The sequence below is a fragment of the Micromonospora sp. NPDC000668 genome (genome assembly GCF_042897975.1).
GTDB lineage: Bacteria > Actinomycetota > Actinomycetes > Mycobacteriales > Micromonosporaceae > Micromonospora.
Genome location: NZ_JBIAYP010000003.1, coordinates 756,175 through 811,651 on the forward strand (window position 1 = coordinate 756,175; position 55,477 = coordinate 811,651).

The window sequence follows — 55,477 nt, forward strand, 5'->3', positions numbered from 1 at the left end:
CCGAGCCGGGCGAGCCCGGCCCGGGCCAGTACGACGGCGTCCAGGTCGGCCTCCGGGCCGAGCGCCCGCGACAGGCGGGTGTCCACGTTGCCGCGGATCGGGGTGACCTCCAGCTGCAGGCCGAGCGCGTGCAGCTGGGCGATGCGGCGCAGCGCTCCGGTGCCCACGGTGGCACCGGGCGGCAGCTCGGTGAGCGTCCGGCCGTCCCGGGCGACCAGCGCGTCGCGCGGGTCCTGCCGGGTCGGCACCGCCGCGATGTGCAGTCCGCCAGCGGCTGCGGTGGGCAGATCCTTGTAGGAGTGCACCGCGAAGTCGATGGTCCGGGCGGCCAGCGCGTCGCGCAGCGCGGAGACGAACACCCCGACGCCGAGCCGGTGCACCGGCGCGTTGGAGCGGTCGCCGGCGGTGACCACCTCAACCAGTTCGACCTGGCGGCCGGTGGCGGCGGTCAGCGCCTCGGCGACCTGGCCGGACTGGGCCATCGCCAGAGCGCTGCCGCGGGTGCCGAGGCGCAGGGGGGCGGTCATCGCGCACCTCCGGTGGGTGGAGTCGGGTCGGTGACGTCCGCACCGAGCATCGGGTCGATGCCGGTGAACGCCGCGCCGAGGTCGGGGGCCACCACGTCGGGGACGGTGTCCACCGGCGAGGTCTGCGGCACCTGGAGGTCGAACAGCTCGCGCAGCAGCGCCGCGTACTGGTCGCCGCCGGGCTCCGCGGCCAACTGGCGGACCTTGACGGTGGGCTGGTGCAGCAGCCGCTGCACCACCCGGTGCACCGTCCGGGCCACCTCGGCCCGCAGGTCGTCGCCGAGGTCGGGGCGGCGCTGGGCCAGCCGGCGCAGCTCGGCGGTGACCACGTCGTCGGCCCGACCGCGCAGCGCGGCCACGGTGGGTGCCACGTCGGCGCCGCGCAGCCAGGTGAGGAAGCTCTCCACCTCGCCGAGCACGATCCGCTCGACGGCGGCGGCGTCCGCAGCGGCCGGACCGTCGGCGAGCAGCGCCGCCATCCGGTCGATGTCGATCACTTCGACGCCGGACAGCTCGGTGACGCCCTCCTCGACGTCGCGCGGGACGGCCAGGTCGAGCAGGACCAGCGGCCCTCGGGACGGGTCCCGCTCGGCGAGCGCCGCACCGACCACCGCTCGGGTGAGAACCGGTTCGGTGGACGCGGTGGCGGCCACTACGATGTCCACTGTGGAGAGGGTGTCGGCCAGCTCGGTCATCGGCGCGGCGTTCGCCCCGTACGACTCGGCCAGCCGGACGGCCCGGTCGGCGCCCCGGTTGGTGACGGTGAGTGGCCCGGCGCCCAGCCGGGACAGCGTGGCCACCCCGAGCGAGCCCATCGCGCCGGCCCCGACCACCAGGGCCGGGCGGGCGACGAGGTCGCCCTGGAGGTGCCCGGCGGCCAGCTCCAGCGCGGCGGTGACGACGCTCTGGCCGGCCCGGTCGATGCCGGTCTCGGAGTGGGCCCGCTTGCCGACCCGCAGCGCCTGCTGCATCAGCTCGTGCAGCAGGCGGCCGGCCGAGTCGGCTCCGGTGGCCCAGTGGTACGCGTCGCGCAGCTGGCCGAGGATCTGCGCCTCGCCGACCACCATCGAGTCCAGCCCGCTGGCGACTCGGAAGACGTGGTCCACGGCGGCGGCGTCGTAGTGCACGTAGAGGTGACTCGCGAGCGCCGTCGGCGTGCAGTCGGCCTGCTCGGCCAGGACGGCGCAGATGTCGCCGAGCCCGCCGTGGAAACCGGACACGGCGGCGTAGACCTCTACCCGGTTGCAGGTGGAGACGAGCACGGCCTCGGTGACGTACGGCTGGGCGACCAGGCGGTCCAGGGTGCGGGTGAGGTCGGCGGGGGGCACAGCCAGCTGCTCCAGCGTGGCGACCGGGGCGGTCCGGTAGGACGCGCCGACGACGAGCAGTTTCACGTGCCGATCGCCTCCTGGGTGTCGGTGGCCGCGAGCCCGCCGGGCAGGGCGGTCAGGCCGGACCCGCCGGTGGCGGGCAGCGCCGTGAGCGACGCCTTGCGGTGCTCGTGGAAGGACAGAATCTGCAGCTCGATGGCGAGGTCGACCTTGCGCACGTCGACCCCCTCCGGAACCGAGAGTACGCACGGTGCGAAGTTGAGGATGCTCGTCACGCCGACCGCGACCAGCTGATCGGCGACCCGCTGGGCCGCGGCGGCCGGGGTGGCGATCACGCCGATCGCGATGGATTCGGCCTCGGCGACCGCCGGAAGCTCGTCGACATGCCGTACAACCAGGCCGTTGATCTCTTCACCCACCCGGGAGGGGTCGGCGTCGAGCAGCGCGGCGATCCGGAAGCCCCGGCCGGCGAAGCCGTCGTAGCCGGCCAGAGCGTGACCGAGATTACCCACGCCGACCAGGGCGACCGCCCGGCGTTGGGTGAGCCCGAGCACGTACTCGATCTGCTCGATCAGCAGCGCGACGTCGTAGCCGACGCCCCGGGTGCCGTACGAGCCGAGGTGTGAGAGGTCCTTGCGGAGCTTGGCGGAGTTGACCCCGGCGGCGGCGGAGAGGCCCTCGCTGGAGACCGTCTCGTGCCCGGCGTCGGCGAGGTTGTGCAGCGCGCGCAGGTACTCCGGGAGCCGAGCGACGGTGGCCTCGGGTAGGTCCGGGAGCACCGGTACGGCACCGGCGCGGCCGGACGCGCCTGGGTGACGATGCTGACTCATGAGACTCCGTGCGGTGCGTTCCTCGGCCAACTCCGCTGGTCGGCCGCTTATGGACTCCCGCTGGCGACCGAGATTGCCGGCTGTGCTAGCAGGGCGCGTCGGAACTAGAGAGTAGGCGCTTGTGAAGACGTGCACAAATCGCGATCTTGTCGCTCCGTGACGCGACTCCACCAGCACCTCCTTTCGGCAAGATCGATCCAGCGGCCCCGCACCCCTACCGCCCGAGGCGATTATTGCTCAATCCCGACTTCTCTGACCAATCCCGCGCCGCCGCACCCACCCCCGCGATCTTGCAGTTTCCGCCCCGCATCAGGCCCATACCGCGCGAATCGGCGACCACCGGTGCAAGATCGCGGCGTCGAAGGGGGTTGGGGTAGGGGCAGCACTACGAGGGAGAGGCGGGGTTTCGGGATGGGTTGGCCGACCGCGGGTGCCTAGCCTTTGGGGCATGACCGCCGTTGCCGCCACCAGCGACCAACCGACGCTGGCACCGAGCATCCCCCGCCAGCTCTTCGTCGACTCCGGGTACGTACTGCTCGGCCTGCCCCTGGCCCTGGCCAGCTTCGTCGTCCTCGTCGTGGGCCTCGCGGTCGGCGTCGGGCTGGTGGTCACAGTGATCGGTCTGCCGATCCTCAGCGGCACCCTGTACGCCGCCCGCGGGCTGGCCGACATCGAGCGGCTGCGGCTGCCCGCCGTGCTCCGGCAGCCCCGGATCCGGCCGCACTACCGGCTGGCGGAGGCGGGGGCGAACGCCTGGCGGCGGATCTTCGTGCCGATGCGGGACGCCCAGTCCTGGCTCGATCTGGCGCACGGCATCCTGCGGCTGATCGTGGCGGTGATCACCTTCGTGGTGGCGCTGGTCTGGTGGGCCGCGGCGGCCGCCGGTTCGCTCTACTGGGCGTACGACTGGGCGCTGCCGCGCAGCGACGGCGACAGCGACCCTGCCCAACTGCTCGGCCTCGGCGACTCGACCACCGCCCGGATCGGGCTGACCACCGCGGTCGGGGTGTTCTTCCTGATCACTCTGCCGATCGTGGTCCGGGGCTGCGCGCTGCTCCAGGCCACCTTCGCCCGGGCCATGCTGACCGGGGTGGCCGAGATGCGGGACCGGATCACCGTGCTGGAGGAGCAGAAGCGGGCCGCCGTCTCCGCCGAGGCGTCCGCGCTGCGCCGGCTGGAGCGCGACATCCACGACGGCCCCCAGCAGCGTCTGGTCCGGCTGGCGATGGACCTCAGCCGGGCACGGCTGCAACTCGCCTCCGACCCGGAGGCGGCCGGCCGGACCATCGACGAGGCAGTCACCCAGACCCGGGACACGCTGGCCGAGCTGCGGGCACTGTCCCGGGGCATCGCCCCGCCGATCCTGGTCGACCGGGGCCTGCCCAGCGCCCTGGCAGCGCTCGCCGGCCGAGGGCTGATCCCGATCGACCTCCAGGTGGACCCGCAACTCGGCACGCCGGGTGGGCGACTCGACCCGGCGGTGGAGAACACCGCGTACTTCATGGTGGCCGAGGCGCTGACCAACATCGCCAAGCACAGTCGGGCCACCGAAGCCCTGGTCGCCGTGTCCCGGCAGGGCACCCGACTCCTGGTGCAGGTGGGCGACGACGGGCAGGGTGGCGCGCACCTGGCCAAGGGGCACGGGCTGGTCGGCATCGCCGACCGGGTCCGGGCGGCCGGCGGCGAGTTGGCCGTGGTCAGCCCCACCGGCGGGCCCACCGAGCTCCGCGCGGAGCTGCCGCTGTGAGCCCGCTCCGAGCCCGCACGACAGGCCGGACATGGTAGACAACACAGCCATGCGCATTGTGATCGCCGACGACGCCGTCCTGCTCCGCGAAGGGCTGGTGCGGCTGCTGACCGAGAGCGGGCACCAGGTGGTGGCAGCCGTCGGTGATGGCGACGCGCTGGTCGCGGCGGTGGTGGAGCACCAGCCGGACGTGTCGATCGTCGACGTCCGGATGCCCCCGTCGCACACCGACGAGGGGCTGCGGGCGGCCGTGGAGGCGCGTCGGCTGGTGCCGCGTACCCCGATCCTGGTGTTGTCCCAGTACGTCGAGGTCTCGTACGCCGACGACCTGCTGGCCACCACGGGCGGTGCCGGCGGCGGGATCGGCTACCTGCTCAAGGACCGGGTGGCCGCGATCGACGAGTTCCTGGACGCGCTGCGCCGGGTGGCGGCCGGCGGCACCGTGCTCGACCCGGAGGTGGTCGGCCAGCTGTTCGCCCGACGGCGTCGGGACGACCCGCTGCGCGAGCTGACCCCACGCGAGCGCGAGGTGCTCGCCCTGATGGCCGAGGGGCGCTCGAACACCGCCATCGCCCGCGCCCTGGTGGTGAGCGACGGCGCGGTGGAGAAGCACGTGCGCAACATCTTCACCAAGCTCACGCTTCCGCCGGACACCGAGCAGCACCGGCGGGTGCTGGCCGTCCTCACCTACCTGCGGAACTGACCTCCCAGGCCAGGGTCACGGCGTCGGTGAGGGTGTCGGCCACCGGGTGACCGGAGGCCTGCAGCCGTGCCCGGTCGGTGAACCCGCCGGTGTAGAGCACCGCTCGGCCACCCACCGCGAGCGCCGCGTCCGCGTCGTCGATGGAGTCGCCGATCAGCACCACCGAGGTGCCGTCCACGCCCAGCTCGGCCAGGTGCTGCTGGAGCGACTCGGCCTTGCGGCCTCCACCGACCGTGGCCCGCAACCCGTCCACCCGGGCGAAGTGGCTGGTCAGCCCGTAGGTGTGCACGGTCGGGACCAACTCCTCGTGGAACCACATGGAGAGCAGACTCTGGCTGCCCGTCCAGGAGGCCATCGCGGTCCGCGCGTCGGCAGCCAGCTCGCAGGTGGTCAACCCACTGCGGTACGCGTCGTGGAAGATCCGGTCCAGCCGGCCGAACTCGTCGTCGTCCACGGCCTGGCCGAGCACCTCGGCGTAGTACTCGGCGATCGGCCGGCGAAACCGCACCCGGTGTTCCTCGGAGGTGACCGCCGGCCCGCCCACACTGGCGAAGACCGCATTGGTGGCGGCCACCACCAGGCTGAGGTCGTTGAGCAGAGTGCCGTTCCAGTCCCACACCAGGTGGGGGTGCGCAGAGGTCATCAGAGCACCATAGGCACTCCTCAGAGCTGCGGCGTGGTCAGGTCCCGCAGCAGCCGCTCCTCCTCCACCCGCCAGTAGCCATGCTCCTTGCCGTCGAGCATCACCACCGGCAGCCGGTCCCCGTACTCCCGCTCCAGCTCCTGGTCACCGCTCACGTCCCACTCGACCCACTTGTCCCCGGTCACCGCCACCACCCGGTCGAGCGCCGCCTTGGCGTCGTCGCACAGATGACACCCGGGCCGGGTGATCAGGGCGAGCCGGGCGTCAGTGGACATCGGTTACCTCCGTGCGGGCGTCGGCCGGCGTCGCCGGCCGGAGCTGGGTCTTGCGTACCTTGCCGATCGCCGAGTGCGGCAGGGCGTCGACGAACTCGACCGCGGTCGGGCACTTGAACCGGGCCAGGTTCCGTGCGCAGTGGGCGAGCAACTCCTCGCTGGTCACCGGCCGTCCCGGCGCCGGCACCACATACGCCCGCACAGTCTCGCCGGTCCGCGGGTGCGGCACACCCAGTACCGCCGACTCGGCCACCCCGGGGTGCCCGGCGAGCACCACCTCCACCTCGTGCGGATAGACGTTGAACCCGTTGACCAGGATCAGCTCGCCGAGCCGGTCGACCAGGAAGAGGTCACCGTCCTCGTCGGCGTACGCGATGTCGCCGGTGCCCCACCAGCCGTCGGCGTCCGGGCCGCCCCGACCGTCCGGCCAGTAGCCGGAGAAGAGATTGGGGCCGGACACCACGATCTGCCCCGGGTCGGTGCCCGGCGCCACGTCGGAGATGTCCAGCTCATCGGGGTCATCGTCGGGGACGGCCAGGCCGTCGCGCCACAGGTCCGCCCCGTCCGCGCCGATCAGGCGCAGCCGCACACCGGGCAGCGGCCGACCGATCGAGCCGACCTTGGCGACCCCGCCGACCAGGGTGGAGGTGAGCACGGGCGCGGTCTCGGTGAGGCCGTACCCGACGTGCACCGAATGACCGCTCACCTCGGCGAAGCGCGCCGAGACCGCTGGCTCCAACGGCGCCGCGCCGCAGACCGCCACCCGCACCGACGCGGTCGCCGCGCGGACCTCGTCCGCGCCGGCCCACGCCAGGAACATCGACGGTACGCCGACCAGCACGCTGACCCGGTGCCGGGCGATCTCGTCCAGCCCCACTGTCGGCCCCAGCTCGTCGAGCAGCACGCCGGTCGCGCCATGGTGGACGACCGCGCCGAGCCCCGAGTTGAGCCCGTACGCGTGGAACAGCGGCAGAGCCAGCAGCACGGTGTCGCCCGGACCGACCACCGGCGGCTCGATCCGGTCGACCTGCTCGTGGTTGGCCAGCAGCGCGCGGTGCGAGAGCATCGCGCCCTTGGGCCGGCCCTCGGTGCCGGAGGTGTAGAGCAGTACTGCCAGGTCGTCACCGCCCCGGTGCGGGCGCGGCTGCTCGGGTGCGTCGGCGGCCGGCGGTGGCGGCGCGCCGTGCACGGCGGTGAGCGCGGGCAGTTCGGCGGCCACCTCGGCGACCAGGCCCCGGACCCGGTCGGTGCCGATCAGCACCGACGCGCCGGAGTCGGCCAGCACGTGCCGCAGCTCCGGTGCCGTGAAGCCGGGGTTGACCGGCACCGCGATCAGCCCGGCGCGCAGGGCTCCGAGCCAGCCGATCACGAAGTCAGGGCTGTTGGGCAGGGCGATCGCGACGCGGGGCGGCGTACCGTCCGGGTCGGTGGGCGGCGCGGCGGTGGCCAGGCCGTGCGCGGCGGCGTCCACCGAGGCATCCAGTTCGGACCAACTGAGCGTCCAGTCGCGCCAGTGCAGCGCGGCCCGGTCACCGTGGTCGAGAGCCGCCCGGCGGACCCGGTCGGCGAGGTTCGGCGCGGGGTTTTCCGCTGCGTCCTGCACGGTGACCGAGTCTGGCACAGCGGACGGCGACAGGCCACGCCCGACGGTCGGGCCAGCGGCCGGACAACCGTGCCGCGCGAGTCCCGTAGGTGGGACCAGCCACGATGCCGCCAGCGACCCGATCAGGTCCCGCCGATGGGACGGATGACCCTTCCGCCAGCGGTTCGGTCGGGCCCGCACCGACCACCCGTCGGGGCGGGTCAGCCGAACGGACGACGCACCCCGACCAGGGGATCCACCCTGGATCATCGAGCCGGTCCAAAGTCAATCGCACACGACGGACAACCGGTCCGCCGACGGTGCGACGGAGAAGGAAATACTTCCGCCCTGTGTAACGGACTTGCCACGCGCGGGTGACGTTGGCCCTATCATCACTCGGGTCGGCTCACCCCATTTGCCGTGAGTCGACACCCCTCAGCCCGAGGAGGCCCCCGTGCCTGTGAGCGCATTGGACCAGCACCTCAAGGGGAACTGCCGCCCGTCGGCACACCCCGGAACCGTCCTGCCCGACCGGAAGCCCGGTCGGTCCGCACCAACGACCCGCAAACCGGCCCGTCCGGTGACCGACGGGACGGGGGCGTCGCGGTGACCACCTTCGGTTACGCGGAACGCCCGGTCGGCCTGACCGGTTCGGCGGCACGCTCCCACGTCAACGAGCGGCCGGCGGCCCGCGCGCCGCTGGACGATCCACACGGCACCGCCGTGCGGGGTGACGGAACGGCGAAGCGGATCCGCAACCGGCCACACCACAACGAGCCGCCGCCACGACCGGCGGTGCCCGGTGGGAACGCGAAACCGGCCGGCGGTCGGGTCGCTGTGCCGGCCCGTCCGACCATGCCGGTCCAGGGCCGACGGGTCGGCGACACGCCGACGGCGACCACCGATCCGTCGGCGGGCGAGACGGCGGTGATCCCGGCGGTGCCGGCCACCACCACCCCGACCGGCTTTCCGAGCCGACCGGACCCGTCCGACCCCGCCACCGAGGTCTGGACGCTGGTCGAACGGGCTCAGGCCGGTGAGTCCGAGGCGTTCGGTCTGATCTACGACCGGTACGTGGACACCGTGTTCCGGTTCGTCTACTTCCGGGTCGGCAATCGCCAGCTCGCCGAGGACCTCACCTCGGACACCTTCCTGCGGGCGCTCAAGCGGATCGGCAGCTTCACCTGGCAGGGCCGCGACCTCGGCGCCTGGCTGGTGACCATCGCCCGCAACCTGGTCGCGGACCACTTCAAGTCCGGCCGGTACCGGCTGGAGGTCACCACCGGCGACGTGCTCGACGCCGATCGGGAGGACCGGGGCCCGGAGGGCAGCCCGGAGGCGGCGGTGGTCGAGCACATCACCAACGTCGCCCTGCTCACCGCCGTGAAGCAGCTCAACCCGGAGCAGCAGGAGTGCATCGTGCTCCGCTTCCTCCAGGGCTTCTCGGTCGCCGAGACGGCCCGTGCCATGGGCAAGAACGAGGGTGCCATCAAGGCCCTCCAGTACCGGGCGGTCCGCGCGCTGGCCCGACTCCTGCCTGACGGTTTCCAGCCATAGCTTCCTTCCGCGGGGCCGATGGGCATCGATCGATGTCCGGGCAGCTCAAGTCGGTCCCAACTGGTGATAACGATCACATTCGGTGATTTCCGCCCCACGAGGCCCGTAACCCGTGCCCGGTCCGCCGCGTTTCTCCGGGTGCGACCGGTGGTTGCCCCGGCAGGCCCGGGTCACCGGGGCCCGACCGGCATACCGGACGGGGCCCCACCTCCGTGGTGTCACACTGCCGCCCGGTCGCTGGCAACGACGGCGGCCGACCGGCCGTGACCAGCGAGAGGAGGTGCCTGCGGTGGACAACATCCTCTTCTCCCGCCGGCGCGCCGAGCGCTTCGCGCAGCTTCTCGACGAGGCCAACGGCGGCCGGCGACACCATGTCCGGTCCCGGGCCGACGGCCAGCTCGCGCCGCTCGTCGCAGTGGGCCAACGGCTCAGCGTCGACCCTCCGGCGGTCGAGGTGAACCCCGACTTCCGCACCGGCCTGCGGGCGATGCTGCTCGCCACCGCCGAACGGGAAGGGCTGGGCACCCCGGCGGCTGTCGAACCGGCCGCCACGCGTCCCGCCGCCGCCACCCGTGGCTCGCTGCTGCCGGCGGTGACCGCCCGTCGGGCCCGCGCCCGCGGCGCAATCCTGATCGGCATCGCCGCTGGCGCCATCGCCGTCTCCGGCATCTCGGCCGCCAGCGAGAACGCGGTCCCCGGCGACGCGCTGTACGGCATGAAGCGCTCGACCGAGCGCGCCCAACTCGCCCTGGCCAGCTCGGACATCAGCCGTGGCCAGCTCTTCCTGGACTTCGCCCGGACCCGGCTCGGCGAGGCCGCCGAGCTACGCGGTGACCGGATCGGTTACAGCGCGGTCCTCGACGACATGGACGCCGACACCCGGCAGGGTGTCCGCCTGCTCACCGCCGCGGCGGTGCAGCGGGCCGAGCCGGCGAGCCTGGACACCGTCAACACCTTCGTCAACGGCCAGCGCCGGGCGGTGGGCAACCTGGTCGACGGGGCCACCCGGGCCGACCGGGAGCGGACGCGGCGGTCGCTGGAGCTGCTGGACAGCGTCCGGGAGCGCTCGGACGGGCTGCGCGCGGCGATCGGCTGCGGCCTGCCGGCGCCGACCGGCAGTGATGCCCTCGGCCCTGTCCCGACCGCCTGCCCCGGCACCCGCTGACCCCAGTCGGCGCCCACCCGCCCCCGGCCACTCCCCTATACCGCAGGTCCTGCGGGCCACGGCACAGTTCGCTGTGTGCCCAGCCGTTCGACCAGGCACGCCGGCTACCCTCGCTGGAGGCATCCGGCGAGGAAGGGAGTCGCGTGGCGCGTAGCCGCAAGGTGACGGTCAGCACCGACGCCCATGGTCATACCGCCGGTTGGGTGGAGACCGAGCTGGCTCCGGCGACCGGACCCGCACCGGACCCGACCGCCGCGGCCTTCTTCGACGTGGACAACACGATGATGCAGGGCGCGTCGATCTACTGGTTCGCGCGCGGGCTCGCCTCCCGGAACTACTTCACCACCGCCGACCTGGCCCGGTTCGCCTGGCAGCAGCTCCGGTTCCGGCTGCTCGCCCGGGAGCACGCCGGTGACATGTCCCAGGCCAAGGAGGCCGCGTTGGCCTTCGTCGAGGGCTGGCGGGTGGACGACGTGGAGCGCCTCACGGAGGAGATCTTCGACGAGCTGATGGCTCCCCGGATCTGGGCCGGCACCCACCGGCTCGCCCAGGGCCACCTGGACGCCGGTCAGCGGGTCTGGTTGGTCAGCGCCGCCCCGGTGGAGATCGGCCGCGTGATCGCCGCTCGGCTCGGCCTGACCGGCGCGATCGGCACGGTGGCCGAGGTGCTGGACGGGGCGTACACCGGACGGCTGGTGGGCGACCTGATGCACGGGCCGGCGAAGGCCGAGGCGGTCACCCAGCTCGCCGCCGTGGAGGGGTTGGACCTGAGTCTCTGCTCGGCGTACAGCGACTCGGCAAACGACCTGCCGCTGCTCTCCGCCGTGGGCCGGGCGGTGGCGGTCAACCCGGACGGCACCCTGCTGCGGCAGGCCCGGCAGCACGGCTGGGAGGTGCGGGACTTCCGCACCGGCCGCCGGGCGGTCAAGATCGCCGTACCGTCGACCGCGGCGGCCGGCCTGGTCGCCGGGGCGGTGACCGCCGGCCTGGCGCTGCAGCGCCGCCGTCGCACCGGCTGACGCCGCGGGTCAGGGGCCGAACGGGTCGGGACGGCGCTCCAGCAGCGTGTGCAGGGTCTGCTGGATGGTCTCCCGCACCTGGTCGGCGAGGTTGAAGACCACCAGCGGGTCGTCCGCCGAGTCGGTCAGGTGCGCGGTGGGGATCGGCGGGCAGAACTGGATCAGCCACTTGCTGGGCAGCGGCACCATGCCCAGTGGCCCGAGCCACGGGAAGGTCGGCGTGACCGGAAAGTACGGCAGCTTGAGCAGCCGCGCGAGGGGCTTGATGTCGGCGAGCATCGGGTAGATCTCCTCGCCGCCGACGATGGCGACCGGCACGATCGGGGTGCCGGTGCGCAGCGCCGCCGAGACGAACCCTCCTCGGCCGAAGCGTTGCAGCTTGTACCGGTCGGAGTAGAGCTTCCCGATGCCCTTGAAACCCTCGGGGAACACACCGACCAGGTCGCCGCCGCCGAGCAGCCGCTCGGCGTCCGGGTTGCAGGCCACCGTGCCGCCGGTCTTGCGGGCGATCTCCGACACCACCGGCATCCGGAAGACCAGGTCGGCGCCGAGCAGGCGCAGGTAGCGGTGGGCGGGGTGCTTGTCGTGCAGCGCCGCCGAGAGGATCAACGCGTCCAGTGCCACCGTGCCCGAGTGGTTGCCGACCACCAGGGCGGGCCCGTCCACGGGTACGTGCTCCACCCCGCTGACCTCGGTGCGGAACCAGTCCCGGTAGAGCAGCCGCAGCAGCGGGTGGAAGACCGCGTCGGTCAACTCCGGGTCGAAACCGAACTCGTCGACCTCGTAGTCGCCGGACAGCCTCCGACGCAGGAACGCCAGCCCGTTCGCGACCCTGCGGTCCCAGTGGTCCCCCGGCCGGTCCGGCACGGCCGGTCCGGTGCCACCCGGCTCGCCGCCGGTGGCCGGGTCGCCCGTGTCGGCCGGCTCGCCGGTGACCGGGTCAGCCGCACCCGTCGGCTCGCCGGTGACCGGGTCAGCCACGGCGGCGGTCTCGTCGGTGGCGGAAGTGTCGGTCTCGCCGGACGATGACTGGATCGGCGCGATCCGGGCCGCCGACCGGTGTCCGTTGCGCCGCGCCGGCTCCGTGCCCGGTGCGGCCGGCCCCGGCGGTACGTCGAACCGGCCGATGCCCGCCGGATCGCGCCCCTCGCCCGGTCCGGTCACGACCGCTCCCGCACCGCGGAGCGGACCTGCCGGATGCCGTCCAGGACGAGTTGCTCGGCGGTGGCCAACTGGCTCCGGGTGACCACGACACCGCCGTGGTGGGCGCGGATGAAGTCGTCGAAGGCCGCGGCGGTGGAGCGGGGCGTGAAGCCGTACTCCTGCTCCAGCCGGCTGGTGTCGACCACGCGGCCGTGCACGAAGAGGTCGACCTGGTCCAGGCCGTAGCGGCCGAAGCCCATGCTGCGGGCCAGCGCGGCGGCGCCGGAAAGGCCCGGCTCCAGCACCGGCACGGCCACCCGACCGGCCCGCCGGATCGCCTGGGACAGCGACAGCACCCCCGGGCCGGCGACGTTGTACGTGCCCGGGTGGTCCTCCACGATCGACCGGTGCAGCACCTCCAACGCGTCGTCGAAGTGCAGGAACTGCAACCGAGGGTCACGGCCGAAGACGGTGGGCACCAGCGGCTGCGAGAAGTAGCGGGTCAACGTCGTGTCGGCGGTCGAGCCGATGAACGGGGCGAAGCGCAGCACCGTCGCGGTGACGTCGGACCGGCGGCGCCGGAAACCGCGGACGTACCCCTCGACGTCGAGGATGTCGCGGCCGAAGCCGCCGCGGGGCACCTCGCGCGGCTCGGTCTCCTCGGTGAACACCGCCGGGTCCCGGAACGACACGCCGTACGCGGCGGTGGACGAGCGGACCACGAGCTTGCGCAGTCGGGGTGCCCGTTGGCAGGCGGCGAGCAGTTGCATGGTGCCGATGACGTTCTGGTCCTTCATCGCCGACCGGCCACCGTGCTGCGGGTCGGGAGCGCTGACCAGCGCGAGGTGCACCACCGCGTCGACGTCCAGATCGGCGAGCAGCCCGCCGATCGAGCCGGCGTCGACGCGGATCCGTTCGACCCGGTCCAGCAGGTCGGTGAACTCGGCGCCGGGCTCCGGCGCGTCCACTCCGATGACCCGCTCGATACGCGGATCGGCGGCCAGCCGGGCCGCCACGTGGGCGCCCAGGTAGCGGCCGACCCCGGTGACGACGACAACCCCCGGAGCACCTGAGGTGCTGCCGGGGGTCATCTGCCGCACCTACCCCGGCAGGAGGGATCGAGCCGGGACAACCACGGCCTGATCACCTGAGCCTCCGGGGGTCGACAGTTGGCAAGTGACGCCGGACGCCGGGCCGCTGGCCCGGCGGCGATCACTTGCCGAGACGGCGACGCTGGACGCGGGTCTTGCGCAGCAGCTTGCGGTGCTTCTTCTTAGCCATGCGCTTGCGGCGCTTCTTGACCACCGAGCCCATACGACAGCCTTTCGATACAACGTGCGGGGCGGACCGGATGACACCACGCAGGTGGCGACGGCGACCGCTTGCGGACAACGGACCGGACCAGTCTGGGCGGCGGGGCGCACCGGTGGGGTCTCGGTCGGGCTCCAGGGTAGCCGGAGAGGGTCAGCCGGACCAACGCGCCCCCATCGAGGCCCTACCGATGTCCGTTACGTCGCGCTCGACGTACGGGGCGGTGGCTCAGGCGGTCTCCTGAAAAGCACCCCGCAGATATTCGTGCACCGCGTGCTCGGGCACCCGGAATGACCGGCCAACCCGGACAGCGGTGAGCTCACCGCTGTGCACCAGGCGATAGACCGTCATCTTCGACACCCGCATGACCGTTGCCACCTCGGCGACGGTCAGGAACTTGACCTCCGACAGCCGTCCGTCGGACTGCGACCCGGCCATGGCTCACCGACCCATCCCATGCCCGGCGCGTGCCAACCCGACGGATGCTCCGGGCCGGGCCGGCGACGCGCGTGTTACCAGTACGGTAGCGGGGCGGCTGTGACCGGCGCGATCCCTTCGTACAACTGATCATGTTTCGGCCGCTGGTTCACCCGATCCGCGCTCCCGGTATCTCCCTGCCTGCGCCCGGCGTCCGGGTTGCGGTTCACTCGGCGCGCAGCGCGACCACCGGGTCGAGTCGGCCGGCGCGCTGCGCGGGAACCACGCCGAAGACGATGCCCACCACCGCCGATACGCCGAAGGCGAGCGCCAACGACCACCAGGTGATCGCCGCCGGGATCGGTGACAACGCGTCCACCAGCAGCGCGGTACCCACGCCGAGCGCCATCCCGGTCAGCCCACCGATCGTGGTGAGCAGCACCGCCTCGAGCAGAAACTGCACCCCGATGTCGCGGGGGCGGGCGCCGACGGCCTTGCGCAACCCGATCTCCCGGGTCCGCTCCCGGACGCTGACCAGCATGATGTTGGAGACGCCGACCCCGCCGACGAGCAGCGAGATGCCGGCGATGGCGGCCAGCACGCCGGTGAGCACGCCGAGGATGTCGCCGAGCACGCCGAGGATCTGCTGCTGGGTCACCGCGCTGAACTCGGTGTCCGGATGGCGGCGGCTCAACTCGGCGACGATCCGCTCGCCCAGCTCGTCGATCCGTTCCCGGTCCGGCGCCTTCACCGCGATGCCGTCCACCCGCTGAGTGCCCCAGAGCCGTTGCGCGGCGGTCACCGGCACGTGCACCTCGTCGTCCCGGTCGACGCCGAGGCTCTGCCCGAGCGGCGCGAAGATGCCGATCACCCGGAACCGAACGCCGGCCAGCGTCACCTGCTGCCCGAGTGGGTCACGGTCGGGGAAGAGCGCGCGGGCCACCGAGTCGCCGAGCACCGCCACCCGTCGGCTGGTGTCCACGTCCGTTCCGGTGAGGTAGCGGCCTCGGGCAAGCGACCGGGTGAACACCGCCGGGGTGGTCTCCAGCACGCCCTGCACGGTGGTGAAGTCGGACCGGACGCCGGCCCGTGCGGTCGCCCCGGAGGCGACGGTGACCGCCACCCGCTCGGGGTCGCCGACCACCCGGGAGACCGCGTCCGCGTCCTTGAGCGTCAGCGGCGAGACCACCGGCGCGTTGCCCACCTCGATCCTGCCGGGGACGACCAGCAGCAGATTGGAGCCGAGCCCCTCGACCTGCTGCTCCACCTTCTGCTTGGTTCCGGTGCCGATGGCCACCAGCAGCACCACCGAGGCCACCCCGATGATCACCCCGAGCATGGTCAGCGCGCTGCGCAACCGGTTGGCCCGTAAGGCGTCCAGTGCCACCCGCCATGCCTCGGCGACCCTCACGACCCACTCCCGCCGCCGGTCGCCTCGCCGGCGTGACCGGTCCCGCTGCCTACGCCGGGCGGATCCGGAAGGCGTCCGGTGGCTCCGGCGGCGCCGCCGGAGCCACCGGACGGGTGCCCCGGCCCGCTTCCGGACGCGGACCGAGGCTCCGCGCTGGGAGCGGAGACCAGTGTCGCAGGTCGACCGTGATCAACGGACGGCGGTCGATCATGAAGGGCGGCCGGGTCGTCACCGGTGGCGCTGTCCGCCACCACCACGCCGTCGCGCATGGTGATCCGGCGACGGGCCCGGGCGGCCACCTCCTGATCGTGGGTGACCATCACCAGCGCCACACCGGACTCGATGTTCAGCTGCTCCAGCAGCTCCAGCACCGCCGCGCCGGTGACGCTGTCCAGGTTGCCGGTGGGCTCGTCGGCCAGCAGCACCGTTGGCTCGGTGACCAGAGCGCGGGCGATGGCCACCCGCTGCTGCTCGCCGCCGGACATCTGGTTGGGCCGGTGGTCCAGCCGGTGCCCGAGGCCGACCCGGCCGAGCATCGCCGCCGCCCGCTCCCGACGCCGCCGGGCTGGTACGCCGCGGTAGACCAGCGGCAACGCCACGTTCTCCACCGCCGAGGTCCGCGGCAGCAGGTGGAACGCCTGGAAGACGAAGCCGATCGTCTCGTTGCGCAGGGTGGCCATCTCCGGCGGCGAGAGGGCGCTGACGTCCCGCCCGCCGATCACCAGCCGGCCGCCGCTGGGCCGGTCGAGCCCGCCCAGCAGGTGCATGAGGGTGGACTTTCCCGAGCCGGACGGCCCGACCAGCGCCACATGGTCACCCGGCTGCACGACCAGCGACACCCCGCGTAGCGCCTCGACGGACACCCCGTCCAGTTGGTACGTCCGGGACACGTTCACCGCCTCGATCGCGGGCGGGGATCCGGTCACCGCACCTCCTGGCCGTCGCGCACCTGGTCGGTGCCGCGCACCACGATCCGGTCGCCCGCCTGCACGCCGTTGAGGATCTGCACCAGGTCGGACCCCTGGACGCCCACGGTCACCGCCGCCCGGTCCGCCTTTCCGTCCCGGACCACCCAGACCGCGTCCCGCCCGTCGGCGGAGAACACCGCCGAGGCGGGGACGGTCACCGCGTCCGCGGCCTCGCGTACCCGCAGGTGCACGATCGCGTTCATCCCGGGGCGCGGCGCCGGTGCCGACTCGTCCTCGGCGAGCTTCCCGGCGCCCAGCGCCAGACGTACCCGGTAGGTGACCCCACCCTGCGCGGAGTTGGTGGGGAGCACGTCGACCGAGCGGACCGTGGCGTCATAGCTGGCACCGGGCACCGCGTCCAGCTCGACCATGGCGGTCACGCCGCTCTTGACCAGCAGCACGTCGGTCTCGTCCACCTCGGCGAGCAGCCCCAGCTGCCCGGTGTCCACCACGGTGAGCACCGGCGTGCCGGCGGTGACCTGGCCACCGACCGCGACCGCGTCGTCCACCCCGGCGGGCGGCCCGCCCTGGCCGGGGGCCAGCACCGACGGGTCGATCCCCGCCGCCTGAGCGCCGCCGGCCTGCTCCAGCAGCCCGGCCAGACCACCGCTCGATCCGCCGCCGGCCCGGGTGCCGCCCGGCTGCACCACCCCGGCGATCGGGGCGCGCAGGGTCAGCGCGTCGACGGTCGCCTTCGCCAGGTCGTACGCCTGCTGGGCCTGGAGCCGTTGCGCGGCGGAGAGCGCGCCGACGGCGGAGTTCAGCCCGCTGATCCCCCGCTGCACCGCCCGGACGGCCTGGTCGGCGCTGCGCGCGGCGGCGGCGTACTGCCGCTGGGCGGAGGTCACCTGGGTCAGCAGCGCATCCCGCAGCTGCGGGTCGGCGATCTTCTCGGCGGCCTTCCGGGCGGCGTCGAACGCCTCGTCGGCGGCCTTGTCGGTGCCGCGCCGGCTGCCGGTCAGGTCGCCGGTGGAGACGCCCCGGCCGGCGCGCTTGGCGGCGGCCAGCGCCTCCCGGGCCTGGCGCAGCCGATCCTGCGCCGACGGGGAGGCGACCACGGCGAGCACCTGACCACGCGTGACCCGCTGTCCAGGCTGGACCCGCAGGCTGGACAGGGTGCCGTCGGCGGGAGCGGTCAGGGTGGCGGCGGCCCGGGCGGTCACCGTCGCCGGCGCGTCGATCACCTCGGTGACGGGGCTGCGGGCCGCCGAGGCGAGCGCGACGGGCGGCTGGTCGTCGCCGCACGAGGCGGCCGTGGTGGCGGCGAGGACGGTGACGGCGGTCAGGGCGGTGAGCAGGCGGGGCCGCGTGAGGCTGGCGGGCCGCGGCGAGTGGGTGCGGCGCACCCATCGATGGTACGGCTCACCGTCACGGCGCTGACATGTCGTCAGGCGGCGGTGGCCCGGACGTACGCCACGCACTCGTCGTGCAACGTCGACCACTGCTCGCCGAACGCCTCCTGGGCAGCGGCGTCGAGGGCCTTGCGGTCATGCACCACTGCCTTGAAGAAGGTGAGCAGCCGCTGCGGCCCGTACCGGTCGACGAGGTGCCGGACGGCGAGGTAGCCGGCGCCATAGCTGCCGCCGACCCGCTCGGCAGAGGCGTCATCGGCGGGGGTCATGCCCTCCAGCCGGCCGTCCCAACCGCCCCGGACCAGCTTCCGCACCTCGGCGAGCCCCTCGTACCGGTCAACCGGCTGCCCGCCAGCGCCCGCGAACTCGGCCAGCCCCTCCACCAGCCACCAGGTCGTCTTGCCCGGATAGCCGCGCTCCGGCAGCGAGGCGGCGTGGGCCAGCTCGTGCCGAAGCAGGTCATCGGCGCTGCTGCTGGAGAGACCCTCGGCGTTGAGCACCACCTCGTGGTGGCCGCCGCCCACGGTCACCGCGTAGCCCCCGGTCCACTGTGGTCGTCCGCCACCGTACCAGCGCTGCCACTCGGCGCGGCCGGCGTAGAAGATCCGGTACCGGTCCGGTGGGGCCCCGGCCACCACGTACCCGTCGGCGACCTTTGCCGCCGCCTCCGCCTGCGCGAGCAGACCGGGTAGCTTGCCCCGCTGCGCCGGGGTGGTGGCCACGATGGTCCGCGCGCCGACCGCCACGGCCAGGTCGCTGATCTCCCACGGCCGGGTGCCGGTCTCCGCGGACTTGGATTCCTCCAGGGCGACCAGTCGGGGCTGGTCGCCGTTCTCCCGCCAGCGGGTGCCGATCAGCACCGGGCTGGGTCGGCAGCCCGGCACCACGAAGCAGTACTGGAAGCGCACCAGCAGTCGCCACTCGCCCGGCTTGCCGACGACCGGAGCGGGCAGGCCGCTCGGCTCGGGCCGCCAGACGGTCACCTTGAGCGCGCGCAGCGCGGCAAAGCGCCGGCGCAGGTCGGTGTGCGCGGCCGGCTCGGCGACGGAGAGGAAGCCCGCCGAGTCACCGCCGAGCAGCGCCGTGGACTGCCGCTGAAGCTGGGCGGTCATCCGGTCGGCCAGCCCGCGGGCGACCGCGGTGGCCGGGTCGTCGGTCGCCGAGGCACCGATCCGACCGACCGTGGCCCGGTCGCCGGACTCCCGAACCACCCCCGCCACCAGCAGCGCCGGCAGCCCGCAGCCCAGCAGCAGGACGACCACCACGAGCCCGGTCCACAGTGGCCACAACCGCCGCAGCGATGGCTGATGCACCCCGTCAGTCACCCGGCGAAGGGTACGACCTCTGGACGGATCGGGCGAGGCCGGCACGGCCCCGCCCCACCCCCTGGACCGCACTCAGGCCGGGCGGCCGGCGCGGCGGAGCAGGATGATGACTACCGCCCAGACGACGACCAGGGCGAGGCCGAGCCACGGCTGCCCGAGCAGTGCGAGCATCCCGCCACCCAACACGAACCAGCAGGCCTGGAAGGTGTGCTTGGCCAGCGGGCGCAGCGGCACCCGGGCACGCGGTGAGCCGAGGACGCCCCAGAGCCCGGCGAGGAGCAGCGGCACGCCGACGGCGGCGAGTAGTCGGCCGGCGGTGGGCGCGTCCAGGGACCAGCCCCACCGGGCGCCGATGGCCAGCACGGCCAACTCCAGCAGGAAGACCAGGAGCAGCCCGAGTGCCCGGATCACGGCTGGTCCGGCTGGTCGACGGCGCGACGAGCGCGCGGCCAGGATCGGAACGCGACGTCCAGGCCGGCGACCAGTTGGTGGTACGACCGGTCGACCTCGCGGGGCAGCCCGAAACCACCGGCCGCCTCCAGCGACACGAACCCGTGCAGGGCGCTGCGCAGCGCCCTGGTGGCGTCCACCGCGTCGTCGGCGGTCAGCCCGTACCCGCGCAGCACCGCGTAGATGGCGCCCACCGCCCGCTCGCCCGCCACCACGTGCTCGGGGTCGGCCGGATCAGGCGCCCGCAGCGTGGTCGGGTAACGGCCGGGGTGCCGTTGGGCGTAGCCGCGGTAGGCATCGGCCATCGCCCGTAGCGCGTCCCCGCCGGCGCGGCCGGCGGCGGCGGTGGTCAGGTCGGTGGCCAACTCGGTGGTGGCCAGCGCGGAGAGCTTCTGGCTCAGCGCGTCGGCCCCTCGGACGTGCTTGTAGAGGCTGGGCAGCGCCACGCCGAGCCGGCTGGCGAGCGCGGCCAGGGTGAGCTGCGGGAGGCCGACCTCGTCGGCCAGCCGGGCGGCCTCCCGCACCACGGTCTGCTGGTTGAGCCCGACCCTAGGCACCGGTGCCCACCTTCAGGAAGCCGAGCAGCTCCTCGGCGGTCCGTTGCGGCCGGTCGGCGTGCGGGTAGTGCCCGGACTCCTCGACCATCCTGGCCTCGGCGGTGCCGAAGAGCCGGCGGGCCGCCCGCGCCTCGGCGCCCGGGTCGGGGAAGTCCGGGTCCTTGGCACCCATCAGCACCAGCACGGGTTGCCGGACCTGCGGGGCGCGGGCGGTCCAGTGCGGCTCGACCGGCTCGGCCACGCCGCGGGTCGCGGCCATCCGGCCGGGCTCGCGCAGCTTGGCCACGATCGACCGGCGGTACGCCGCGTCGTCGGCGGGCCGGTGCACCGGGAAGAGCGTCTTGTGGAACATCCCGAACAGTCGAGGGCTGCGCACCACCGCTGCCAGCGCCATCCGCATCAGCGGGTTGAGCTTCGGCTGGCTGACGAACCCGCCGATCTGCACGATGCCGGAGACCAGGTCGGGCGCCTCGGCTGCCGCGAACACCACCGCCGCCGCGCTGGATGAGCTGCCGACCAGCACGGCCGGGCCGGAGTCGAGGTCGCGGACCACGGCCAGCAGGTCGGCGCCGACCTCCGCCGGGGCGTACGTGGGCCAGCCGACGCTGGACTCCCCGTGCCCCCGGACGTCGACCGAGGCGACCCGGTAGCCGGCCGCGACCAGCAGCGGCACCAGGTGCCGGTAGCTCGCCCGGTTCTCACCCATGCCGTGCGAGAGGACGACCAGCGGGCCTTCCCCGTGCACCTCGTACGCGATGTGTCCGCCGTCCCGCCGCACCTGGCTAGTTGTCATAGCCATAAAGCTAACCCTATTAGCCAGCATCGTCAAGCCGGATACGCGAACGGGCCGGCGGGGACCACGAGAGTCACCGCCGGCCCGTTGGCCGGTCCGTCCGGGTTACTTCTTGGAGATCAGGGCACGGCCGAAGAAGACCAGGTTGGTCGGACGCTCGGCGAGCCGGCGCATCAGGTAGCCGTACCACTCGTCGCCGTAGGGGACGTAGGTGCGCACGGTGTAGCCCTCGCGGGCCAGCCGGGCCTGCTCCTCGGGGCGGATGCCGTAGAGCATCTGGAACTCGAACCGCTCCGGCCCCCGGTCGAACCAGCGGGCCCGGTCCTCACCGATGGCGATCATCCGAGGGTCGTGGGTGGCCAGCATCGGGTAGCCGTCGCCGGACATCAGGATGTTCATGCAGCGGACGTAGGACTTGTCCACCTCGCGGGCGGACTGGTACGCCACCGACTCCGGCTCCTTGTACGCGCCCTTGCACAGCCGCACCCGCGATCCTGCGTAGGCCAGCTCCCGGCAGTCCGACTCGGTCCGGCGCAGGTACGCCTGGAGCACCGCGCCGGTCGACGGGAAGTCCTTGCGCAGCTTGCCCAGCACCTCCAGCGTCGAGTCGGTGGTGGTGTGGTCCTCCATGTCCAGGGTGACCGTGGTGCCCGCCGCGTCGGCCGCCGCGCAGATCGCCCGCGCGTTGTCGTACGCCAACTGCTCGTCGAACATCTGGCCGAGAGCGGAGAGCTTCACGCTCACCTCGGCGGCCGGGGTGAGCCCCGCCCCGGCGAGCATCTTCAGCAGCCGCAGGTATTCGTCCCTGGTGGCCGTGGCCTGCTCGGGGGTGACGGTGTCCTCACCCAGGTTGTCGAGGGTGACCGCCAGACCGTCGTCAACGAGTTCGCGGGTCGCGCGCAACGCGTCGTCGGTGGCGGCGCCGGCGACGAACCGGCGGACGACGTCCCGGGTGTACGGGGCAGTCGCGACGAGCCGCTCGACCTGGGATGACCGGGAGGCGGCGAGGATGACGGAACGGAGCATGAGCCGAGCGTATCGCCCCTGCTGGGCCCTCCGCCGAGGGGCAGCCAGCACCCGACTCCCGAGTTGGAAAGTGCCCCTTGCACAACAAAATCCGATAACAAGGAGTCGTTCCTCACCGTGGGGCGGGGCGGCGGCAGTGGCGTCGATCGGCTACAACGATGCCGTGGACCAACGCCCCCGCCGCCGGCTCCGGTCGGCCTCCGTGCAGCTCGGCGCGCTCACCGCTCTCGCGCTCGCCCTCTCCGGCTGCAACATGACCTCGGACGACGACGATGACGACGACTGCGCCCTCGGGCCGGCCGGCGGCGGTGACACGGTCGCGCTGGCGATGCGGGTCGCCGAGCCGGCCGCCGGCCGCGCCGCACCGGAGCCGACGACCGCAGCCGTGCCCGAGCGCGGCGGGTTCGGCACCCACCTCGCCTCCTGCGGCGGCTGAGGTGCGCCGCGAATCGGTCGCGCCCCGACCCGACTGGGACGCCACCATCCGGGCGCAGGGGCTGGTCTACGTCGACACCGAGCTGCCCGACGGCGGGATCATGTCGTACTGGGACGAGACCGCCGCGTACGCCTTCGACCTGGACGAGGTGCTGCGACTGGAGGAGGCCACCGAGGAGCTGCACCGGATGTCGGTGGCCGCCGCCGAGCACGTGGTGGCCCACCACCGGTACGCCGAGTTCGGCATCCCGGAGTGGGCGGCCGAGGCGGTGGCCCGGTCGCTACGGGAGGCGCCACCCACCCTCTACGGGCGCTTCGACCTGGCCTACGACGGCAGTTGGCCGCCCAAGATGCTGGAGTACAACGCCGACACCCCCACGGCGCTGGTCGAGGCGAGCATCATCCAGTGGTACTGGCTGGAGCAGACCCGACCGGAGCTGGACCAGTGGAACAGCCTGCACGAGCGGCTGGTCGGCGCCTGGGCGAAGATCGGCGCCGGGCTGCACGATCCCCGGGTGCACGTGCTCTGGTCGAGCGAGGAGGAGTCGGGCGAGGACCACATGACCGCCGGCTACCTCGCGGAGACCGCCCGGCAGGCCGGGCTGACCGTCGACCTGCTGCCGATCCAGGACATCGGCTGGGACGGCCGGCGGTTCGTCGACGCCGCCGACCGCCCGGTGACCACCTGTTTCAAGCTCTACCCGTGGGAGTGGATGCTGGCCGAGCCGTACGGGCCTGCGGCGTTGGCTCCGGGCACCCCGACCACCTGGATCGAGCCGGCCTGGAAGCTGCTGCTGTCCAACAAGGCGCTGCTCGCGGTCCTCTGGGAGCTGTACCCGGGCCACGAGTACCTGCTCCCGGCGTACCTCGACTCGCCCCGCGGAATGTCGGAGTACGTGGCCAAGCCGCTGCTCGGACGGGAGGGCGGCTCGGTGCGCATCGTCACCGCCGAGCAGGAAATCACCAACCCGGGCATCTACGGCGACGAGGGCTGGTGCTACCAGGAATTCCGGGCGTTGCCAGAGTTCGCCGGCAATCGGATGGTGCTGGGCAGCTGGATCGTCGACGGCGAATCGGCCGGGGTGGGGGTGCGGGAGAGCGCCAGTCTGATCACCGACGGCTACGCGCGGTTCCTGCCGCACTACATCGACGCGCCGCGCACCCCGTGAGTCGTCTACCGTTGGGGGCGTGAACTTCGACGCGTACGCCCGGACCGGTGTTGACCTGGTCAACGCCCGCCTGGACGACCTCGACGACCTGCGGGCCATCTTCCCCGACGACAACGCCTGGATGCGCGACGAGGTCGCGGACCGGGACGTCGCGACCTTCCGGCGGGCGCAGAAGCGGCTGCGCGACGTCTTCGAGTACGGCACCTCGGGGCGGGACGCCCAGGCGGTGACGGAGCTGAACGCGCTGCTCGAGGCGTTCCCGGTCCAACCGCGCATCTCCGGGCACGACTCCAGCGACTGGCACATGCACGTGACCAGCCGGGGCGCATCGGTCAGCGCGGAATACCTGGCCGGTGCGGTCTGGGGGCTGTCGGTCTGGCTCTGCGAGTACGGCAGCGCCCGGTTCGGCGTCTGCGCCGACGAGCGGTGCGGCAACGTCTACCTGGACACGTCGTCCAACTGCTGCCGGCGGTTCTGCTCCGAGCGCTGCGCCACCCGCTCGCACGTGGCGGCGCACCGGGCCCGCAAGCGGGCTGCGGTCGGCGAGCAGGTGACGGTCGCCGCGCAGCCGACCGCGGGCGCCGAGTCGCTCACCCCGGTCAGCTAGCTGACGCCGTACCGGTCGGCCCGCCCCGTGTGGGGACGACGGGTCAGGCGTCGACCGGGGACGGCGCGGTCAGGTGCTGGCGGGCGAACTCCAGCGCGGCGCGCAGGTCCGCCTCGCGTACCGCGCGGCTCTTCGCGCCCCGGGTGGCCACCTCCACCGCCACCGACCCGGTGAAGCCCCGCCCGGCCAGCGAGGAGAGCAGCTGGCCGCAGGGCTGGGTGCCGCGCCCGGGCACCAGGTGCTCGTCGCGGCCCTCGCCGGTGCCGTCGCCAAGGTGCACGTGGGCCAGCCCGGCGCCCATCCGGTCGGCCATCTCCAGGGGGTCACTGTGCGAGGCCGCGCAGTGCGACAGATCCAGGGTGTACGACGGGTAGCCGGTCTCCGTGGGATCCCAACCCGGCACGTACGGAACGAACTGCCGGCCCGCCATCCGCACCGGGTACATGTTCTCCACCGCGAAGCGCAGCCCGGTGAACCGGTCCGCGACCGCGGCGAGCCCTTCGGTGAAGGTGCGCGCGTAGTCGCGCTGCCAGGTGAACGGTGGGTGCACCACGACGGTCGGCGCCCCCAGCGTCTCGGCCAGCTCGGCGGCCTTGCGCAGCCGCTCCCACGGGTCCGGGCTCCACACCCGCTGGGTGACCAGCAGGCAGGGCGCGTGCACCGAGAGCACCGGCACGTCGTAGTGGGTGGAGAGGCCGCGCAGCGCGCCCAGGTCCTGGCTGACCACGTCGGTCCAGACCATCACCTCGACGCCGTCATAGCCGAGCGCCGCGGCCAGTTGGAACGCCGCCGCGGTCGGCTCGGGGAAGACCGACGAGCTGGACAGGAGCACCGGAACGCGGGAAGTCACATCAGCCAGGGTAGCCCGGCGCGGGTAGGGCCACCGTGACGAGCGCCGGCAAATCGGTCGTAACCACCCGGCCCGGTCATACCGGTTCGAGTTGATCGAGCCGACGGAGGATGACCCCTTCCCGCAGCGCCCACGGGCAGATGTCCAGCGAGTCCAGATCGAGGCGGCGCATCACCGCCTCGGCGACCACCGCCCCGGCCAGCAACTGGTGAGCCCGGCCGGCGCTGACCCCCTCCAGCTCCATCAACTGGGCCGGCGGGATGTGCCGGATGAAGCCGATGACCTGCCGCAACCCGGCGCGGGTCAGGCTGCGCCGCGCCCAGAGCCCGGCCCCGGACGGCGCCGCCCCGGCCAGTCGGGCCAGGGTGCGGAACGTCTTCGAGGTGGCCACCGCCCGCTCCCAACCCACCTCGGTCATCTGGTCGACCACCTTGTCCAGCCGGCCGTCCACGTACTCCCGCAGTTTCTCGACGGTTTCCGCGGATGGAGGCGCCGCGCTGTCCGGGTCGACCCGCAGCCGCTCGCGGGTCAGCCGACCGGCACCGAGCGGCAGTGAGACGGCGACGTCCGGGTCCTCGTCGATCCCGGCGGCGATCTCCAGCGAGCCGCCGCCGATGTCCAGCACCAGCAGCCGACCAGCCGACCAGCCGAACCAGCGCCGCACGGCCAGGAACGTCATCCGCGCCTCGTCCGCCCCGGACAGGACCGCCAGGCGTACGCCGGTCTCGTCGCGGACCCGGGCCAGCACCTCGGCCGCGTTGGTGGCGTCGCGTACCGCCGAGGTGGCAAACGCGATCAGATCGTCCGCCTCCAGCCCGGCAGCCGCCGCCTTGGCCATGCCGACCGCCTTGACCAGGCTGTCCGCGCCCGCGTCGGTCAGCGCGCCGTCCGGGCCGATCTGCTCGGCCAGCCGGAGCACCACCTTCTCGGAGTGCGCCGGCCACGGGTGCGCGCCGTGGTGCGCGTCCACCACCAACAGGTGCACCGTGTTGGATCCGACGTCGAGGACACCCAGTCGCATGATGAAGACACTAGGTGCAACACGTTTGCGCGGCTCGGCGGCCCGCGGAGGTCACCGCGCGTACGCTGGGCCGGGTGACGATGGAGCTCCGCGTGGTGGTGGACGACCCGGGCGACCCGCGCAGCCGCGAGGTCCCACTGGACTTCCCCCGGGAGTGGATCGAGTTCGCCGACCCGGCGGACGAGAATCACCTGATCCGGGCGGACCTGACCTGGCTGCTCTCCCGCTGGACCTGCATCTTCGGCCAGGGTTGCCACGGCATCATCGCCGGCCGGGCCGCCGACGGCTGCTGCTCGCACGGCGCGTTCTTCACCGACTCCGACGACGAGAAGCGGGTCCGCAACGCCGTCAAGCGGCTCACCCCGTCGACCTGGCAGCACTTCCGGCGTGGGTTCCGGAACTGGACCGACGAGGACACCATCGACGGCAAGACCCCGGCCCGCCGGACCGCCACCCAGGGCACCGAGGGGCCGTGCGTGTTCCTCAACGACGCCGACTTCGCTGGCGGGGGCGGCTGCGCGCTGCACGCCCAGGCGCTCCGCGACGGGGTGCACCCGCTGGAGTACAAGCCGGACGTCTGCTGGCAGCTGCCCATCCGGCGGGACCAGGACTGGGTCAAGCGGCCGGACAACACCAAGGTGCTGGTCTCCACGCTGTCGGAGTTCGACCGGCGGGGCTGGGGTGCCGGCGGGCACGACCTGGACTGGTGGTGCACCTCCTCGACGGACGCGCACGTCGGCGCCGAGCCGATGTACCTCTCGTACTCCCCCGAGCTGACCGCGCTGATCGGCGCGGCCGCGTACGAGCGGCTGGCCGAGCTGTGCGCCGCCCGGACGAAGCAGGGCCTGGTCGCCCCGCACCCCGCCGACGACATCTGACGAGTACGGCGGTCGACCCCACCTCGGAGCCGGTCGGTCGGTGTCGTGCTCCGTAACCGCTATCGAGCTGCCCCAGATGTGGGGCAGCCCCCAGGCCACTTGATGCGGGACAGCACCCAGGTCACGTGGCGAACAGATCCGGCGCGCGGGTCAGGCATCTCGTATTCGGGGCAGCTCGATACGCCACCCGCGCGGCAGAGTTGGGTCAACAGGTCGACCGCCATCTTCAACGTCAAGGTCGTCCTCTGACCGATGCCGGAAACGCCGAAGGGGGCCCGCGCCGCGCGCGGGCCCCCTTCGGTACGCCGATCACGGCTCGAACTTGTAGCCCAGACCCCGAACGGTGACGATGAAGCGCGGCGCGGACGGCTCCGGCTCGATCTTGGAGCGCAGCCGCTTGACGTGCACGTCCAGCGTCTTGGTGTCACCGACGTAGTCGGCGCCCCAGACCCGGTCGATGAGCTGACCCCGGGTCAGCACCCGGCCGGCGTTGCGCAGCAGCAGCTCCAGCAGCTCGAACTCCTTGAGTGGCAGCTGCACCGCGCCACCCTCGACGGTCACCACGTGCCGCTCGATGTCCATCCGCACCGGCCCGGCGGCCAGCGTCGGGACACCCGCGTCGGCCACCTCGGGGCTCTGCCGGCGCAGCACCGCCCGGATCCGGGCCACCAACTCCCGGGGCGAGTACGGCTTGGTGACGTAGTCGTCGGCGCCGATCTCCAGCCCGACCACCTTGTCGATCTCGCTGTCCCGGGCGGTGACCATGATGATCGGCACGGCCGAGCGCTGCCGGAGCTGCCGGCAGACCTCGGTGCCCGACATCTCGGGCAACATCAGGTCGAGCAGCACGATGTCCGCGCCGGTTCGGTCGAACTCGGTGAGGGCGTCGGTGCCGGTCGCGGCGACCGAAACCTCGAAGCCCTCCTTACGGAGCATGTACGACAGGGCGTCGGAGAACGACTCCTCGTCCTCGACCACCAGAACGCGGCTCAACGGGGTGTTCCTTTCATTGCTGTCAGACCTGCCGTAGCTCGGCCGGACCGGCCTCGATCCCAGCCGGCGGCAGTGTCGCCAGCAGGTCGTCCGGTGGACTGGCGGGCAGCCGGAGGGTGAACGTCGATCCACCACCAAGAGTGCTCGACACCTCCACCCTTCCGCCATGGTTGCTCGCGATGTGTTTGACGATGGCCAATCCGAGCCCGGTGCCGCCGGTGGCACGCGAGCGGGCCTGGTCGGCCCGGTAGAACCGCTCGAAGACCCGGTCCACGTCCGTCGGGGCGATGCCGATGCCCTGGTCGGCGACGGCGATCTCGACGTGTTCGTCGTCACCGCGGGTGGTGACCCGCACCGTGGTGTCGTCGCCGGAGTAGTTGATCGCGTTCTCCACCAGGTTCGCCACCGCCGTGGCGAGCTGGGTGTCGCTGCCGTACACGGTGAGGCCGCGCTCGCCGGTCACCGTCACCTCGACGCCCCGGGCGGAGGCGGTGGTGCGGGTCCGGTCGACCACCTCGGCGATCACCCAGTCCAGCGCGACCGGCTCCGCTGGCGGCTGCGGCTCGGCGCCCTGCAACCGGGTCAGCTCCAGCAACTCCTGCACCAGCCGGCCCAGCCGGGTCGACTCGTGCTGGATCCGTTCGGCGAACCGACGGGCGGCGACCAGGTCCTCGGAGAGGTCGGGCGTCGCGGCGTCGGCCGGCTCGGTGGCGTCCAGCAAGGCCTCGGCGAGCAGCTGGAGCGCCCCGATCGGGGTCTTGAGCTCGTGACTCACATTGGCCACGAAGTCGCGTCGCACCCGGGCCAGCCGGTGCGACTCCGTCACGTCGACCGCTTCCACCGCGATGAAGCCGTTGCCGAGACCCATCGCCCGCAGGTGCACGCCGAGCGGGTTCTCCCCCGCGCTGTCGCGACCCCGGGGCAGGTCCAGCTCGATCTCGCGCCGCACCCCGGTGCGCCGCACCTGGCCAGCGAGAGTACGGATCAACGGGTGCGCGGCGATCGACCCTGCGGTACTGCCGGTACGCAGCAGACCCATCGCGCGGGCGGCCGGGTTGATCAGCACGGGCACGTCGTTGTCATCCAGCACCACGACACCGGCCCGGAGCGAGTCGATCGTCCGGCGGCCGAGCCCGGCCTGTTGCTCGTCGACTATCGCGGGCCTCCCCCTGCTCCAGCGGGAGCTCACGCTCCCCGTCGACGTGGAGAGGCCGTCCCGCGTCCGCAGGAACCGGGGCAGCAGGAAACCGGCGGCCAACCCGGCCACCAACGCCACGGCCACCACGACCGCCACCACCCACTCCACCCGGCGATCGTAGGGTCATTGTTAACCTGGCTACCACACAGACCAGGACGAACCACCCTCACTTTCGCGAATGTTCACCCCTGCGTCCGGTGCCGTTCACCGGGGTTCATCCGGGGTCCGTCCGCGCCACCTACCGTTGGCGTCGCACCTGCTCAACCCCTGCGCCGGCACCCGTCGGCGGCGACCGACCACAGGACGTGATGATGCGCGACGAGTTCCGGGCCGACCTCCAGATCGTCAGCCAACTGCTGGTGGACATGGCGGAGGGCGTCCGCGCCGCCATGCGCCAGGCCACCCGGGCCCTGCTCACCGCCGACCGGCAGGCCGCCGAGACGGTCATCGAGCGGGACGCCGAGATCGACGACCTCTACCGGCACGTGGAGGAGCGGGTCTGTGACCTGCTCGCCCGGCAGGCGCCGGTCGCCTCCGACCTGCGCGCCATGATCACCGCACTGCACGTGGCCGCCGACCTGGAGCGGATGGGCGACCTTGCCGACCACGTGGCGAAGACGGCGCTGCGCCGGCACCCCTCGCCCGCCGTACCGGCCGAGCTGCGGACGATCTTCACCGAGATGGCCGAGATCGCCGACCGGATGGCCGTGAAGATCGGCTCGGTGCTGGCCAAGCCCGACGCCGACCTGGCCGGCGAACTGGACCGCGACGACGACGCGATGGACGAGCTGCACAAGAACCTGTTCGCCGTGCTGCTCGGCGACGACTGGCCGTACGGGGTGGAGACCGCGATCGACGCCACCCTGCTGGGCCGCTTCTACGAGCGCTTCGCCGACCACGCGGTCAACGCCGGTGAGCACGTGGTCTACCTGATCACCGGGCAGACCTCGCCCACGGCGAGCTGATCCACGTACGGCGAAGGCCCCCGGGTTCCCGGGGGCCTTCGTCGTAGGCTCAGCGGCCCTGGTTGGCCACCGCGGCGGCGGCCGCCTTGGCGGCGTTCGGGTCGAGGTACGTGCCACCCAGGGTGAGCGGGCGCAGCTGCGGGTCGAGGTCGTAGCGCAGCGGGATGCCGGTCGGGATGTTCAGCTTGGCGATCGCCTCGTCGGAGATCTGGTCGAGGTGCTTGACCAGGGCGCGCAGCGAGTTGCCGTGCGCGGCCACCAGCACCGTCCGGCCGGCCAGGATGTCCGGCACGATCGAGTCGTACCAGTACGGCAGCATCCGGTCGACGACGTCCTTGAGGCACTCGGTGCGCGGCATCAGCTCGGTCGGCAGCAGCGCGTACCGCGGGTCGCCCACCTGCGACCACTCGTCGTCGTCCGCGATCGGCGGCGGCGGGGTGTCGTACGACCGGCGCCAGAGCATGAACTGCTCCTCGCCATACTCCTCCAGGGTCTGCTTCTTGTTCTTGCCCTGCAGGGCGCCGTAGTGCCGCTCGTTGAGCCGCCACGACCGGCGCACCGCGATCCAGTGCCGGTCGGCGGCGTTCAGCGCCAGCTCGGCGGTGCGGATCGCCCGGCGCATCACGCTGGTGTGCACGACGTCCGGCAGCAGACTGTGCTCGCGCATCAGCTCGCCGCCGCGCCGCGCCTCATCCTCGCCCTTCTCGGTCAGGTCGACGTCCACCCAGCCGGTGAAGAGGTTCTTGGCATTCCAGTCGCTCTCACCGTGCCGCAGCAGGACCAGCGTCCCGACGGTGGGCCCCTCGCTCGCAGTCATGCGGATCATCCTGCCCCACCCGGGGACGTGACACGCGGGCACCCGTGGTGACGACCACCACGTGAAAAAGCGGGTGACCTGCGGATCCGCCCAGCACTAGGGTTGTAAGGCGCTGTAGTCACATCGGTCATTACTTGCAAGCGGGGGAACCACGTGCGGACGATGCGGAGCTGGTTCCGGGACACCACCGGCGGCCTGCCCACCACTTTCTGGTACCTGTGGAGCGGCACCCTGATCAACCGGCTCGGCTCGTTCGTGCTCGTCTTCCTCGCCATCTACCTGACCCAGGAACGCGGCTTCTCCGCGTCCCAGGCCGGCCTGGTGCTCGGCCTGTGGGGCGTCGGCGGCGCGATCGGCACCACCGCCGGCGGCACCCTGGCCGACCGGTGGGGACGGCGACCCACGTTGCTCACCGCGCACGTGGGCGCGGCCGCCATGATGCTGGGCCTCGGGCTGGCCCGGGACCTCTGGGCGGTGGCGCTGGGTGCGCTGCTGCTCGGCATGTTCGCCGAGGCGGCCCGGCCCGCGTTCGGTGCCATGATGATCGACGTGGTGCCGGCGAAGGACCGCCTGCGCGCCTTCTCGCTCAACTACTGGGCCATCAACCTGGGCTTCGCCTGCGCCGCCATCCTCGCCGGCCTCGCCGCGCAGGCGAACTACCTGCTGCTGTTCGTGGTAGACGCGGCCACCATGCTGATCACCGCGCTGATCATCTTCGTGAAGGTGCCGGAGACCCAGCAGACCGGACGTACCGTCACCCCTGCGGCCACCGCCCAACGCGGCGCACTGCGCACCATCCTCAACGACCGGGTCTACCTCGGCTTCGTGGCGCTGAACCTGTTCGCCGCGCTGGTCTTCCTCCAGCACATCTCGATGCTGCCGATCGCCATGGGCGACGACGGTCTCAGCCCGGCCACCTACGGCTCGGTGATCGCGCTCAACGGCGTCCTGATCGTGGTCGGCCAACTCTTCGTGCCCCGACTGATCCGGGGCCGGAGCCGCTCGCACGTGCTCGCGCTGGCCGCCGTGGTGATGGGTGTCGGGTTCGGGCTGACCGCGTTCGCCGGCACCCCCTGGTTCTACGGGCTGACCGTGCTGATCTGGACGGTCGGCGAGATGCTGAACTCACCGTCCAACTCCACCCTGATCGCCGAGCTGTCCCCGGCCGAGCTGCGTGGCCGGTACCAGGGCGTCTTCTCCCTCTCCTGGCAGATCGCCGGGGCCTGTGCGCCGATCCTCGGCGGCCTGGTGCGCGAGCACGCCGGCAACGACACGCTCTGGTTCGGCTGCGCCGCGATCGGCGTCCTGACCGCGGTGGCCCACCTGGTGTCCGGCCCGGCGCGCGAGCGCCGCGCCACGGCGCTGCGTCGCTCCGGCGAGGCGCTGGCACCGGTTGAGAACCCCCGGCCGCCGGCTTCGCAGCCCGCCGAGGCTGCCGTCTGACGGTGGCCCCATCGCTGTGACGAAGGGCCCATGATCAGAAAATCGACTAGCGGGACCGGGCCCGAGTTCCTACCGTGCAGGAGAAACGGTTAGGAAACTGAACTGTCGGGAGGTCGGGTGCACACCCTGCGGCGCTGGTGGCACGACACCGCAGGTGGGCTCCCCGCCACCTTCTGGTACCTCTGGGCCGGCCTGCTCATCAACCGAGCCGGCGCGTTCGCCATGCTCTTCCTGTCGCTGTACCTCACCGACGCGCGGGGGGCCAGCGAGGCGCTGGCCGGCACGGTGGTCGGCGCGTACGGGGCCGGTGGGGCGGCCGGCGTCCTGCTCGGCGGGGTGCTGGCCGACCGGTGGGGTCGCCGAGCCACCCTGCTCGCCGCGCACCTGGCCACCGCCGGCCTGATGGTGGCACTGGCCTTCAGCCGACCCCTGGTGCTGATCGCGGTGCTCTCCGCGCTGGTCGGCGTGGTGCACTCGATGCCGAGCCCGGCCTTCGTCGCGGCGATCGTCGACGTGGTGCCCGCGCAGCGTCGCTCGCGCGCGTTCAACCTCCAGTTCTGGGCGTTCAACCTGGGCATGGCGGTCGCCTCGCTGCTCGCCGGCGTGCTGGCCGAGGCGAGCTTCACCGCGCTGTTCCTGGTGGACGCGGGCGCCACCCTGGCCGCCGCCGGCGTGATCGCCTGGAAGGTGCCGGAGACGCTTCGACGCACCGCACCGACGGCTGACCTCCCGCCGCCCACCCCATCGGCGCCGGGGGCGAGCCGGGTTCGGCAGCCGGGCCTGCACACCGCACTCACCGACCGGACCTTCCTGGTCTTCGTCGGGCTCACCTTCGTGCTGGCCGTACTCACCCTGCAGACCTCGACGATCATGCCGCTGGCCATGCGCGCGGACGGCCTGGGTCCGTCGGCGTACGGGCTGGTGGTGGCGCTCGGCGGAGCGCTGATCGTGATCGGCCAGTTGTTCGTGCCCCGGCTGATCGACCGGCATCGCAAGGCCGTCGTGCTGGCGGCCTCGACCGCCCTGCTCGCGCTCGGCTTCGGCGTGCTCGCCGTCGCCGACGAACTGGCCGTTTACCTGGGCGCCGCGGTGGTCTGGACGGTCGGCTCGATGCTCGCCGCCCCGCCCAACGCGCAGATCAACGCGGATCTGGCGCCGCCGCAGCTGCGCGCGCGGTATCAGTCGGTCTTCTACCTGACGTTCCCGGCCGCGGCGTTCGTCGCACCCACGCTCGGCGGGGTGAGCCTGCAATACCTCGGCGACCGGCACTGGCTGATCGTCGGCGGGCTCGGCCTGCTGGCCGCGCTCGGCCACCTGCTGGCCGGACCGCCCCGGGAGCGGCACGTCGCCGCGCTGCGCCGGGCTGCCGACCGGGAGCCGACACCGCCCGCGGACCGCGTGCCGGCCGCGTGACCGACCCACCCCGCCCACGGGGTACGACAGACGCAAAGCGCCCACCACGGCCCGAAGGTCGTGGTGGGCGCCCGCCGGCGGGGCCGGCGGCGGCGGGCAACACTCACCCCCGTAAGCATCGCCCGCTCACGCCGCCGGTCCAAACAGGTGGGCACCGTCCCCCAACGGTTGATCCACCCGTCCCCTCGCGTCTCGCTCGGTGCACGGATCTGATCGATCCGCCGCTCCCCCGAACGTTTCCAAGCGTGACGCGGTGCAATAAAGCTAGTTCGCCCGGATTCTGGATTCAACCCAGATCGGCTGTCTCGCCGATCACAACTCGCGAGTATCCGCTGTTCGGGCCTCGGTCTTTGGTAACAGCCGCATACCCGTCGCGCATTCCCGCAAACACCTCAACCGTCCTCTCGATCCGGTGATTCCGTCCGGAAGAAGTTGCTCTGCCGACCATCGCGCATCTGCTCCTGATAAATCAGGTTCAGCCGGCGCAGGTCGAAAGTGTGGAACCACGCATCCCAGGTGATCTCGCGGATCCGGCTGCTCTCCCGGTAACCGGGGATGTTGAAGGTCAAAACCCCCGCCCGGCCGTCCCGCTCGGTGCCGGCGATGGTCGCCGGCTTCGCCCCGCGTTCCCGGGCCCACCGCATGATCACCTCGTGGTTCGCCGTGATCAGGCTCCGTCCCGGGCGCTCCGGCCGGTCCGCGATCGACGAGATCACCTGCGAGCTGCGAACCGATCGCCCGGTGCTTCGCCCTACCCGGATCCCACCCGCCGTCGTGCCACCGCCGGCCGGCCGGCTCGGCGCAGCGCGCTTCGCGGGCGCCGCCCGCTTCGCCGCCGGTCGCGCCGGGGCCTTCTTCGCCGGGGCCTTCTTCGCGGGCGCGGTGCGGGCCGTAGTCGTCTTGCGCGCCGGCGCCGTCTTGCGGGCGGCCGCCGTCTTACGGGCGGCAACCGTCTTACGTGCCGGCGTCGTCTTGCGGGCAGCCGTCGCCTTGCGGGCGGTCGTCGACTTGCGCGCGGGTGCAGTCTTGCGCGCGGCCGTCGTCTTACGGGCGGGCGCGGTCTTACGGGCGGCCGTCGACTTCGCCGCTGCCGTCGTCTTCTTCGCGGCGGCTGTCTTCCTCGCCGCCGTTGTCTTCTTCGCGGCGGTCGTTTTCTTCGCCGCCGCTGTCTTTCGCACGGCGGCCGTTTTCTTCGCGGCGGCCCGCTTCGCGGGGGCGCTCTTGTTCGCCGGCGCGGCCTTCGCGCGGCTCGGCACCGCCCTGGCCGCCGACTTCTTCGTCGCGGCGGCACGGCCCGCCGACGCCCTGGTGCCGGTGGCCCGGCCGGCCGGGCCGGTGCTGCGTCGGCCGGCCCCGCCACGCTCGGCCCGCAACGAGCGCACCAACTGTTTCACCAGGTCGGGCTTGCGCAGTGCGGAGATCCCGGAGACCCCGCGTTTGCGCAGCTGCCCGCGGATGTCGTCCACCCGCATCCGGGAGATCTCCGACTCGGAGATCCCCGGTGTGTTCGGCGTCTGGTTGCCAGCCTGTCGTTTGGTAGTGGTCGCAGTCCCGCCGCGACCTGAGCTGTTCCGCTGAGCCATGGGACGCTCACGCTCCTCGACACTCCGTCCTCGGCGCGCGGGGGTCCCTGTGCCGCACCGCGCGGTGCGGCATACCCGTCAGGAGCGGTCCGAACCACCAGCCGGCAGACAGTCGGGTCGGACCGGTCAGGACAGACGGTCAGGCGGGGTCTGGGCCCACCGTCAGGCGGGGTCGGGGCCGGTGCCGGAGGGCTCGAAGAGGTGGGCGAAGGCGGCCAGGTTGGCCGTCGACTCACCGCGCTTGACCCGCCACTCGTACTCCCGACGGATGGAGCTGCCGAAGCCGATCTCCAACATGGTGTCGAAGGACTCGTCGGCGTACGTGAGCACCGCGCCGAGCAGCCGGTCCAGCTCGTCGGCGTCCACCCCGGCCGGATTGACCCGCCCGGTCAGGTACACGTCGCCGACCGCGTCCGTGGAGAAGGAGACCCCGTACATCCGTGCGTTGCGCTGCAACAGCCAGGCCCACAGCTCCTCGCGCCGCTCGTCCGGCTGACGCATCACGAACGCCTCGACGCGTAGCGCATGCTCGCCGACGATCAGGTTGCAGACCGTCTTGAGCTTGTGGGTGCCCGGCAGGGTCACCGCGTACGAACCCGGCCCGGTCGACTCCCAGGCCAGGTCCCGCTCGGCACAGACGGACTCGATCAGGGTCGCAAGATCGCTCTTCGGGCTCACCGGACCCACTCTACGACCGACCCCGCCGGTGTACCCGACGGCGACCGGTAGCCCCGGTCACCAGGAGCAGGAGAGCGCGGGATCGCCCGCCAGGTCGGCGGCGAGGCGGGCACGGTGCGCCGTGATCGCCTCGCCGTAGACGGCGAGCAGGCCGGCGACCGTACGGTCCCAGGAGAAATGGCGGGCGTGCTGCTCGGCGCCTCGGGACAGCTCCGCCCGCCAGGCCTGATCCGGCAGCAGGCGGGCCAGCGCGACCGCCCAGTCCGCCGGGTCGTGCCCGTCGATCAGCACCCCGCTCACCTGGTCCCGCACGGCGGTGACCAGCCCGCCGACGGCGGCGGCCAGTACGGGCGTACCGCAGGCCTGCGCCTCCAGGGCGACCAGCCCGAAGGACTCGTTGTGCGACGGCACCGCGACCAGGTCGGCGGCCCGGTACAGGGCGGGCAGGTCGTCCCCGGTCTGCGGAGGCAGGAAGCGCACCCGGTCGGTGACCCCCAGGGTGGCGGCCAGCTCGATCAGCGCGGTGGGCCGGTCCAGCCCGCTGCCGCTGGGGCCCCCGCAGATCGCCACGGTCACCTCGTCTGCCAGGGCCGGGTCACGCTCCCGCAGCGCGGCGACCGCGCGGATCAGCACGTCGGGGGCCTTGAGCGGCTGGATCCGACCGACGAAGGCCACCACGTACCCGTCGACCGGCAGCCCCAGCCGGCGGCGGGCCGCCCGGGTGGCTGCGGACCGGTCGCCCGGCGCGGGCCGGAACCGCTCCAGGTCGACGCCCGGCGGGACGACGGCGACCTGGGTCGGGTCGGCGTCGTACCGTTCGACGAGGTCGCGGGCCTCCACCCGGGTGTTGGCGACCAGACGGTTCGCCTCGGCGACCACCTGCTCCTCGCCGATCACCCGGGCCTTGGGTTCCGGCCGGTCGCCGGCTGCGAGCTGGGCGTTCTTGACCTTCGCCAGGGTGTGCGCGGTGTGCACCAGCGGCACCCCCCAGCGCTCCTTGGCCAGCCAGCCGACCTGGCCCGAGAGCCAGTAGTGGGAGTGGATCAGGTCGTAGTGCCCGGGCGGGCGGGACGCCTCGGCCCGCAGCACCCCGGCCGTGAAGGCGCAGAGCTGGCCGGGCAGTTCCTCCTTGGTGAGCCCTTCCAGCGGGCCGGAGGTGATGTGCCGGACCTGCACGCCGGGGGCCATCTCGACCACCGGGGGCAGGTCGCCGGAGGTGGCCCGGGTGAAGATCTCCACCTCGACGTTGGCCTCGGCGAGGCGCCGGGCGACCTCGAGGATGTAGACGTTCATTCCGCCAGCGTCGCCCGTGCCGGGCTGGTGCAGCGGGGAGGTGTGTACGGACAGGGTCGCGATACGACGGGGCCGGGGCCACGGTTGCGTACCTCGCTGACGACCGACACCGGTGTGCAGTTCCGCCACGTCCGCTCCTCTTGTCACGGTTAATGCCGTCGCACGACCGGCGCTTCTCGCTCAACCTGTACGCCGGATGTCATCTTCCCCATCGGGCTACGGAAATTCCCCGGCGGTCCCCTGGGGGTGACGGACCTCATCTCCGTGCCCGCCTGCGGCGGCCCCCACGCCCGCCCGGAGCGGGTCAGATCGGCGGGGTGACAATGACGGGATGACCTCTGTCGCCATCGTCACCGGAGCGTCCAGCGGGATCGGCGCGGCCACCGCCCGCCGGCTCGCCGCCGAGGGTTTCCACGTGCTCGCCGCCGCCCGCCGCCCCGACCGGCTCGCCGACCTGGTCGCCGAGATCACCTCCGCCGGTGGAAAGGCCACCGCGGTGACCTGCGACGTCACCTCGGACGAGTCGGTGGCCGGGCTGGCCGAGGCCGCCGCACGGGCACCCGGGCCGGTGACCCTGCTGGTCAACAACGCCGGTGGCGCGCGCGGCCTGGAGCCGGTGGAGTCCGGGTCGGTCGCCGACTGGCAGTGGATGTACGACGTCAACGTGCTCGGCACGCTGCGGGTGACCCAGGCGCTGCTGCCGGCTCTGGAGGCGTCGGGCGCGGGCACCATCGTGGTGGTCTCGTCCACCGCCGGCCTGACCGTGTACGAGGGCGGGGGCGGCTACACCGCCGCGAAGCACGCGCAGACCGCCATCGCCGGCACGCTCCGGCTGGAACTGTGCGGTCGGCCGCTGCGAGTGATCGAGATCGATCCGGGCATGGTGAAGACCGACGAGTTCGGCCTGGTCCGTTTCGGCGGCGACGCGGAGCGAGCCGCCGCCGTCTACGCCGGGGTGCCCGGGCCGCTGGTCGCCGAGGACGTGGCCGACTGCATCGCCTGGTGCGCCACCCGCCCGGAGCACGTCAACGTGGACCGGCTGGTGGTCCGGCCGCGGGCGCAGGCTGCCCAGCACAAGGTGCACCGCGTCGGCCAGTGAAGCGCGAGGAGTGAGCCGGGGCGGGAGGTCAGGATGAGCGGAGCGGCGCGACGCCGGCCGCTCGGCGTGGTCACCCGGGGCACGACCAACCCGAACCGGCTCCGCCGGGTGGACAACTGGATCGTCGCCACCTGCGCCGACCGACTGCGGGCAACGGCCGACCCCCTGGTGGTCGATCTCGGCTACGGCGCCACCCCGGTGACCGCGGTGGAGCTGCGGGCCCGGCTGGCCGCCGGGGTCCGTCCGGACGTACGACTGGTCGGGCTGGAGATCGATCCGGCCCGGGTGGCCGCCGCGGCACCGGCCGCCGACCCGCCCGGCCTGACCTTCGCTCGCGGCGGGTTCGAGCTGGCTGGGCTCCGGCCGGTGCTGGTGCGCGCGTTCAACGTGCTGCGCCAGTACGACGAGAGCGAGGTGCCCGAGGCCTGGCGGACGATGACCGCCGCGCTCGCCCCGGGCGGGGCGCTCATCGAGGGCACCTGCGACGAGTTGGGCCGGCTCGCCAGCTGGCTGCTGATCGACTCTGACGGCCCCCGGACGCTGACCCTGGCCGCGAAGCTCGTCACGTTGGGTAGCCCCGCCGAGCTGGCCGAGCGGTTGCCCAAGTCGCTGATCCACCGCAACGTCCCCGGTGAACCGGTGCACGATCTGATCCGGGCGCTGGACGACGCCTGGCAGGCCGCCGCCCCGTACGCCCCCTTCGGCCCCCGCCAGCGCTGGCTACGAGCCGTAACCCAGCTCAAGAGCACCGACTGGCCCATCCTCGACGGCCCGCACCGCTGGCGCCAGGGCGAACTGACCCTCCCCTGGCCCACCATCGCCCCCCGAACCTGACCGCAGTCCCCGCGCTTTCGCCGCTTTTGCACCGTCAAGGCCGGTTTGCCCCATCAGCGCGAGATCGGCGAGGGGTGCCGGGGCGGGATCACACCGTGCAGTTGATGAGGACGGGTTCCGGGTGGAGGGTTACGCCGAAGCGGGTGTGCACCGTGTCGCGGATGTCGCGGGCCAGGGCGATCAGGTCGGCAGTGTGAGCCGTGCCGGTGCGGTTGGTGAGTGCCAGCGTGTGCTTGCTGGAGATGGCCACCCCGTCCGGGCCCGGGTGGCCCTTGACGAAGCCGGCCTTGTCGATCAGCCAGGCAGCGCTCACCTTGACCGTGTCGTCGGCCCCGGGCCAGTGGGGCGGCTCGCCCAGCTCGACGGCGCGCTCCCGGAGCAGCTCGTACGTCGCCCGGTCGAGCACCGGGTTGGTGAAGAAGGAGCCGACCGAGCGAGTGTCGGGGTCGGTGGCGTCGAGCACCATGCCCTTACCGGCGCGCAGCCGCAGCACCGCCGCCCGGGCGTCCGCCAGCGGCACCCGCTCGCCCACCTCGACTCCGAGCGCCCGGCCCAGCTCGGCGTAGCGCACCGGGCCGGAGAGTGGGGACCGGGCGAGCCGGAAGTCGACGGAGAGCACCACCCAGCGGTCCCGGTACTTGAAGATGCTGCCCCGGTAGGCGAACCCGCAGTCGGCCGCCGGGATGAACTGACGGGTGCCCTCGACCCGGTCGTACACCTCGACCCCGGTGATGGTCTCGGCGACCTCCTGGCCGTACGCGCCGACGTTCTGGATCGGGGTGGCACCGGTTGAGCCGGGGATGCCGGAGAGGCACTCCACGCCGGCCCAGCCGTTGGCCACCGTGGCGGCGACCAGGTCGTCCCACGGCTCGCCGGCCTCGACCCGTACGGTGACCGACCCGGCATCCTCGGCGACGACCCGCAGGCCACCGGAGCGCACCAGGACGACCGTGCCGGGGAAGCCGGCGTCGCCGATCACCACGTTGCTGCCGCCCGCGAGGATCAGGACCGGCTCGTCCGCGGCCTGCACGGCCCGGATGATCTCGTCGGCACTGCCCGCGGCCACGATGCGCCCGGCCGGCCCGCCCATCCGCAGCGTGGTGTAGCTGGCCAGTGGACCAGGGATGGCACGATCGGCTTCGGTTGTCGACTGGGCGTAGGCGTCTGACACGTCTTTCACCTTAGGCTGAGGGGTAGCCGCGGCACCCACTGGTGGCCCGGCACCCCCGGGAGGATGGCGATGAGCAGACTGCACGGCAGCAAGGATTTCTGGATCGGGGCGCTCCGAACGGAGGGCCCGGCCTTCGCCGCAGCGGTGGCCGAGGCACCGCCGGAGACACCGGTGCTGTCTTGTCCCGGCTGGACGGTCAACGATCTCACGCTGCACCTTGCCGGCATCTACCACTGGGTTTATTCGTTCGCCGGCTCCGGCGTGACCACCGCGCCGGCCCCCCGGGTCCAGGTCGAGGCGGACCGGGCCGAGGCGGCCCGGGGTCTGAGCGCTCTCCAGTTCTGGCAGCAGGGGTACGACCAGCTGATGACCCTCTTCGACGGGCTCGACCCGGAGACCCCGGCGTGGAACTGGGCTCCGCAGCCGAAGAAGGCCGGCTTCTGGCCGCGCCGGATGGCACACGAGACGGCGGTACACCGCTGGGATGCCCAGCTCGCCATCGGAGCCGGTGACCCGGTCGAGGCGAAGCTGGCCGCCGACGGCGTGAGCGAGGTGCTGGACACCTGGTTGCCCGCGGGCCGACGGCAGGTGCCGGGCGACTGGCACGGGGTGGTGCAGCTCTCCGCGGTCGACGCGGCCCAGGTGTGGTATCTGCGGCTGCGCGGCCAAGGGGTGGCGCTGCTCGACACCTCGACCATCTTCGACCACGACGACCATCACGCCCGGGCGCAGGTCAGCGGCAACGCGAGCGACCTGCTGCTGGCGCTCTGGGGCCGGGTCAGCTTCGAGACGCTGGATGTCAGCGGCGACCGGACCCTGCTCGACGGCCTGCGCACCGACTGACCGCCACCCGTCCCGCACGTCGAGGGCGTCACCCCACGGGGGTGGCGCCCTCGTTGGCGTCAATGTCTCGGTAACGAATGAAAACCGAGAGAGCGCTCTCTTGACAGCGCGGAAACGACCCAGCACCCTGTCCGTGAGAGCGCTCTCCCAGCCACTTGCCACCACCCGATCACCTTGAGAGGGGTCCGAATCCCATGGCTGTCTTCCCGCGCCGCCGCCTCGCCGCGGTGGCCCTCGCCGCCGCCACCGCCCTGCTCGCCACCGCCGGCTGCGGCGGCGCCGACGAGGCGGACGGGGACGGACCGGTCACGCTGACCGTCGACGTCTTCGGCCAGTTCGGCTACGAGCAGCTCTACCAGGAGTACATGAGCGCGCACCCCGACGTGAAGATCGTCGAGCGCGGTGCCGGCACCAACCTCGACGAGTACTCGCCGAAGCTGACCCAGTGGCTCGCCGCCGGCCGGGGGGCCGGCGATGTGGTGGCCATCGAGGAAGGCCTGATGGTCGAGTACAAGGCCAACCCCGGCAACTTCGTCAACCTGCTGGACCACGGCGCCGCCGACCTCAAGGGCAACTTCCTCGAATGGAAGTGGAACGCCGGGCTGACCGCCGACGGCAAGCAGCTGATCGGCCTCGGCACCGACGTCGGCGGCATCGCCATCTGCTACCGCTCGGATCTCTTCGCCAAGGCCGGCCTGCCCACCGAACGGGACGAGGTCTCCAAGCTCTGGCCGACCTGGCAGGACTACATCGCCACCGGGGAACGGTTCGTCGCGGCGAAGACCGGCGCGTCGTTCCTCGACGCGGCAACCAACACCTTCAACACCATCCTGCTGCAGACCGCCGGCAACACGACCGGGTACAGCTACTACGACACCAGCGGCAACGTGGTCGTCGACAGCAACCCGGCGGTACGACAGGCCTGGGACACCACGATGGACATCATCGACTCGGGCCTCTCCGGAAAGTACGGCTCCTGGTCCGAGGAGTGGGTCTCCGCCTTCAAACAGTCGAAGTTCGCCACCATCGCCTGCCCCGCCTGGATGACCGGGGTCATCGAGAGCAACGCCGGCCCGACCGCCCAGGGCAAGTGGGACATCGCTCGGGTGCCCGGCAACGGCGGCAACTGGGGCGGGTCACACCTCGCCGTGCCCAAGCAGAGCAAGCACCAGGCCGAGGCGATCGAGCTGGCCAAGTTCCTGACCAGCGCCAAGGGCCAGATCGGCGCGTTCAAGGCCAAGGGCCCGCTGCCCTCCTCGCCGCAGGCGCTCGACGATCCGGCGATCACCGGCGCGACCAACGCGTACTTCACCGGGGCACCGGTCGGCGCCATCTTCGGCACCGGCGCGAAGAGCCTGAAGCCGGTCTACATGGGCCCGAAGAACCAGGCCGTCCGCACCGAGGTGGAGAACGCCGTACGGACCGTGGAGCTGGGGCAGCGCAACCCCGGGCAGGGCTGGACCGACGCGGTGGCCAACGCGAAGAAGGCCGCCGCCAAGTAGCCAGACCCAGCGTGCGGGCGGGCTCCGGCTGCCGGAGTCCCGCCCGCACCGCGAAAGGAGCTCCCGGGCATGACCGTCCAGCTCGACGCCCGCCCGCCGGCCGCACCGACGCCCGGCAACCGCCGCGGATCGTCGGGTCGACTGACCCGACTCGACACCCGCTACTCCCCGTACCTCTACATCGCCCCGTTCTTCCTGCTCTTCGCGGTCTTCGGGGTCTACCCACTGGCGTACACCTTCTGGGTCTCGCTGCACGACTGGGACCTGCTCGGCACCGACCACCCGTTCGTCGGCGCGGCGAACTACACCCAACTGCTGGCCGACGCCGACTTCTGGCACGCGGTGGTCAACACGCTGGGCATCTTCGTCATCTCCACCGTCCCGCAACTGCTCGCCGCGCTCTGGCTGGCCAACCTGCTCAACCGAGGGCTGCGGGCCCGTACCGGCTGGCGGATGGCGGTGCTCGTCCCCAACGTGACCTCCACCGCCGCCGTGGCGATCGTGTTCGGGGTGCTCTTCGGCCGCGAGTTCGGCATGATCAACTGGATGCTCGACCTGGTCGGGGTCGACCCGGTGGCCTGGAAATCCGACCGGGTCGCCTCCTGGGTGGCCATCTCCGCCATGGTCGACTGGCGGTGGACCGGCTACAACGCGCTGATCCTCCTGGCCGCGATGCAGGCCATCCCCCGCGACCTGTACGAATCGGCGGCGATCGACGGCGCCAACCGGGTCCGACAGTTCTGGTCGATCACCGTGCCGCTGCTCAAGCCGACGATCATCTTCTGCGTCATCATCTCCACCATCGGCGGGTTGCAGCTCTTCACTGAGCCCCGGCTGTTCCACTCCGGCACCAACCCGATCCGGGGCGGATCGCTCCGGGAGTCGCAGACCGTGACCATGTACATGTTCGAGAACGCCTTCGCACCGCACTACAACTTCGGGTACGGCTCGGCCGTGGCCTGGCTGCTCTTCGCGCTCATCGCGATCGTGGCGGCGGTCAACGTGCTGGTCCTGCGCCGGATGGGCGGCGGATCGGGACCCGGTCCCGGGAAGGGAGCGGCTCGATGAGCCGGCTCTGGCGGGCCAGCCCGCTGACGTACCTGGCCCTGGTGATCGCCGCTGGGATGTCGGTCTTTCCGATCTGGTGGATGTTCGTGGTGGCCAGCCGGTCCAGCGACGCGATGGGTCAACTGCCGCCGCCGATGACCCCGGGCGGCAACCTGGGAGCCAACATCGCCCGGCTGTTCGACAACACCGACGCGTACTTCCTGACCGGCCTGATCAACTCGACGATCGTGGCCTGCACGGTGACCGTCTCCGTGGTGTTCTTCGCCAGCCTGGCCGGCTTCGCCTTCGCGAAGCTACGGTTCCGCGGCCGCAACGCGCTGCTGTTGGCGATCATCGCGACCATGATGGTGCCGACCCAGCTCGGCGTGATCCCGCTGTACATGTTGATGACCCGGCTGCAGTGGAACGACCGGCTGCCCGCGGTGATCGTGCCGGCACTGGTCACCGGGTTCGGGGTCTTCATGATGCGGCAGTACGCCGGACAGGCGGTCAGCGACGAGCTGATCGAGGCCGCCCGGATGGACGGCTGCGGCACGGCCCGGATCTGGTGGCACGTGGTGGTGCCCGCGCTGCGACCGGCCGCCGCCGTGCTCGGCCTGCTCACGTTCATGACCACCTGGAACGACTTCCTGTGGCCGTACGCTGTGCTGAACGACCCGGCGAACCCGACCGTTCAGCTCTCCCTGCGGGCGCTGTCAGACGGGTACTACCAGGACATGTCGCAGGTGTTCACCGGGACGGCCATCGCGACGCTGCCCCTGCTGCTGGTCTTCGTGCTGTTCGGCCGGCAGATCATCGGCGGGATCATGGAAGGTGCGGTCAAGGCGTGAATGAACTCCGGTTTCCCGAGCACTTCCTCTGGGGAGCGGCCACCGCCGCGTACCAGATCGAGGGCGCGGCCCGCGACGACGGACGCGGCCCGTCCATCTGGGACACCTTCAGCCGCACACCGGGAAAGGTGTACCAGGGCCACACCGGCGACGTCGCCTGCGACCACTACCACCGGTACGCCGACGACGTGGCGCTGATGGCCGAGCTGGGGCTGCGGGCGTACCGGTTCTCGGTCGCCTGGCCACGGATCCAGCCGGACGGCACCGGCCCGGTCAACCCGCGCGGCCTGGACTTCTACGACCGGCTCACCGACACGCTGCTCGACCGGGGGATCGACCCGATCGTCACCCTCTACCACTGGGACCTGCCGCAGACCCTGGGCGACCGGGGCGGCTGGACCAACCGGGACACCGCCGAGCACTTCGCCACGTACGCCACGGCGATGTACGCCCGGCTCGGCGATCGGGTGGACGTCTGGACCACGCTGAACGAGCCGTGGTGCTCGGCCTACCTCGGCTACGGCAACGGGGTGCACGCCCCCGGCGAGCAGGACCCGGCGGCGGCCTTCACCGCCGTACACCATCTGCTGCTCGGGCACGGCCTGGCGGCGCGGGCGTTGCGGGCGGCCGGCGCACGCAGCGTGGGCATCACCCTCAATCCGGCCGACGTGCGGCCGGCCGACCCGCAGAGCGCCGCCGACGCCGCGGCGGTCCGCCTGGTCGACGGCCTGCACAACCGGATCTTCCTCGACCCCCTGTTGGCCGGTGGCTACCCGGACGACGTGCGGGAGCACGTGGCGCGGATCGTCGAGCCGACGTTCATCCGGGACGGCGACGAGAAGCTGATCGCCGCCCCGATCGACCTCCTCGGGATCAACTACTACCAGCCCAGCTACGTCGCCGGTCGGCCCGACGGCGCTGGCGGCGGCGGTGCGTACCCGGGCACCGAGGGCGCGGTGCAGTTCCTGCCGCCGGCCGGGCCGCTCACCGACATGGACTGGATGATCGAGCCGGCCGGGCTGACCCGGCTGCTGGAACGGATCGCCACCGACTACCCCGGGGTGCCACTGCTGATCACCGAGAACGGCGCGGCGTTCCCCGACAAGCCGGGCGCCGACTCGCCCGACGGGCCGGGGCAGGTGATCGACACCGACCGGATCGCCTACCTCGACGGGCACCTGCGTGCCGCACACGAGGCGATCTCCCGGGGCGTGGACCTGCGCGGCTATCTCGTATGGTCATTCCTGGACAACTTCGAGTGGGCGGAGGGCTACCGCAAGCGGTTCGGGATCGTGCACGTCGACTACCTGACCCAGCGGCGCACACCGAAGGCCAGCGCCCGGTGGTACCAGGAGGTGATCTCCCGGAACGGGCTGTGACGAGCGGGGGGAAGGCGCTATGACGACGGCGCAACGGCCGACGCTCGAGGCGGTGGCAGCGCTGGCCGGGGTGTCCCGGGCCACCGTGTCGCGCGTGGTCAACGGCTCCACCACCGTCGCCGAGCCGATCCGGGAGGCGGTCAACCGGGCGGTCGCCGAGCTGGGGTACGTACCCAACCTGGCCGCCCGCAGCCTGGTCACCCAGCGCACCGACTCGATCGCCCTGGTCATGCCGGAGGCGGCCACCCGGGTCTTCTCCGACGACCAGGTCTTCCCCGGCATCATCCGCGGGGTCAGCCAGGAGTTGGAGGCGGCCGACAAGCAGTTGGTGCTGATGCTGGCCGGGTCACCGGCCGGGCACCACCGGGTCGAGCGGTTCACCACCGGCCGGCACGTCGACGGGGTGCTCTTCGCGTCGCTGCACGGCGCCGACCCGCTGCCCGGAACGCTGGCCCGACTCGGCATCCCGGTGGTGTGCAGCGGCCGGCCGCTCGGCGACGTGCCCGTGCCGTACGTGGACGTCGACCACGTCGGCGGCGTGACGGCGGCCGTGCGGCACCTGATCGACAGCGGTCGCCGGCGGATCGCCAGCATCGCCGGGCCACAGGACATGGTGGCCGGGATCGAACGGCTCGCTGGCTACCGCGACACGGTGGCCGCCGCCGGGCTACCCGAGCTGGTCGCGATCGGCGACTTCACCCGGGAGTCCGGGGCTGCGGCGATGCACCGGCTGCTCACCGAGCATCCCGACCTGGACGCGGTCTTCGCCGCCTCCGACCTGATGGCGCACGCCGCCATGCGGACGCTGCGCGAGGCCGGTCGTCGAGTGCCGGAGGACGTCGCGGTGGTCGGCTTCGACGACATCGAGACCGCCGCGTACACCGAGCCGCCGCTGACGACCGTCCGGCAGCCGATCGTGGAGATCGGCCGACGGATGACCCGACAGCTGCTCCGGCTGGCCGCCGGCGAGACCATCGAGCCGGCGGTCATGCTCCCCACCGAGCTGATCCTGCGCGATTCCGCCTGATTCGGCCAGGCCGCGCTCGCCGGGGCGCGCCCACAAGATCCACACAACTGCCTGCCGCCGGTTAATGCGTCGCTCGGGCGCCCGATCGTGGTTAGCCTCGCCGGCATGCCGCAATCCGTCGCGTTGTTGCACGTCCCTGCCCTCACCGACGTCGCCGAGTACGCGTACGCGGCAACCGTCGAGCCGCCCGCCCGGCTGGTGTTCACCGCCGGCGCGTGCCCGCTCGACGCGGAGGGACGGACCGTCGCGCCGGGCGACCACGCGGCGCAGGCCCGGCAGGTGATGGCGAACCTGGAGACCGCCCTCAATGCGGCCGGGGCCCAACTCAACGACGTGGTCAAGACCACCGTCTACGTGGCCTCGTCACGGCAGGCGGACCTGGTGACGGCCTGGGAGGTGGTACGGGACTTCTTCGGCGACCACGACCCGCCCAGCACCCTGCTCGGGGTGGCCGTGCTCGGCTACACCGATCAGCTCGTCGAGGTCGAAGCGGTCGCCGCCGTTCGGACGGGAGCCTGATGCGGATCCGCGTGGCACGACCCGACGACGCTCCGGCCGTGGTGGCGCTGCGGGCCATCGTCTACCCGTACCTGGTACGCGGGGTCGAGTCGACCCGCAAGATGCTCGCCGAACCGCCGCCCGAGGAGGGGTGGACCGCCTTCGTGGCCGAGGTCGACGGACAGGTGGTCGGCTGGGCTTCCGCCCAGCGCGTTGCCTGGACCTCGACGCCGGACGTCGGCGACATTGCCCTGCTGCACGTCCACCCGGAGCACCGGCGGCGCGGCATCGGCAGCGCGGTGCTGGCCGCCGCGACGGATCACCTCACCCCGCTGGGGATCCGCCGGGTCCGCACCTGGGCGCAGCCGGACTCGCTGCCGTTCGCCCGCCGGCACGGCTTCGAGCCAAGCCGGGAGGTGCGGTACTCCGCGCTCGACCTGGACCCGGCACCGCCCGCGCCGGACCTGCCGGCGGGCGTACGGCTGCACCCGATCGCGGACCTGGACCCGCACCGGCTGTACGTGGCGAACGTGGCCGCGGGGGCCGACGAGCCGAGTGACGTCCCGATCGACGCGGTCAGCTACGAGAGCTGGCAGTACGACGTCTGGGAGAACCTCGGCCTGGACAAGGCGGCCAGCACCGCCGTCGAGGTCGACGGGGAGATCGCCGCGTTCAGCCTGGTGAAGCGGGACGGGGACCGGATGTGGTCGGACTACACCGGCACCGTCCCGGCGTACCGGGGTCGAGGGCTGGCCCGGCTGGTCAAGACGGCGGCGCTGCACCGGGCCGCCGCCGGCGGCGTCCGCGTCGCGTACACCTCGAACGACGAGGCGAACGCGCCGATGCTGGCAATCAACGCGCGGCTCGGCTACCGGCCGGTCGCGTCCCAGTGGTCCTGCCTGGCCGAGCTGACCTGATCAGCGTCGGTCGGCACGAGGAACCCGGCGCGTCCGAGGGCTTTCGCTATGCCGAGGGGTCGGCGTCGAAGACCTGGCGCGCGGTGGCGTGGGTATCCGCCCCGAAGAGGACCATGCGCGCCTCGGTGACGTTCGCCGGCGCGGCCGGGCGCAGCACCGTCAGCGCCTGGCGGACCGCGTCCTCGATCGGCCAGCCGTAGATGCCGGCGGAGATCAGCGGGAACGCCACGGTGGACGCGCCCAGCTCGTCGGCTATCCGCAGGCTGTTGGCGTAGCAGTCGCGCAGCAGCGCCGAGCGGTCCTCGCCGGCCGACCAGACCGGCCCGACGGTGTGGATGACCCAGCGGGCCGGCAGCTCCCCGGCCGTGGTGGCCACCGCCTGCCCGGTGGGCAGACCCCGGCCGTACCGGGACGCCCGCAACGCCCGGCACTCGGCCAGGATGGCCGGGCCGCCGCGCCGGTGGATGGCACCGTCCACTCCGCCGCCGCCCAGCAGGGACGAGTTCGCGGCGTTCACGATCGCGTCCACCCGCTGGACGGTGATGTCGCCCTCGACGAGGTTGATCTGCATATCAGCGCCCCTCGATGGGGTGGCCTGCCGGCGGCGCGGGCACCCGTTCGTCGATGGGCTGGCCGAGGGATCGGCGGGCCAGCAGAGTCGCACCGGCGACCGCGGCCGGCATGATCAGCACCGCGCCGAGCGGGATCAGGAAGCAGACGAAGACCGCCACTCCGAAGCCGAGCGCCATCGGTCGGTCCGCCTTCAGCACGGACCGGCGGTCCGGCAGCCGCATCCCCCGCCGGTAGAAGGGTGCCCCGACCAGCTCCAGCGCGAGGAACCAGCCGCCCACCGCCGCCCCGATCACCGGGACCACCGTCTGACCGACCACCGGGATGAAACCGGCGACGAAGAGCGGAATGCCGACCAGCGCCGCGAGGGCCACCAGCCGTACGGAGTCGGCGATGCTGCGGCGCAGCGAAGGCCAGAAGGAGACCTCCACCGCGCCGGGAGTGCCCCCGAGCCGTTCCTCCACCCGCTCGGAGATCTTCTCGTAGAACGGGTCTCCGATCACCAGGGTCACCGCCGTGAAGGTGAGCACGCCGAGCAGCCCGCCGAGACCCAGGATGGCCAACCCGGCGATCACCCGGACCAGGTTGCGGGCGGTGGTCGACCAGTCGTCGGCGAACGGCGTGACCAGTGCGGCGATGTCGTCCACGAAATACGCCAGGGTGGCGATCGCGGCCACGAAGAGCGCACCGGAGATCAACGCCGGCACGATGCCGAGCAGCATCATTCCCGGGCTGCGCACGTAGAGGCCAAGCCCACGCAGGAGCAACCCGACCCCGGCGAAGAAGCGTCCGACGACCCCGGTCACCGGGCTGGCGATTCTGCTGGCGTCCACGACCGAGCAGCCTAGCGATCAGTGCCAACCGCCGCCGGGCGGCGCGTTGACAGGGATCCCTTCCGTCCACATCAACCGGTTGGTGGATCGCCGGGGTCAGCCGCTGCCACGAAAGATCACCAACGGCTGGTCGATTCGCCGCCGAGCCGCCGCCGCCACGCTGAAGAGGTACGGGTACGACGGCGGAAGGCGGCACGATGCCGGTCATTGAGGTGACCAACCTGCACAAACGGTACGGCGACCTGGTGGCCGTGGACGACGTTTCGTTCACGGTCGAGGCCGGGGAGATCTTCGGGGTCCTCGGCCCGAACGGCGCCGGCAAGACCACCACGGTGGAGTGTGTCGCGGGGCTCCGCGTCCCGGACGGGGGCGGGGTGTCGGTCCTCGGGCTCGACCCCCGTGGGGACGCGGCCCAGCTCCGCCAGCGGGTTGGCGTACAGCTCCAGGAGAGCCAACTGCCGGACCAGCTGCGGGTCGCCGAGGCGCTGGAGCTGTACGCCTCGTTCTACCGCAACCCGGCCGACCCGGCGGGCCTGATCGACAGGCTGGGTCTGGGCGAGAAGCGGAACACCGCGTACAAGAAGCTCTCCGGCGGCCAGAAACAGCGGCTGTCGATCGCGCTGGCGCTGGTCGGCAACCCGAGCGTCGCGATCCTGGACGAGCTGACCACCGGGTTGGACCCGCAGTCCCGGCGGGACACCTGGGCCCTCATCGAGCAGATTCGGGACAGCGGCGTGACGATCGTGCTGGTCACCCACTTCATGGAGGAGGCCGAGCGGCTCTGCGACCGGGTAGCCGTGATCGACCGGGGACGGGTCGTCGCACTGGACAGCCCGGCCGGCCTGGTGTCGACGGTGGCCCCGGAGCAGCGGGTCCGGTTCCGGCCGTCCGCCCCGGTCGACGACCAGCTCTTCACGGACCTGCCCGAGGTGATCTCCGTACACCGCACCGGCAGTCAGCTGGTGGTGACCGGCACCGGGGACGTGCTGCACGCGGTCACCTCGACGCTCGCCCGCAACCAGATCATCGCCGCCGACCTGCGGCTGGAACAGTCCACCCTCGACGACGCGTTCGTCGAGCTGACCGGGCACCGGCCCGCCGCCTGAGGGAGAACCGACATGCACGCCTTCGGGCAGATCCTCAAGATCGAAACACGACTCTTCCTGCGGGACTTCGGCTCGCCGCTGACGACCGTCGCGTTGCCGCTCGCACTGCTGCTGGTGTTCGGGCTGATTCCGGCGGGACGCCAGCCGGAGGCGCAGTTCGGCGACCTCTCCTTCGTCCAGTACTTCGCGCCCTCGCTGCTGGTGATCACGCTCGCCATGTCGGCGGTGAACATCCTGCCCACGGTGCTGGCCACCTACCGGGAACGTGGGGTGCTGCGCCGGCTGGCCACCACCCCGGCCAGCCCGGCCGCGCTGCTGGCCGCCCAACTGGTCATCTCGCTCGGCACCATCCTGGTCAGCGCCGTGCTGCTCGTCGTGGTCGGCCGGTTGGCGTTCGACGTACCGCTGCCCCAGCACCCACTGGGCTTCACGCTGGCCCTCATCCTCGGTACGGCGGCCCTACTGGGGCTGGGCCTGCTGGTGGCGGCGGTGGCGCGGACGACCAAGTCGGCGCAGGCGCTGGCCGTGCCGCTGTTCATGGCGGTCATGTTCTTCGGCGGCGTCTACGTGCCCCGGTTCCTCCTGCCGGACTTCCTGGTCCGGATCGGCGACTACACGCCACCCGGGGTGCAGGCGCTGCTCGATGCCTGGACCGCGGATGCTCCGCAGCCGCTGCACCTGGCGATAATGGCGGTCATCGCCGTGCTCGCTGGTTCGGTCGCGGCGAAATTGTTCCGCTGGGAGTGAGCGGGGGTCCGATGACCAGCATCGCCGAGCAGGTTGATCGGCTGGCAACCTGGGAGGCCCGGGAGGCGGGCCTCCACCGGGTGCTCCCATTCATCGGGCTGGCCGTCGGGGCACTGCTCACCACCGCCGCGCCGGCGCCCATGGGCCGCTCAGCGATCCCCCACCTGCTCGTCGCCGCAATCGCGGCGGGCTGGATTGCCTGGTTCGTCAGCCTGCACCCCGATTGGGCGACCCGGCGCACGCTGATGGTCGTCTACTACGTCGGGCTGCTCGCGCTCAGCGCCATGCTGGTGCTGAGCAGCCCCTGGTACGGCTTCTTCAGCTGGGCCGGATTCCTGCACGCGATGATGCTGCCTGGCAACTGGCGGTTCGCCGGGGTGGCTGCCTCGGCCGTCCTGGCAGGCACCGCGCAGGGCGGCGGTCTGCCGCACTCTCTGTCGCACTGGCTGCTCTGGTGCGTGCTGGTGCTGTTCAACCTGGGCGCGGCCGGTGGGATGATCTGGTTCGCCACCATCGCCGAGCGGCAGCACGCCAACCGCAAACGGCTGGTCGAGGAGCTGGCCGAGGCGAACCGCCGGCTGGCCGAGACGATGCGGGAAAACGATGGGCTGCACGCCCAGCTACTCACCCAGGCCCGGGAGGCCGGGGTGACCGACGAGCGGCAGCGGATGGCCCGGGAGATCCACGACACCCTGGCGCAGGGCCTCACCGGCATCATCACCCAGCTGGAGGCGGCCGGGGTGGCCCGGGACCGGCACGCCGACTGGCAGCGGCACGTGGACACCGCGGTCGCCCTGGCCCGGGAGAGCCTCACCGAAGCACGCCGCTCGGTGCGGGCGGTCCGCCCCGAGGCGCTGGAGGCCGCCCGGCTGCCCGAGGCGCTCGCCGAGCTGACCCGGCGCTGGTCGACGATCAACGAGGTACGCGCCGAGGTGAACGTGACCGGCGACGCCCACCCGCTGCACCCGGAGGTCGAGGTGACTCTGTTGCGGACCGCTCAGGAGGCGCTGGCCAACGTGGCCCGGCACGCCAAGGCGTCCCGGGTCGGGCTCACCCTGTCGTACATGGGTGACGTGGTCACCCTGGACATCCGGGACGACGGCACGGGTTTCCCGGTTACCGACCCGCCCGCCCTCCACCGTCCCGACGGCGGATACGGGCTGATCGCCATGCGGCAGCGGGTGGCCGGCGTCGGCGGCGAGCTGGCCGTCGAGAGTGAGCCGGGCTGCGGCACCGCCGTCTCGGCGTCCGTGCCCGCACTTTCCGGGGGTGCCGGGTGAACGCCCCGGTCCGGCTGCTGATCGTCGACGACCACCCGGTGGTACGGGACGGCCTGCGTGGCATGTTCACCGGCGACCCGGATTTCGAGGTGGTCGGCGAGGCCGGTGACGGTGCCGAGGCGCTCGCGCTGGCCGCGCACCTGCGTCCGGACGTGGTGCTGATGGACCTGCGGATGCCCGGGATGAACGGGGTGACCGCGATCGACCGGCTGGCCCGTTCCGGCAGCTCCACCAAGGTGCTGGTGCTCACCACGTACGACACCGACGCCGACGTGCTGCCGGCCATCGAGGCCGGCGCCACCGGCTACCTGCTGAAGGACGCGCCCCGCGACGAGCTGGTCCGAGCGGTACGGGCCGCCGCCCGGGGCGAGTCGGTGCTGTCCCCCAGCGTGGCCGGCCGGCTGATGGGGCGGCTCCGCGCGCCCGCCGAGGAGCCGCTGAGCCAGCGGGAGCTGGAGGTGCTCACCCTGGTGGCGAAGGGCGCGTCCAACCGGGAGGCGGCGGCCCGGCTGTTCATCAGCGAGGCCACGGTGAAGACCCACCTGCTGCACGTCTACGCCAAGCTCGGGGTCAACGACCGTGCCGCCGCCGTGGCCGTCGCGTACGACCGGGGCCTGCTCACCCCCGGCGGGCGGTGAGCGGGGGCCGGGCAGGATGGGCGGATGCGCGCCTCCCGACTGATCTCGCTGCTGTTGCTGTTGCAGGCCCGCGGGTCGATGACCGCGGGCGAGCTGGCGCGGGAGCTGGAGGTCTCCGAGCGGACGGTCTACCGGGACGTGCTGGCGCTCTCCGCCGCCGGGGTGCCGGTCTACGCCGACCGGGGCCGGGCCGGCGGGTACCGGCTGCTCGGCGGCTACCGGACCCGGCTGACCGGGCTGACCCGGGACGAGGCGGAGGCGCTCTTCCTCTCCGGCCTGCCCGGGCCGGCCGGCGACATGGGGCTCGCCGACGCGGTCGCCGCCGCCGAGCTGAAGGTGCTCGCCGCGCTGCCTCCCGCGCTACGGGACGCCCCGGCCCGCGCCGGGCAGCGGTTCCACCTGGACGTGCCGGGCTGGTTCCGGGAGACCGGACCGCCGCCATGGCTGACCGAGTTGGCTCGGGCGGTCTGGCGGGACCGGGTGGTGCAGCTGGGGTACCGGCGCGGCGACCGGGAGGCGACCCGCCGGGTGCAGCCGTACGGGCTCGTGCTCAAGAGCGGGGTCTGGTACCTGGTCGGCCGGGTCGGCGAGGACGCCCGCACCTACCGGGTGGACCGGGTGACCGGGGTCGAGGTGGGCGAGGAGAGCTTCGACCGGGACGAGGACTTTGACCTGGCCGGGTACTGGCGCGAGCAGGCCGGGTCGTTCCTGCGGACCATGCTGCGCGCCGAGGTCACCGTCCGGCTCAGCCCGGCCGGCCTGCGCCAGCTCCGGCACCTGGTGGACGCCCCCTTCGTGTACGACGAGGTGGTCGCCACCGCCGACGAGCCCGACGGGCAGGGGCGGGTCGTAACCCGGCTGCCGGTCGAGTCCGTCGAGGTGGCGTACCACCAACTTCTCGGGCTCGGCCCCGAGGTGGAGGTCCTCGAACCACCCGAGCTACGGGAGCTGTTCGCCGACGCGGCGGACCGGCTCCGCGAGCTCTACCGGTAGCCGGTGACGTCCGCCGGCTTGCCGGCGTTGACCACCTCGGTGATGTACCGGATGGCCTCCGGCTGGCTGCCGTCGACGTCGGTGAACCCGTACACCTTGGCCAGCGAGCCGGCGTCGACGGACTCGCCGTTCCAACGGGCCTTGTCCTCGTCGGCGGCCAGCGCGGCGACCGCGCGTCCGACGAAGGCCGGCGTCTCCGAGATGAGGAAGTGCGGGTCGGTGGCCGCCCCGTCGCGCCAGTTCTCCTCGGTCACGCCGAAGATCTCCAGCATCGCCTCGGAGCGGAGCCAGCCTGGGGTGAGAGCGACGGCGCTACAGCCGTGCGGCTTCAGCTCGTGCGCCTGGCTGAAGGCGAGTCGGTTGACCGAGGCCTTGGCCAGGTCGTAGAAGACCGAGAGTCGATAGTTGTCGTCGTTGTACGCCTTGGTGCCGTCGCCGATCTCCACCACCAGGCCGCCAGGCTTGCGGATCAGTAGCGGCAGCGCGAAGTGACTGGTGATGATGTGCGTGTCGATGGCCAGGCGCAGGGTGCGGAAGCCTGCGTCCAGCGGCTGCTCCCAGATCGGCTTCTCCCAGGTGACCAGCGGGTCGCCGCCCCAGATGTCGTTGACCAGCACGTCGAGGTGGCCCTGCTCGGCGTCGATTCGGGCGACCAGGTCGCGGACCT

General features: G+C 72.4%; 57 protein-coding genes (2 of these 57 running past the window's edge). 27 read left to right on the plus strand and 30 right to left on the minus strand.

Features of this window, described 5'->3' with window-relative positions; genetic code table 11:
• The 3 genes in view from hemC to ACFY29_RS19755 are tightly spaced (each overlapping or abutting the next) and all read right to left on the minus strand, a layout consistent with a single transcriptional unit that may run on beyond the window.
• On the minus strand, nucleotides 1-527 hold the 5' portion of the coding sequence (gene hemC, locus ACFY29_RS19745; RefSeq protein WP_328420747.1) for a hydroxymethylbilane synthase. 442 nt of this gene lie to the left of the window's left edge; only the first 527 of its 969 coding nucleotides appear in the window; its start codon is at nucleotides 525-527; its stop codon lies beyond the left edge, outside the window.
• Nucleotides 524-1,921 carry a glutamyl-tRNA reductase gene (locus ACFY29_RS19750; RefSeq protein WP_328420749.1) on the minus strand — a complete coding sequence of 466 codons (1,398 nt, stop codon included), beginning with the start codon at nucleotides 1,919-1,921 and terminating at the stop codon, nucleotides 524-526. Before ACFY29_RS19750 ends, hemC begins: the two co-directional genes overlap by 4 nt.
• Nucleotides 1,918-2,688, minus strand: a complete 771-nt coding sequence (locus ACFY29_RS19755) for a redox-sensing transcriptional repressor Rex (protein ID WP_328420751.1) — start codon at nucleotides 2,686-2,688, stop codon at nucleotides 1,918-1,920. The genes ACFY29_RS19750 and ACFY29_RS19755 overlap by 4 nt, the downstream gene beginning before the upstream one ends.
• Before the next feature lie 448 nt (nucleotides 2,689-3,136).
• Between ACFY29_RS19755 and ACFY29_RS19760 the strand changes: the two genes are divergently transcribed.
• Together ACFY29_RS19760 and ACFY29_RS19765 are read left to right on the plus strand one after the other, a co-directional pair.
• Nucleotides 3,137-4,435 carry a sensor histidine kinase gene (locus ACFY29_RS19760; RefSeq protein WP_328420753.1) on the plus strand — a complete coding sequence of 433 codons (1,299 nt, stop codon included), beginning with the start codon at nucleotides 3,137-3,139 and terminating at the stop codon, nucleotides 4,433-4,435.
• A 49-nt stretch (nucleotides 4,436-4,484) separates the two neighbouring features.
• Complete coding sequence (locus tag ACFY29_RS19765; protein WP_328420755.1) at nucleotides 4,485-5,138, plus strand: response regulator transcription factor; 654 nt, start codon at nucleotides 4,485-4,487, stop codon at nucleotides 5,136-5,138.
• Here ACFY29_RS19765 and ACFY29_RS19770 read toward each other — a convergent pair.
• The 3 genes from ACFY29_RS19770 to ACFY29_RS19780 are packed head-to-tail and all read right to left on the minus strand — an operon-like array spanning nucleotide 5,119 to nucleotide 7,659.
• A complete protein-coding gene (locus ACFY29_RS19770; RefSeq protein ID WP_386988022.1) occupies nucleotides 5,119-5,781 on the minus strand; it encodes an HAD family hydrolase in 663 nt (220 codons plus the stop codon). The two genes, ACFY29_RS19765 and ACFY29_RS19770, sit on opposite strands and share 20 nt — an antisense overlap.
• A gap of 20 nt (nucleotides 5,782-5,801) precedes the next feature.
• The gene (locus ACFY29_RS19775; RefSeq protein WP_328420759.1) at nucleotides 5,802-6,056 is read right to left on the minus strand and encodes a glutaredoxin family protein; all 255 of its coding nucleotides are present in this window, start codon (nucleotides 6,054-6,056) and stop codon (nucleotides 5,802-5,804) included.
• Nucleotides 6,046-7,659 (minus strand): AMP-binding protein, encoded by a 1,614-nt coding sequence (locus tag ACFY29_RS19780; protein ID WP_386988025.1) that lies wholly within the window; start codon nucleotides 7,657-7,659, stop codon nucleotides 6,046-6,048. The genes ACFY29_RS19775 and ACFY29_RS19780 overlap by 11 nt, the downstream gene beginning before the upstream one ends.
• A 585-nt stretch (nucleotides 7,660-8,244) precedes the next feature.
• Here ACFY29_RS19780 and ACFY29_RS19785 point away from each other — a divergent pair.
• The 3 genes from ACFY29_RS19785 (at nucleotide 8,245) to ACFY29_RS19795 (ending at nucleotide 11,379) form a co-directional block, all read left to right on the plus strand.
• Nucleotides 8,245-9,195: an ECF subfamily RNA polymerase sigma factor, BldN family gene (locus ACFY29_RS19785; RefSeq protein WP_328420763.1), complete on the plus strand. Its 951-nt coding sequence runs from the start codon at nucleotides 8,245-8,247 to the stop codon at nucleotides 9,193-9,195.
• A 289-nt stretch (nucleotides 9,196-9,484) separates the two neighbouring features.
• Entirely contained in the window at nucleotides 9,485-10,360 is an 876-nt protein-coding gene (locus ACFY29_RS19790) for a DUF5667 domain-containing protein (protein ID WP_386988027.1), read from the plus strand.
• Nucleotides 10,361-10,503: 143 nt separating this feature from the next.
• On the plus strand, nucleotides 10,504-11,379 hold the full coding sequence (locus tag ACFY29_RS19795; protein ID WP_328420767.1) for an HAD-IB family hydrolase: 876 nt from the start codon (nucleotides 10,504-10,506) through the stop codon (nucleotides 11,377-11,379).
• Between the two features lie 9 nt (nucleotides 11,380-11,388).
• On the opposite strand, the gene ACFY29_RS19800 is transcribed toward ACFY29_RS19795, so the two are convergent.
• The 12 genes from ACFY29_RS19800 to ACFY29_RS19855 all read right to left on the minus strand — a co-directional run bounded on the left by ACFY29_RS19800 (nucleotide 11,389) and on the right by ACFY29_RS19855 (nucleotide 22,132).
• On the minus strand, nucleotides 11,389-12,246 hold the full coding sequence (locus tag ACFY29_RS19800) for a lysophospholipid acyltransferase family protein (RefSeq protein WP_328426119.1): 858 nt from the start codon (nucleotides 12,244-12,246) through the stop codon (nucleotides 11,389-11,391).
• Nucleotides 12,247-12,539: 293 nt separating this feature from the next.
• A complete protein-coding gene (locus ACFY29_RS19805; protein ID WP_386988030.1) occupies nucleotides 12,540-13,613 on the minus strand; it encodes an NAD-dependent epimerase/dehydratase family protein in 1,074 nt (357 codons plus the stop codon).
• Between the two features lie 121 nt (nucleotides 13,614-13,734).
• Nucleotides 13,735-13,836 (minus strand): 30S ribosomal protein bS22, encoded by a 102-nt coding sequence (locus ACFY29_RS19810; protein ID WP_007465623.1) that lies wholly within the window; start codon nucleotides 13,834-13,836, stop codon nucleotides 13,735-13,737.
• 225 nt (nucleotides 13,837-14,061) lie between these two features.
• Nucleotides 14,062-14,271, minus strand: coding sequence for a helix-turn-helix domain-containing protein (locus ACFY29_RS19815; protein WP_007465625.1), 210 nt, complete (start codon nucleotides 14,269-14,271; stop codon nucleotides 14,062-14,064).
• Nucleotides 14,272-14,476: 205 nt separating this feature from the next.
• Nucleotides 14,477-15,661 carry an ABC transporter permease gene (locus tag ACFY29_RS19820; RefSeq protein ID WP_386988033.1) on the minus strand — a complete coding sequence of 395 codons (1,185 nt, stop codon included), beginning with the start codon at nucleotides 15,659-15,661 and terminating at the stop codon, nucleotides 14,477-14,479.
• The gene (locus ACFY29_RS19825) at nucleotides 15,658-16,587 is read right to left on the minus strand and encodes an ABC transporter ATP-binding protein (RefSeq protein WP_386988036.1); all 930 of its coding nucleotides are present in this window, start codon (nucleotides 16,585-16,587) and stop codon (nucleotides 15,658-15,660) included. Before ACFY29_RS19825 ends, ACFY29_RS19820 begins: the two co-directional genes overlap by 4 nt.
• Nucleotides 16,584-17,975 carry an efflux RND transporter periplasmic adaptor subunit gene (locus ACFY29_RS19830; protein ID WP_386988039.1) on the minus strand — a complete coding sequence of 464 codons (1,392 nt, stop codon included), beginning with the start codon at nucleotides 17,973-17,975 and terminating at the stop codon, nucleotides 16,584-16,586. The genes ACFY29_RS19825 and ACFY29_RS19830 overlap by 4 nt, the downstream gene beginning before the upstream one ends.
• A 41-nt stretch (nucleotides 17,976-18,016) precedes the next feature.
• Nucleotides 18,017-19,306: a hypothetical protein gene (locus ACFY29_RS19835; RefSeq protein ID WP_386988042.1), complete on the minus strand. Its 1,290-nt coding sequence runs from the start codon at nucleotides 19,304-19,306 to the stop codon at nucleotides 18,017-18,019.
• Nucleotides 19,307-19,378: 72 nt separating this feature from the next.
• Nucleotides 19,379-19,717 carry a DUF2568 domain-containing protein gene (locus ACFY29_RS19840; protein WP_328420779.1) on the minus strand — a complete coding sequence of 113 codons (339 nt, stop codon included), beginning with the start codon at nucleotides 19,715-19,717 and terminating at the stop codon, nucleotides 19,379-19,381.
• Nucleotides 19,714-20,313, minus strand: coding sequence for a WHG domain-containing protein (locus tag ACFY29_RS19845; protein ID WP_328420781.1), 600 nt, complete (start codon nucleotides 20,311-20,313; stop codon nucleotides 19,714-19,716). Before ACFY29_RS19845 ends, ACFY29_RS19840 begins: the two co-directional genes overlap by 4 nt.
• Nucleotides 20,306-21,106, minus strand: a complete 801-nt coding sequence (locus tag ACFY29_RS19850; protein WP_386988046.1) for an alpha/beta fold hydrolase — start codon at nucleotides 21,104-21,106, stop codon at nucleotides 20,306-20,308. The genes ACFY29_RS19845 and ACFY29_RS19850 overlap by 8 nt, the downstream gene beginning before the upstream one ends.
• Nucleotides 21,107-21,211: 105 nt before the next feature.
• Entirely contained in the window at nucleotides 21,212-22,132 is a 921-nt protein-coding gene (locus tag ACFY29_RS19855; RefSeq protein WP_386988049.1) for a proline dehydrogenase family protein, read from the minus strand.
• Between the two features lie 163 nt (nucleotides 22,133-22,295).
• Here ACFY29_RS19855 and ACFY29_RS19860 point away from each other — a divergent pair, with 163 nt between their 5' ends.
• Genes ACFY29_RS19860 through ACFY29_RS19870 form a run of 3 tightly spaced genes read left to right on the plus strand, consistent with a single transcriptional unit; the run spans nucleotide 22,296 to nucleotide 24,343 of the window.
• Complete coding sequence (locus ACFY29_RS19860; protein WP_328420787.1) at nucleotides 22,296-22,568, plus strand: hypothetical protein; 273 nt, start codon at nucleotides 22,296-22,298, stop codon at nucleotides 22,566-22,568.
• A gap of 1 nt (nucleotide 22,569) precedes the next feature.
• Nucleotides 22,570-23,736: a glutathionylspermidine synthase family protein gene (locus ACFY29_RS19865; RefSeq protein ID WP_328420789.1), complete on the plus strand. Its 1,167-nt coding sequence runs from the start codon at nucleotides 22,570-22,572 to the stop codon at nucleotides 23,734-23,736.
• Between the two features lie 19 nt (nucleotides 23,737-23,755).
• Nucleotides 23,756-24,343 carry a CGNR zinc finger domain-containing protein gene (locus ACFY29_RS19870; RefSeq protein WP_355601569.1) on the plus strand — a complete coding sequence of 196 codons (588 nt, stop codon included), beginning with the start codon at nucleotides 23,756-23,758 and terminating at the stop codon, nucleotides 24,341-24,343.
• A 43-nt stretch (nucleotides 24,344-24,386) separates the two neighbouring features.
• Here the strand turns inward: ACFY29_RS19870 and ACFY29_RS19875 are convergent, their stop codons facing one another.
• Both ACFY29_RS19875 and ACFY29_RS19880 read right to left on the minus strand, forming a co-directional pair.
• Nucleotides 24,387-25,193 (minus strand): sugar phosphate isomerase/epimerase, encoded by an 807-nt coding sequence (locus ACFY29_RS19875; RefSeq protein ID WP_328420793.1) that lies wholly within the window; start codon nucleotides 25,191-25,193, stop codon nucleotides 24,387-24,389.
• Between the two features lie 76 nt (nucleotides 25,194-25,269).
• Nucleotides 25,270-26,214, minus strand: coding sequence for a Ppx/GppA phosphatase family protein (locus tag ACFY29_RS19880; protein WP_355601571.1), 945 nt, complete (start codon nucleotides 26,212-26,214; stop codon nucleotides 25,270-25,272).
• Nucleotides 26,215-26,294: 80 nt separating this feature from the next.
• Here ACFY29_RS19880 and ACFY29_RS19885 point away from each other — a divergent pair, with 80 nt between their 5' ends.
• Complete coding sequence (locus tag ACFY29_RS19885) at nucleotides 26,295-27,092, plus strand: hypothetical protein (protein ID WP_386988526.1); 798 nt, start codon at nucleotides 26,295-26,297, stop codon at nucleotides 27,090-27,092.
• A 309-nt stretch (nucleotides 27,093-27,401) separates the two neighbouring features.
• Here the strand turns inward: ACFY29_RS19885 and ACFY29_RS19890 are convergent, their stop codons facing one another.
• Nucleotides 27,402-28,085 carry a response regulator transcription factor gene (locus tag ACFY29_RS19890; protein ID WP_328420801.1) on the minus strand — a complete coding sequence of 228 codons (684 nt, stop codon included), beginning with the start codon at nucleotides 28,083-28,085 and terminating at the stop codon, nucleotides 27,402-27,404.
• 22 nt (nucleotides 28,086-28,107) lie between these two features.
• Nucleotides 28,108-29,391, minus strand: coding sequence for a sensor histidine kinase (locus ACFY29_RS19895; RefSeq protein ID WP_386988055.1), 1,284 nt, complete (start codon nucleotides 29,389-29,391; stop codon nucleotides 28,108-28,110).
• Nucleotides 29,392-29,594: 203 nt separating this feature from the next.
• Between ACFY29_RS19895 and phoU the strand changes: the two genes are divergently transcribed.
• Nucleotides 29,595-30,248 (plus strand): phosphate signaling complex protein PhoU, encoded by a 654-nt coding sequence (gene phoU, locus ACFY29_RS19900; protein WP_328420805.1) that lies wholly within the window; start codon nucleotides 29,595-29,597, stop codon nucleotides 30,246-30,248.
• Nucleotides 30,249-30,297: 49 nt separating this feature from the next.
• On the opposite strand, the gene ACFY29_RS19905 is transcribed toward phoU, so the two are convergent.
• Entirely contained in the window at nucleotides 30,298-31,065 is a 768-nt protein-coding gene (locus ACFY29_RS19905) for a phosphoglyceromutase (RefSeq protein ID WP_386988058.1), read from the minus strand.
• Nucleotides 31,066-31,218: 153 nt separating this feature from the next.
• Here ACFY29_RS19905 and ACFY29_RS19910 point away from each other — a divergent pair, with 153 nt between their 5' ends.
• Nucleotides 31,219-32,508 (plus strand): MFS transporter, encoded by a 1,290-nt coding sequence (locus ACFY29_RS19910; protein ID WP_328420810.1) that lies wholly within the window; start codon nucleotides 31,219-31,221, stop codon nucleotides 32,506-32,508.
• A 117-nt stretch (nucleotides 32,509-32,625) separates the two neighbouring features.
• On the plus strand, nucleotides 32,626-33,921 hold the full coding sequence (locus ACFY29_RS19915) for an MFS transporter (protein ID WP_386988061.1): 1,296 nt from the start codon (nucleotides 32,626-32,628) through the stop codon (nucleotides 33,919-33,921).
• A gap of 392 nt (nucleotides 33,922-34,313) precedes the next feature.
• Here the strand turns inward: ACFY29_RS19915 and ACFY29_RS19920 are convergent, their stop codons facing one another.
• From ACFY29_RS19920 to mshA, 3 genes are all read right to left on the minus strand, one after another.
• Nucleotides 34,314-35,504, minus strand: coding sequence for a hypothetical protein (locus ACFY29_RS19920; protein WP_386988064.1), 1,191 nt, complete (start codon nucleotides 35,502-35,504; stop codon nucleotides 34,314-34,316).
• A gap of 162 nt (nucleotides 35,505-35,666) precedes the next feature.
• Nucleotides 35,667-36,182 (minus strand): YbjN domain-containing protein, encoded by a 516-nt coding sequence (locus ACFY29_RS19925; RefSeq protein ID WP_355601586.1) that lies wholly within the window; start codon nucleotides 36,180-36,182, stop codon nucleotides 35,667-35,669.
• A gap of 57 nt (nucleotides 36,183-36,239) precedes the next feature.
• Nucleotides 36,240-37,604, minus strand: a complete 1,365-nt coding sequence (mshA, locus tag ACFY29_RS19930) for a D-inositol-3-phosphate glycosyltransferase (protein WP_328420816.1) — start codon at nucleotides 37,602-37,604, stop codon at nucleotides 36,240-36,242.
• A 202-nt stretch (nucleotides 37,605-37,806) separates the two neighbouring features.
• Between mshA and ACFY29_RS19935 the strand changes: the two genes are divergently transcribed.
• A complete protein-coding gene (locus ACFY29_RS19935; RefSeq protein ID WP_386988070.1) occupies nucleotides 37,807-38,574 on the plus strand; it encodes an SDR family oxidoreductase in 768 nt (255 codons plus the stop codon).
• Nucleotides 38,575-38,607: 33 nt separating this feature from the next.
• Nucleotides 38,608-39,408 carry a class I SAM-dependent methyltransferase gene (locus ACFY29_RS19940; protein ID WP_386988073.1) on the plus strand — a complete coding sequence of 267 codons (801 nt, stop codon included), beginning with the start codon at nucleotides 38,608-38,610 and terminating at the stop codon, nucleotides 39,406-39,408.
• A gap of 88 nt (nucleotides 39,409-39,496) precedes the next feature.
• Here the strand turns inward: ACFY29_RS19940 and ACFY29_RS19945 are convergent, their stop codons facing one another.
• Complete coding sequence (locus ACFY29_RS19945) at nucleotides 39,497-40,579, minus strand: UDP-N-acetylmuramate dehydrogenase (RefSeq protein WP_328420821.1); 1,083 nt, start codon at nucleotides 40,577-40,579, stop codon at nucleotides 39,497-39,499.
• Nucleotides 40,580-40,648: 69 nt separating this feature from the next.
• Here ACFY29_RS19945 and ACFY29_RS19950 point away from each other — a divergent pair, with 69 nt between their 5' ends.
• The 8 genes from ACFY29_RS19950 (at nucleotide 40,649) to ACFY29_RS19985 (ending at nucleotide 48,643) form a co-directional block, all read left to right on the plus strand.
• Nucleotides 40,649-41,422: a maleylpyruvate isomerase family mycothiol-dependent enzyme gene (locus tag ACFY29_RS19950; RefSeq protein ID WP_355601596.1), complete on the plus strand. Its 774-nt coding sequence runs from the start codon at nucleotides 40,649-40,651 to the stop codon at nucleotides 41,420-41,422.
• 194 nt (nucleotides 41,423-41,616) lie between these two features.
• The gene (locus ACFY29_RS19955) at nucleotides 41,617-42,924 is read left to right on the plus strand and encodes an extracellular solute-binding protein (RefSeq protein WP_328420825.1); all 1,308 of its coding nucleotides are present in this window, start codon (nucleotides 41,617-41,619) and stop codon (nucleotides 42,922-42,924) included.
• 69 nt (nucleotides 42,925-42,993) lie between these two features.
• Nucleotides 42,994-43,992, plus strand: a complete 999-nt coding sequence (locus ACFY29_RS19960; protein WP_355601598.1) for a sugar ABC transporter permease — start codon at nucleotides 42,994-42,996, stop codon at nucleotides 43,990-43,992.
• Nucleotides 43,989-44,822, plus strand: coding sequence for a carbohydrate ABC transporter permease (locus ACFY29_RS19965; RefSeq protein WP_328420829.1), 834 nt, complete (start codon nucleotides 43,989-43,991; stop codon nucleotides 44,820-44,822). The genes ACFY29_RS19960 and ACFY29_RS19965 overlap by 4 nt, the downstream gene beginning before the upstream one ends.
• The gene (locus ACFY29_RS19970) at nucleotides 44,819-46,201 is read left to right on the plus strand and encodes a GH1 family beta-glucosidase (RefSeq protein WP_328420832.1); all 1,383 of its coding nucleotides are present in this window, start codon (nucleotides 44,819-44,821) and stop codon (nucleotides 46,199-46,201) included. Before ACFY29_RS19965 ends, ACFY29_RS19970 begins: the two co-directional genes overlap by 4 nt.
• A gap of 19 nt (nucleotides 46,202-46,220) precedes the next feature.
• Nucleotides 46,221-47,228: a LacI family DNA-binding transcriptional regulator gene (locus tag ACFY29_RS19975; RefSeq protein WP_328420834.1), complete on the plus strand. Its 1,008-nt coding sequence runs from the start codon at nucleotides 46,221-46,223 to the stop codon at nucleotides 47,226-47,228.
• A 105-nt stretch (nucleotides 47,229-47,333) separates the two neighbouring features.
• Nucleotides 47,334-47,747, plus strand: coding sequence for a RidA family protein (locus tag ACFY29_RS19980; protein ID WP_386988080.1), 414 nt, complete (start codon nucleotides 47,334-47,336; stop codon nucleotides 47,745-47,747).
• Nucleotides 47,747-48,643 carry a GNAT family N-acetyltransferase gene (locus ACFY29_RS19985; protein ID WP_386988083.1) on the plus strand — a complete coding sequence of 299 codons (897 nt, stop codon included), beginning with the start codon at nucleotides 47,747-47,749 and terminating at the stop codon, nucleotides 48,641-48,643. The genes ACFY29_RS19980 and ACFY29_RS19985 overlap by 1 nt, the downstream gene beginning before the upstream one ends.
• A 46-nt stretch (nucleotides 48,644-48,689) precedes the next feature.
• Here the strand turns inward: ACFY29_RS19985 and ACFY29_RS19990 are convergent, their stop codons facing one another.
• Nucleotides 48,690-49,214, minus strand: a complete 525-nt coding sequence (locus ACFY29_RS19990) for an O-acetyl-ADP-ribose deacetylase (RefSeq protein WP_386988086.1) — start codon at nucleotides 49,212-49,214, stop codon at nucleotides 48,690-48,692.
• 1 nt (nucleotide 49,215) lies between these two features.
• Nucleotides 49,216-50,046: an EI24 domain-containing protein gene (locus ACFY29_RS19995; protein ID WP_386988089.1), complete on the minus strand. Its 831-nt coding sequence runs from the start codon at nucleotides 50,044-50,046 to the stop codon at nucleotides 49,216-49,218.
• A 197-nt stretch (nucleotides 50,047-50,243) separates the two neighbouring features.
• Between ACFY29_RS19995 and ACFY29_RS20000 the strand changes: the two genes are divergently transcribed.
• From ACFY29_RS20000 to ACFY29_RS20020, 5 genes are read left to right on the plus strand one after another with little or no spacing between them, the layout of a single operon-like run.
• On the plus strand, nucleotides 50,244-51,152 hold the full coding sequence (locus tag ACFY29_RS20000) for an ABC transporter ATP-binding protein (protein ID WP_386988092.1): 909 nt from the start codon (nucleotides 50,244-50,246) through the stop codon (nucleotides 51,150-51,152).
• A gap of 12 nt (nucleotides 51,153-51,164) precedes the next feature.
• The gene (locus tag ACFY29_RS20005; RefSeq protein WP_386988095.1) at nucleotides 51,165-51,899 is read left to right on the plus strand and encodes an ABC transporter permease; all 735 of its coding nucleotides are present in this window, start codon (nucleotides 51,165-51,167) and stop codon (nucleotides 51,897-51,899) included.
• Nucleotides 51,900-51,910: 11 nt separating this feature from the next.
• Nucleotides 51,911-53,179 (plus strand): sensor histidine kinase, encoded by a 1,269-nt coding sequence (locus ACFY29_RS20010; RefSeq protein WP_386988098.1) that lies wholly within the window; start codon nucleotides 51,911-51,913, stop codon nucleotides 53,177-53,179.
• Nucleotides 53,176-53,817 carry a response regulator gene (locus tag ACFY29_RS20015; protein ID WP_386988100.1) on the plus strand — a complete coding sequence of 214 codons (642 nt, stop codon included), beginning with the start codon at nucleotides 53,176-53,178 and terminating at the stop codon, nucleotides 53,815-53,817. The genes ACFY29_RS20010 and ACFY29_RS20015 overlap by 4 nt, the downstream gene beginning before the upstream one ends.
• 24 nt (nucleotides 53,818-53,841) lie before the next feature.
• A complete protein-coding gene (locus tag ACFY29_RS20020) occupies nucleotides 53,842-54,810 on the plus strand; it encodes a helix-turn-helix transcriptional regulator (RefSeq protein WP_386988103.1) in 969 nt (322 codons plus the stop codon).
• On the opposite strand, the gene ACFY29_RS20025 is transcribed toward ACFY29_RS20020, so the two are convergent.
• Nucleotides 54,801-55,477 carry the 3' portion of an SDR family oxidoreductase gene (locus ACFY29_RS20025; protein WP_386988106.1) on the minus strand. It continues 238 nt past the right edge of the window, so only the last 677 of its 915 coding nucleotides appear in the window; its start codon lies off the right edge, out of view; the stop codon is at nucleotides 54,801-54,803. The two genes, ACFY29_RS20020 and ACFY29_RS20025, sit on opposite strands and share 10 nt — an antisense overlap.

Excerpts from the sequence above, each read along its gene's own strand:
- phoU (WP_328420805.1), top strand. The coding sequence starts at position 29,595 with ATGCGCGACGAGTTCCGGGCCGACCTCCAGATCGTCAGCCAACTGCTG.
- ACFY29_RS19775 (WP_328420759.1), bottom strand. The coding sequence starts at position 6,056 with ATGTCCACTGACGCCCGGCTCGCCCTGATCACCCGGCCCGGGTGTCAT.
- ACFY29_RS20010 (WP_386988098.1), top strand. The coding sequence starts at position 51,911 with ATGACCAGCATCGCCGAGCAGGTTGATCGGCTGGCAACCTGGGAGGCC.
- ACFY29_RS20020 (WP_386988103.1), top strand. The coding sequence starts at position 53,842 with ATGCGCGCCTCCCGACTGATCTCGCTGCTGTTGCTGTTGCAGGCCCGC.
- ACFY29_RS19975 (WP_328420834.1), top strand. The coding sequence starts at position 46,221 with ATGACGACGGCGCAACGGCCGACGCTCGAGGCGGTGGCAGCGCTGGCC.
- ACFY29_RS19810 (WP_007465623.1), bottom strand. The coding sequence starts at position 13,836 with ATGGGCTCGGTGGTCAAGAAGCGCCGCAAGCGCATGGCTAAGAAGAAG.
- ACFY29_RS19980 (WP_386988080.1), top strand. The coding sequence starts at position 47,334 with ATGCCGCAATCCGTCGCGTTGTTGCACGTCCCTGCCCTCACCGACGTC.
- ACFY29_RS19855 (WP_386988049.1), bottom strand. The coding sequence starts at position 22,132 with ATGCTCCGTTCCGTCATCCTCGCCGCCTCCCGGTCATCCCAGGTCGAG.
- ACFY29_RS19950 (WP_355601596.1), top strand. The coding sequence starts at position 40,649 with ATGAGCAGACTGCACGGCAGCAAGGATTTCTGGATCGGGGCGCTCCGA.
- ACFY29_RS20000 (WP_386988092.1), top strand. The coding sequence starts at position 50,244 with ATGCCGGTCATTGAGGTGACCAACCTGCACAAACGGTACGGCGACCTG.
- ACFY29_RS20005 (WP_386988095.1), top strand. The coding sequence starts at position 51,165 with ATGCACGCCTTCGGGCAGATCCTCAAGATCGAAACACGACTCTTCCTG.
- ACFY29_RS19990 (WP_386988086.1), bottom strand. The coding sequence starts at position 49,214 with ATGCAGATCAACCTCGTCGAGGGCGACATCACCGTCCAGCGGGTGGAC.
- ACFY29_RS19880 (WP_355601571.1), bottom strand. The coding sequence starts at position 26,214 with ATGCGACTGGGTGTCCTCGACGTCGGATCCAACACGGTGCACCTGTTG.
- ACFY29_RS19765 (WP_328420755.1), top strand. The coding sequence starts at position 4,485 with ATGCGCATTGTGATCGCCGACGACGCCGTCCTGCTCCGCGAAGGGCTG.
- ACFY29_RS19935 (WP_386988070.1), top strand. The coding sequence starts at position 37,807 with ATGACCTCTGTCGCCATCGTCACCGGAGCGTCCAGCGGGATCGGCGCG.
- ACFY29_RS19965 (WP_328420829.1), top strand. The coding sequence starts at position 43,989 with ATGAGCCGGCTCTGGCGGGCCAGCCCGCTGACGTACCTGGCCCTGGTG.
- ACFY29_RS19905 (WP_386988058.1), bottom strand. The coding sequence starts at position 31,065 with ATGACTGCGAGCGAGGGGCCCACCGTCGGGACGCTGGTCCTGCTGCGG.
- ACFY29_RS19940 (WP_386988073.1), top strand. The coding sequence starts at position 38,608 with ATGAGCGGAGCGGCGCGACGCCGGCCGCTCGGCGTGGTCACCCGGGGC.
- ACFY29_RS19770 (WP_386988022.1), bottom strand. The coding sequence starts at position 5,781 with ATGACCTCTGCGCACCCCCACCTGGTGTGGGACTGGAACGGCACTCTG.
- ACFY29_RS19760 (WP_328420753.1), top strand. The coding sequence starts at position 3,137 with ATGACCGCCGTTGCCGCCACCAGCGACCAACCGACGCTGGCACCGAGC.
- ACFY29_RS19850 (WP_386988046.1), bottom strand. The coding sequence starts at position 21,106 with ATGACAACTAGCCAGGTGCGGCGGGACGGCGGACACATCGCGTACGAG.
- ACFY29_RS19920 (WP_386988064.1), bottom strand. The coding sequence starts at position 35,504 with ATGGCTCAGCGGAACAGCTCAGGTCGCGGCGGGACTGCGACCACTACC.
- ACFY29_RS19885 (WP_386988526.1), top strand. The coding sequence starts at position 26,295 with ATGGAGCTCCGCGTGGTGGTGGACGACCCGGGCGACCCGCGCAGCCGC.
- ACFY29_RS19960 (WP_355601598.1), top strand. The coding sequence starts at position 42,994 with ATGACCGTCCAGCTCGACGCCCGCCCGCCGGCCGCACCGACGCCCGGC.
- ACFY29_RS19985 (WP_386988083.1), top strand. The coding sequence starts at position 47,747 with ATGCGGATCCGCGTGGCACGACCCGACGACGCTCCGGCCGTGGTGGCG.
- ACFY29_RS19755 (WP_328420751.1), bottom strand. The coding sequence starts at position 2,688 with ATGAGTCAGCATCGTCACCCAGGCGCGTCCGGCCGCGCCGGTGCCGTA.
- ACFY29_RS19805 (WP_386988030.1), bottom strand. The coding sequence starts at position 13,613 with ATGACCCCCGGCAGCACCTCAGGTGCTCCGGGGGTTGTCGTCGTCACC.
- ACFY29_RS19815 (WP_007465625.1), bottom strand. The coding sequence starts at position 14,271 with ATGGCCGGGTCGCAGTCCGACGGACGGCTGTCGGAGGTCAAGTTCCTG.
- ACFY29_RS19955 (WP_328420825.1), top strand. The coding sequence starts at position 41,617 with ATGGCTGTCTTCCCGCGCCGCCGCCTCGCCGCGGTGGCCCTCGCCGCC.